Raw genomic sequence first — 57148 nt, 5'->3', positions numbered from 1 at the left:
GGCGCGCTGGATGTCGGCGAGGCCGAGGTACTGGTGGTCCAGGAGGGCGGACTGCTCGGACTGGATGCGGACGAGCAGGTCGACGAGCGGTTCCGCGGGCCTCAACTGCACGCGGACCGGCAGGGTGTTGATGAAGAGGCCCACCATCGACTCGATGCCGGGGACGTTCGCGTCACGGCCGGAGACGGTGGCGCCGACGACGACGTCCGTACGGCCGGTGAGCCTGCCGAGGAGCACCGCCCACAGTCCCTGCAGCACCGTGCTGGCGGTCAGTCCGTGCGCGCGGGCGGTGGCGGTCAGGGCCGCCGCCTCCCGCTCGGACAGCTCCACCACCAGCCGCTCGGGCGGTCCGGCCGGCCGCTCGCGGGCCTCCGGCGCGATCAGTGACGGCTCGTCAAGTCCCGTGAGCGCGACCTTCCATGCCCGCCGTGCGGCCTCGTGGTCCTGGCGGTTCAGCCAGGCGAGATAGTCGCGGTAGGGCCGCACCCTTGGCAGGGCGGTGGCGTCACCGCCCGATGTGTAGAGCTGGAACAGCTCGCGCACGAGGACGGGGGCGGACCAGCCGTCCCAGAGCAGATGGTGCGAGGAGAGCACCAGCCGGTGGTCCCGCTCGCCGTACGCCACGAGCCGGAAGCGCAGCAGCGGCGGGCGGGCCAGGTCGAAGCGCCGGTCGCGGTCCTCGGCGAGGAGCCGGTCGAGGGCCGCGGCGCGCTCCCGCTCCGGCAGTCCGGTGAGGTCGGTCGTCTCCCAGGGGGTGCGGACCGCGCTCCTGACCACCTGGACCGGGCGCCCGGAGCGCTGGGTGCGGAAGGCGGCGCGCAGGTTGGCGTGCCGGGCGAGCAGGGCGCCGGCCGCGGTGCGCATCCGGTCGGGGTCCAGCGGGCCGTCGAGGCGGAGGGTGAGCTGCCCGGTGTAGACGTCGGGGGCGTGGTCGTCGTAGAGCGCGTGGAAGACCATGCCCTCCTGCATGGGCGACAGGGGCAGGACGTCCTCGACGCGCGGCCGGGCCGGCATCAGGCCCCGGCCCGGCGCATGGCCTCGGCCAGGCTGCGCGGGCGCATGTCCGTCCAGTGCCGCTCGATGTGGTCGAGGCAGGCGGCCCGGGTGTCGGGCCCGTGCACGCTGGTCCAGCCGGCCGGCACGGGGGCGAAGTCGGGCCACAGGGAGTACTGGCCCTCGTCGTTGACCAGGACGCGGAAGACGCCGGACTCGTCGTCGAAGGGGTTGGCCATGGCTCAGTTCCTCTCCTGGCGCGGATGGGGGACGGATCCGGAGAGCTGGTCGGGCGCTCCGGGGACGGGCTCGGCCGGGTCGGCGCCGAGTGCGACGATCCGGTTGGCCTTGTCGACGTGGACGACGCGGGGGCTGTGGGCGGCCCGTTCGGAGTCGTCGAGCGCGGCGAACGACATGATGATCACGAGGTGTCCGGGCAGGACGAGATGGGCGGCCGCGCCGTTGACGCCGATGACGCCGCTGCCGCGTTCGCCGGTGATGGCGTAGGTCTGCAGCCGGGCGCCGTTGTCGATGTCGACCACCTGGACCAGCTCGCCCTCGACGATGTCGGCGGCCTCCATGAGGTCCTGGTCGATCGTCAGCGATCCCACGTAGTGCAGATCGGCCTGGGTGACGGTGGCTCGGTGGATCTTGCCGTTGAGCAGGGTGCGCTGCACCGGTACCCCCTGGGTCGGAGACATGGGCGAGCAGATACTTAGGCGAGGCTAACCTAATTTAGAATCGTCAGGTACGGAAGAACTCCAGGAGCACACGGTTCACTTCGTCCGGTCGCTCCAGGTAGCCGTAATGGCCGCAGTCCTTGATCTCGTGGTAGACGGCGTGCGGGACGGCCGCGGCGACCTCGCGGCCGAGGTGCGGCGGCAGTACGACGTCGTCGGCGAAGCCGATCACCAGACAGGGTCTGCTGATGGCGCGGTAGGCCGCGAGCCGTCCGTCGGGGACGACCAGGTCCAGCTGGGCGCGCACGCCGGGGCCCGCCGGTTCCGGTGCGAACTCGAAAAGTTCCAGCCAGTCCTGGACCTGCTGTTCGTCGTCCAGGGTGGCCGGAGACAGGTTCTGCACGGCCCGCACCCAGGCCGCGTAGGCGGGCGGCAGCGTCAACCCGCTGTCGTACAGGGCGCGTTCACCCCTGCCGAGCGCGGCGCGCAGTGCGTCCGTACGGCCGCGGGTGGCCATTAGGACGCCCTGCCGCACCAGTTCGGGCCGGGCGAGCATCAGCTCCTGGACGACGTAGGCGCCCATGGAGACGCCGACGAAGCGGCACGGTCCGAGGCCGAGGTGTTCGGCGAGGGCCGCGGTGTCGGCCACCAGGTCGTCGATGGTGAATCCGCCGCCGCACTCCTCGCTCGGCGGGATGCCCCGGTTGTCGAAGGTGACGACGCGGTGGCCGGCCTCCACCAGCGCCGGTACCTGGTGCAGGTGCCAGGCCCGGCCGCTCGCGCCCTGGCCCATCACCAGGACGACCGGATCGCCGTCGCCCTGATCCTCGTAGTGCAGCCGGATTCCGTTGACGTTCGCGGTCGGCACGGGCCCCTCCCGGTCAGTCGGCCGCCGTGGACGGCGCCTCGGCGGTCGCGGGCTGGACCTCGGTCGCGGGCGGCCCGTGCAGGGTCGCCCTGCGCAGGCCCGGCACCGCCAGCGCGACGGTCGCCACCCCCGCGAGGCAGACCAGCCCGCCGACGGCCGCGGCACCGGCCGACGAGCCCAACGCCCGTGCCACCAGGCCGGCTTCGAGGTTGCCAACGGAGGGGCCGGCCGTCGCCTGGGCGAGCCAGAGGCTGCCGACCCGGCCCTGCAGACGGTCCGGTGTGTAGTGCTGGAGCAGGGCGCGGCGCAGGATCTCGGAGGCGGTGTCGCCGAGGCCCGCGAGCGCCAGGAAGACCAGCGCCGTGCCGAGGTTGGGGCTGAGGCCGAAGCAGGTGATCGCCACGCCCCACACCACGACGGCCCCGATCAGCGCCCGTCCGGTGTGGTGCACCCGGCCGGTCCAGCCGCTGGCGAGCGCCCCGCAGAACGAGCCGACCGCGGGCGCGGTGTAGAGCAGGCCGACGGTGGACGGGCCGCCGCCGAAGTGCTCGGTGCCCAGCTCGGGGAAGAGGGCGTACGGCATCGCGAAGACCACCGCGCAGACGTCGATCAGCAGCAGCCCGGCGACGACCTGGTTGCCGCGCAGGAAGCGCAGCCCCTCCGCCATCGCCTTCAGCGGGTGCTGCTCCTGCGCGGCGCCCTCGGGCGGCATCCCGGGCAGCGGGGCGAGCAGGGCGAGGCCTACGACGTAGATGGCCGCGTCGATCGCGAAGCACCAGGCGATGCCGGGCCCGGCGGCGATCACACCGGCCAGCGACGGGCCCACCATGCCGCCCAGTTGGGCGGTGAGGGTGGTGAGCGCCCCCGCGGCGGCCAGCTGGCCCGGCGGCACCAGGCTCGGGGTGGCGGCCATCATCGCCGGGCCGCCGAGCCCGCTGACGCCGCCCGCCAGCACGGCCGCGACGTAGACGAACCACACGTGCGGGTCCGGCAGCGCCGCGTTGACCGCGAGCCCGGTGATCACCACGGCGGTGACGGCCCGGGTGACGAGCACGACGCGCCGCCGGTCGGCCCGGTCGGCGAGCAGTCCGCCCACCACCAGACCGACGAGCAGCGACATGCCCAGCACCAGGCTCATCAGGCCGACCTGGACCGACGAACCGGTCAGGTCGTAGATCTGCAGACTCGCCGCGACCGAGGTGAGATGGGTGCCGAGCATGGAGATCGCCTGCGTGGCGAAGACCAGCCGGAAATCTTTGCTCGACCGCAGCGGAGCGACGTCGACGACCACTTCTCCCAGACGCACCCGCGCCCCTAACCGTGAAGGGACGGCGCGGCCAGCGGTGCCGGCTGCGCGGGGACGACGTACGGGGCGACGCTGCGCAGCTTCTCGCAGGTCTCCTCCAGCTCACGCTCCGGCGTGGACCCGGGCAGGATGCCGGCACCGGCCCGCAGCCAGGTACGGCCGTCCTGCTCGAACACACTGCGCAGCACCAGGGCCGCGTCGAGGTCCCCGTCGCAGCCCGCGGTCAGGACCGCGCCGCTGTAGATGCCGCGAGGGCCCTGCTCGAGGCGGCTGATGCAGTCGTAGGCCGGTTTCTTGGGGATGCCGGAGGCGGTGACCGCCGGGAAGACCGCGCGCAGGACGTCCCAGGCGGTGGCGTCCGGGGCGAGCAGGCCGTGCACGCTGGAGCCCAGGTGCTGGACGCTGCCGCGCTGGCGCACGCTCAGCAGGTCGCGCACCGACACCGTGCCGGGACGGCACACGGTGGCCATCTCCTCCTCCGCGAGCTTCACGGACAGCACATGCTCGGAGATCTCCTTGGGGTCCGAGAGGAGTTCGGCGCGCAGCCGCTCGTCCTCGGCTCCGCCCAGACCCCTGGCCCGGGTTCCGGCGAGCGGCTGGGTGACGACCTCGCCGTCCGCGCTCACCTCGGCGACCGTCTCGGGGCTGAATCCGGCGACCCGGCGGCCGCCCAGGTGCAACAGGAAGGAACGGGCGGGGGTGTTGTGCGAGCGCCCGTGCACATAGGTGGCGACGAAGTCGACGGGGAAGGGAATCGGGACGGAACGCGAGAGGATGACCTTCTGCAGTTCGGTGGTGCGGATCTCCTCGATGGCCTCGGCCACCATGCCCGGATAACTGCCGGCCCGGTCCGCGACCTCGATCGGACGGGGCTCCACCGTACGGCCGGTGACGGGTTCGGACAGCAGCGCGAGCAGCGCGTCGAGCGTCTCCTGGTCCGTGCTGCGCACCGACGCACCCGACGGACGGAACCTCACTTCGCTGTCGGGCACGACGAGATGGAGCAGGTCGGCGTCGCCCGCCCGGTCGGGCCGGCCGGCGTGCAGATGGGAGAACTCGAAGGCCATCCAGCCGTACGCCCGCCAGCCCTCGACGCCCATGTCCGCCAGTGCCTGCCGGACCTGGCCGAGGGGGTGCGTGCCGATCGGGGTCGTGGTCTGCGCGGAGAGCCATCTGCGGCGGATGCCCGAGCGACTGACGACGACCTCGCCGAGCGCGCCCCCGGCGAAGCAGAAGTCGCCCTCTCGTTCGTAGACCACGTACTGCTCGAACAGACCCGACTCGGCGAGTCTCGCGGTCAACAGGAGGGGATCTCCCCGCAGTTCCGTCTCCGCGGTCCGGTAACGCAGCAACGAGCTACCTCCCTGGACTTAGGTTACCCTAACCTAATTAGCCATGACCTTAACTCCCGAATCGATCGTCCGTCCAGGGTCACTTCCAGGCTTGACCCTGATCACTTCTTAGGCAAGCCTTTCCTAAACAGCAGGCGGGAGTTGAGCATGCTCGACGGATGGGTGCCCTGGCCGGACGAGGTGGCGGCGCGCTACCGGGCCGAGGGGTACTGGGCCGGCCGGCCGCTGGACCGGCTGCTCAGGGATCAGGCCGAACGCGCCCCGGAACGGATCGCGCTCGTCGACGCCGAGGGCGACCGGTGGACCTACGCCGAACTCGACGCGCGCGCCGACCGCACGGCCGCCGGACTGCGTCGGCTCGGCATCGGCGGCGGGGACCGGGTGATCGTCCAACTGCCCAACACCGACGCCTTCGTGGTGCTGTTCTTCGCCCTGCTGAGGGCCGGGGCCGTGCCGGTGCTGACGCTGCCCGCGCACCGGGAGAGCGAGATCGTGCACGTCGCCGAGGTGTCGGGGGCGATCGCGTACGCCGTCCCCGACGTCCATGACGGCTTCGACCACCGCACCCTCGCCCGTGCGCTGCGCAAGGCGGTGCCGTCCGTGGAGCACGTGCTGGTGGCCGGGGAGGCCGCGGAGTTCACCCCGCTCGCCGACATCGACGCCGAGCCGGTCCCGCTTCCCGTGCCGGACCCCTCGGACGTGGCGCTCCTGCTGCTCTCCGGCGGCACGACGGGCAAGCCGAAGCTGATCCCGCGCACCCACGACGACTACACCTACAACGTCCGTGCCAGCGCGCAGACGTGTGGCTTCGACAGCTCGACCGTCTATCTCGTGGTGCTGCCGACGGCGCACAACTTCGCGCTCGCCTGCCCGGGCCTTCTCGGCACCCTGATGGCGGGCGGCACCGTGGTCCTGTCCCCCACCCCGAGCCCCGAGGACGCCTTCGCACTGATCGAACGCGAGAAGGTCACCGTCACCGCGGTGGTCCCACCGATCGCCCTGCTGTGGCTGGACGCCGTGGAGTGGGAGGAGGCCGACCTGTCCTCACTGCGGCTGCTCCAGGTCGGCGGCTCCAAGCTGGGCGCCGAACCGGCCGCCCGGGTCCGGCCCGTCCTCGGCTGCACCCTGCAGCAGGTCTTCGGCATGGCCGAGGGACTGCTCAACTACACCCGTCTGGACGACCCTTCGGAGCTGGTCGTCGGCACCCAGGGCCGCCCGCTCTCCCCCGCCGACGAGATCAGGGTGGTCGACGAGGACGGCCACGACGTGACTCCGGGCGCGACCGGCGAGCTGCTCACGCGCGGGCCCTACACCCTGCGCGGCTACTACCGGGCGCCCGGGCACAACGCCCGCACCTTCACCGACGACGGCTACTACCGCACCGGCGACCTGGTCCGGGTCCTGCCCACCGGTCATCTCGTCGTGGAGGGCCGCGCCAAGGACCAGATCAACCGGGGCGGCGACAAGATCTCCGCCGAGGAGCTGGAGAACCACATCCTGGCCCATCCGGGCGTGCACGACGCCGCCGTGGTCGGCATGCCCGACGCGACGATGGGCGAACGCACCTGCGCCTACCTCGTACCGCGCGGACAGGCGCCCACACACCGGGAGTTGACCGCGTTTCTCACCGAACGGGGCGTCGCCGCCTACAAGTTGCCGGACCGGGTGGAGGTCGTGGACGCCTTCCCGCGCACCTCCGTCGGCAAGATCGACAAGAAGGCGCTCGGCCGCACGATCGCCGAACGACTCAGCGCGGAGGGCGCCGGTGGCGACTAAGGCCCCCACGGCCCCACTTGAGGAACAGACACGCTCGCCCCTGCGGAAGCGGACCTCGACGCGCACACTGGCCGTGCTCGGCACGCTGGTCCTGCTGCTCACGGCCATCGCGCTGAGCCTGGCCGTCGGGTCACGCTCGCTGTCGTTGGACACGGTCGTGCACGCGTTGCTGCACGACGACGGCTCGACCGCGAGTTCCGTCGTGTGGGACGTACGGATGCCCCGCACCCTCGCCGGTGTCGCGGCCGGAGCCGCGCTGGGCGTCGCGGGTGCGCTGATCCAGGCGCTGACCCGCAACCCGCTGGCGGATCCCGGGCTGCTGGGGATCAACGCGGGTGCCGCCACCGGAGTGGTGCTGTCCCTCACGGCGCTGGGTCTGACCAGCATGTGGGCGTCGGTGTGGTTCGCCATGGCGGGAGCGGTGGTGGCGGGCCTGCTGGCGTACTCGCTCGCATCGGGCGGACGCGGTGGCGCCACGCCGGAGCGGCTCGCGCTGGGCGGCGCGGTGATCGCCGCGGTGTTCACGGGCGTCAGCCAGACCCTGATGCTGCTCGACGCGCAGGCCCTCGACCAACTGCGGTTCTGGAGCGTGGGATCCCTGGCCCGGGCCGACAGCGGAACCCTCACGACGATCATGCCGTTCGTGGTGGCCGGGCTCGTGCTGGCGCTCGCGCTGGTGCGGCCGCTGAACGCACTGGCCCTGGGCGACGACGCCGCGCGCGCCCTCGGCGCGCATCTGGACCGCACCCGCTTCCTCGGGCTGCTGGCCGTGACGCTGCTGTGCGGCGCCGCGACCTCCGCCGTCGGTCCCCTGGTCTTCGTCGGCCTCGCCGTACCGCACATGGCCCGCATGATCGCCGGGGCCGACCAGCGCTGGACGCTCCCGCTGTCCATGCTCCTCGCCCCCGCGCTCCTGCTCTACGCGGATGTCCTCGGCCGGGTCGTGGTCCGGCCCGACGAGCTCGACGCGGGCGTGGTCACCGCGGTGATCGGTGCCCCGCTGTTCATCGCGCTCGTCCGGCATCGCAGGGTGGTGACGGCATGACCACGGCCCTGAGCAGCCGGACGTATGTCGTCCGCAGCAGGTCGAGACGGCTGTCGCTGCGGGTGGACGTACGGACGGTCTTTGTGTGCCTGCTGGTGCTGGCCGCCACCGCCGGAGTGGGCGTACTCGCCCTGGGTACAGGGGAGTTCGCGATCTCCCCGGCCGACGTCGTACGCACACTGCTCGGCAACGGCAGCCGGCAGACCGACTTCGTGGTCAACGAACTCCGCCTCCCCCGCCTGCTGACGGGCATGCTGGTCGGTGCGGCACTGGGGGTGAGCGGTGCCCTCTTCCAGAGCCTGTCGCGCAATCCGCTCGGCAGCCCCGACATCGTCGGCTTCACCTACGGCTCCGCCACCGGAGGCCTGCTGGTCGTGCTGGTCGTGGGCGGGAGCGGTGGGCAGATCGCACTTGGCGCGGTGGGCGGTGGTCTGGCGACGGCCCTGCTAGTGTACCTGCTCGCCTGGCGGCACGGCATCCACGGCTACCGGCTCGTCCTGGTCGGCATCGGGGTGAGCGCCCTGCTGCAGGGCGTGAACGCCTATCTGCTGGCGAAGGCCCGCTTCACACAGGCCGCCCAGGCGATGGTGTGGCTCAACGGCAGCCTCAACGGGCGCGGTTGGCAGGACGTGCGGCCCGCCGCACTGGGCCTGGTTGTGGTGCTGCCGCTGGTCGCGCTGGCGGCGGGCAGGCTGAAGATCCTGGAGATGGGTGACGACGTCGCGGGCGGCCTCGGGGTCTCGGTCCAGCGCGCCCGGCTGCTGATCCTGGTCCTGGCCACGGCGGCCTGCGCGGTGGCCACCGCCGCCGCGGGCCCGATCCCCTTCGTCGCCCTCGTCGCCCCCCAGCTGGCCCGGCGCCTCACCCACGCCCCCGGCCCCAACCTCGCCGCCGCCACCTGCACCGGCGCCCTCCTCGTGGTCACCGCCGACTACACCTCCCAACGCCTCCACGCCACGACCCAACTACCGGTAGGCGTGGTGACAGCCGTACTCGGCGGCCTCTACCTGGGACTACTGCTGCGCAGGCAACGGCGGTCGGGGCACATCTGAGGGGGCCCCTCCGGGGGTTGGCGGAATCAAGTGTGCCCGGCGGGCCGCCCTACCCCGGGCCGAGCGAGCCGGGCGGGCCGTATCCCTCTCGCAAACACCTGCCGGGCAAGCCGAGCCTGCCACGCGCGCCGGGCGGACGGGCAGCCTCCGAGTAGCGCCCGCCCCACGGACGGGCCGCGGCCCAGGGTCGCCCGCCGGACCGACCGACCCCGAACAACCCCCGCCCAACGAACGAACCGACACCGAGAACACCCGCCGCGAGGCCACGCGCGGCGCCGCCCCGGCGTCGACGGACAGGTCGGACGGACTCAGGGAGTGCGGGACCCCGTAGAGCCGGAGCCCTGTCGGGAGGTGCGCAGTGTGCCGAGGGTTTTCAGTAGGCGGTCGGCGGGGGCGCGTAGTTCGGGGTGGGCGTTCACCGTGTTGCGCAGGCCCCGCACGGGTCTGCGCCACAGCTGGTGGGCGGCCGCGACCGGGTGCGGCCGGCTGGCGAATCCTTCCGCCACGCGCAGCTCGCGGGTCTTGAGCCAGTCCTTGTACTCCTTGTCGCCGCGCCCCAGGTCGAGCAGCGTCACGCCGTTGCGAGCCGCCGCCTCGGCGGTGCGCAGATGCATCATCAGCCCCGGTGAGTAGTAGTGCAGCTCAGGGTCGTAGGCGGTGAACCAGGCGGCCAGCACGGTGCGCGAGCGCGGCCCGAAGTGCGCCGCGACCGGCCGGTCACCGGCGTACAGCACGGACAGCACGCCGGTGAAGTGCTCCTCGCGCACCTGGTGGAGGTGGTTGACCAGATCGACGATCCACGGCCGCGCGAACCGGTCCATCCGCCCCGTCCTGCGGTACTGCGCGGACTTCCACTGCATCAGCCGCCGCAGCATCCGCGGATCGCGCTCGTCGAACTCGAAGCGCACCTCTCCCAGGTCGCGCCCGAGGCGCCGCTCCTTCTTCAGCGTGGTCTTGGCCAGCCCCGGATACGCGCCGCGCAGCCACGGCGCGTACCCGCTCTCGTCGGGCTTGAGATCGACCACCGGGGAGGCGAACAGGCCCGTCACATACCGGCCGAACGGTCTCTGCTCCTCGACGAGATGATCGAACTCGAACACGGAAAGCCCGCAGGCCTTCAGCAGCTCCTGGGTGTCCCAGGTGACCCCCGGCCGGTGGACGAGCGCCTGGCAGTCGGACAGGCCGAGTCCGACGGCACGGCCGACGCCGAGAGCATTGCGTTCGTACGGAAGGAATCCGACCGATTCTCCCCCCTCGTGCAGGACCGCGATCCGCGTCCCGGCGCGATATCTGCCGATCCCGAGGGCGAACTCCGGGGCCAGGAAAGGATTGGCGTACTCGAGCGACTGATCCATCGCTCTGTGCCAGGCCGCTTGCAGCGAGGCGCTCAGGTCGTCGGTTCTGTGGATGGTGATGTCCACGTCAGATCATCCGCCCTTCCGCAGGCTCCCCGAAGAACGATCCGACCGCAGCACAGGCCGGCTGAGTGTGTGGACCCCTGTTCATCGATCGCATCGGCGACCGCTCCCCCCGTGACGTCCCCCCGCGACGCGCTGTCCGCGTCCTACCACTTCTTCGAGTATCTGCCGGTTCCACGCCGTATGCACGGTCGTTGCGCGGTCGGCCCTCCGGTTCCGAACTGTCCACCGAGGACCAAACCTCGCGAAACAGTACGCATGTTGTCAAGAGTGCCTGCCGCAACAAAGACCGCACTGTGACGAGGTGCCGCGATCCGGTCAGTTCGATCTCCGGTCAGGTGTCGACCGGGCGCGGCGCAGGTGGCCCGGTTCGGCGACCGGCAGTGGCCGGAACTGGACTGCCGGCCGCCTGGAAGGCGCAGATCCAGTGCTGACCAGCAGTGCCGACCAGCACCGCTGAGCGGATGCCGGCTTATGCGCCCTTGCGGCCGACTCCCGCGTACACCCAGTACTCCGACGGGTTGTCCGGGATGTGGTCGTCGGGGTCCGGGCGCCACAGGGGGACGTAGACCAGGCCCGGGTCCACCAGCTCGAAGCCGTCGAAGAGGCCGAGGATCTCGTCGTGGGAGCGGGCGGTGACGGGAGAGGTGGCCCGGGAGCGGTAGAGCCTGCCGACGGCGTCCGCGGTGTTCGGACGGTCCTGGTTGGTGGCATGGGTCAGCGCCAGCCAGCCGCCGTCGGGCAGGGCGTCGCGGAAGGCGGTGACGATCCCGGCCGGGTTCTCCTCGGGCGAGATGAAGTGCAGGATCGTGATCATCAGTACGGCGACGGGCCGGTCGAAGTCGATCAGCTTGCGCACCTGCGGCGAGCCGAGGATGTCGGCCGGCCGCCGGATGTCCGCGTCGACGATGTCCGCGTCCGGGTTGTCGGCGAGCAGCGAGGCGCTGTGGGCCACCGCGACGGGGTCGTTGTCGACGTAGACGACCCGGGCGCCCGGGCTGGCCGCCTGCGCCACCTCGTGGACATTGCCCTGGGTGGGGATGCCCGAGCCGAGGTCGATGAACTGGCGCACCCCGGAGTCGACCAGGAAGCGCACGGCGCGGCCGAGGAAGGCGCGGTTGGCGCGGGCCAGGGTGCGCACCTGGGGGTCGATGGCCGTGAAGGCCGCCAGGGCCTCGCGGTCGATGGCGAAGTTGTGCTGACCGCCCATCATGGCGTCGTACATCCGGGCGACACTCGCCTTGTCCGGATCGGTCCCCGGCGGAATCATTGCGTTGTCCGGCACTGCAACTCCCTCTGCGACCAGGGGCCTTGACGCCTCATCATATAGTTGCGTAACGACGCGCGACGAGCCACCCACTTCGCCGTGCGCCCCGGAGCCCCCCACCCGGAAAGGCACGACCCCTGCGGAACGAACCACGCAGCCGCGCCGACGACGCCCCGACCGCCCAGCCCCCACCACGGCGTTCGGTCTTCTCCCCCGCTGCCGACGTCATCGGTTCGGAACTCGACCTCGGGCTGACCGGCACCCACGTCGTGCACGCGCTCACCCCCGGCTTCTGCGACGCGGCCTCGGTCTATCTGCTGGAGCGCTGGGTGCGCGAGGAGAACGTCTACCCGGCCGCGGATCCGCCCCAGATAGAGGCCCGCCGTCTCGCGCTGCGGGTGGGGACGGACGCGGCGGAGTCGTGGGAGGGGCTGCTGCCGGCCGGCGAGGTGATCGTCTTCCCGCGCGGGACGCCGTACGCACGCGCTCTGGCCGACGGGCACACGCAGTTGCTGGACGCGGTGGACACCCACACCTCCGAGCGGCTGATCGCCTCCGGGCGCGGCGACGCACGGATCGACGACCTGCTGCACACGGCGTCCTTTCTCGTCGTCCCGCTCCATCTGCGGGGCACCGCGGTCGGCTTCGTCGCCTGCACCCGCGGTCCCGACCGTGACCCCTTCCGGCCCGGGGACGTCGTGGCCGTGGAGTGGCTGGCGGCCCGGGCCGCCATCGCCCTGGACAACGCGCGCCGCTACGAGCGCGAGCGCCGCACCGCCCTGGCCATCCGGGGCAGCCTGCTGCCCGGCTCCTCCCAGGAGGTCGAGGGGTGCCGCATCGCCCACGGCTGTCTGCCCGCCGGACAGGGCAACATCATCGGCGGCGACTGGTTCGACGTGCTGAAGCGGCCGGGTGACCGGGCCGGTCTCGTCGTCGGGGACGCCATGGGGCACGGCCCGGAGTCCGCCGTCGCGATGATCCAACTGCGCACCGCCGTCCGGACGTTGGCGGGGCTCGACATCCCCGCCGCGGATCTCGTACGGCGTCTGGACGCGCTCGCCTCGGAGACTCCCGGAGCCTCCTTCGCGACCTGTATCTACGCCGAGTGGGACGCCCGCGCGCGCACCTGCACGCTCGTGGGTGCGGGCCATCCGCCCCCACTGCTGCGCGGCCCGGACGGCCGGACCGGCCCGGTGGCGCTCTCCAGTCCCGGCCTGCCCCTCGGGCTCGGCACGGGCAGCTACGAGGCCACCGTGCTGACCCTGGACGAACCTGCCCTGCTCGTGCTCTACAGCGACGGCCTGGTCGAGTCCCGCGGCATGGACATCGACCAGGAGATCAACCGCCTCGCACGCGCCCTGGACGCGGCGGCCCTCGAACCCGGGGCGGTCGCCGACGAGCAGAACCGGCTGCGGTCGATGTGCCAACGGCTGCTGCACTCCCCCTCCACAGCGGCCGGTGCCGACGACCGCACTCTGCTGCTCGCCGAGCTCACCCCCAAGAAGGAGTGACTCGCTCCCGGACATGAGTGAGCTCGGCGCGACCGGCAGGATCAGACCGTCCTCAGGTTCGCCCACACGGCGTTACCGCCGGTGAGTCGTGACCGGTCGATGCCCCAGCTGTCCGCGATCGCCTCCACGAGGAGCAGTCCGCGGCCCCCCTCGTCCTCGGGTCCGGGCTCGCAGCGGGGCAGTTCGCGGCCCGAGCGGTCGTGATCGTGCACCTCGAGGCGGAGGCACTCGTCGGTGACGAGTCCGATCCCGCACAGGATGCGTGCGCTGAGGGTGTGGCGCAGGGCGTTGGTGGCCAGTTCGGACACGAGCAGGACGGCGTCCGCGCACAGGTCGGCCGGCAGCCGCCAGGCGCTCAGCCGGGCGCTCACGGAGCGGCGGGCGACTTTGATGCTGGAGCGCTGCGGCGGCAGTTCGAGCCAGTGCGTTCGTTCCTGGGTTGCTGCGTCTAAGAGCTGTGGGGAGGAAGTCATGTGGGGGGACACGGCAGTTGCCTTCCGGGGAGAGCGGGCGCACCGTGATCGTCGAAACGATTCACGCAAGTAACTATGCTCACAGGGCAGTTCAACCTGCAACCGGCTGCCTGATAATTTCATTGGGTCGGTATCGAACTGGTGGCTTCACCAAGTCGCCATCAGTGCCGTACTTGTGACAGTCCCTCAGGAGGTAAGGGCGTGAACGAAGGCCGGTCGGGCACGGGCAACAACAGCCCCAGTGCTCCCACCGTTCTCCGCATGATCCTCGGCCGACGGCTGCAGGAGCGGCGCCAGGACGCGGGCGTCTCCCTCGACGACGCGTCCAAGGCGTTGCGGGTGACAGCCCTGACCATCCGCCGGCTGGAGAAGGCGGAAGTCTCACTCAAACCCCTCTATGTGGAGAAGCTGCTCGAAACCTATGGAGCCGACCGGCAGGAGATCGACGAGTTCGTCGCCTTCGCGGAGCGGGCCAACGAGCCCGGCTGGTGGCACGTGTACCGCGACGCGCTGCCGGACTGGTTCCGCGCCTATGTGAGCCTGGAGACCGGGGCCACGACCCTGCGCACCTACGAGCCCCACTATGTGACGGGACTTCTCCAGACACCGCGCTACGCCCGCGAGGTGCTGCGCGGCGGCCTGCCGAACGGCAGCGAGGAGGACCTGGACCGACGGGTCGATCTGCGGCTGCGCCGCCAGAGCCTGCTGGACAGACCCGACGCGCCCACGCTGTGGGTGGTGATGGAAGAGGCCGTCCTGCACCGGGTGGTGGGCGGTCCCGAGGTGATGCGGGAGCAGATAGACCGGCTCCTGGAGGCCTCCGAGATGACGCACGTCAGCATCGACGTCGTGCCGTTCACGGCCGGCGCCCATGTCGGCGCGTGCGCGCCGTTCACCTACTTCCGCTTCGAGGAGCCGGAGTTGCCGGACGTCGTCTACAGCGAGGTCCTCTCCGGCGCCATGTACCTGGACCAGCGTTCGGATGTGGCGGCCCACCTGGAGGCGCACAACCGTATGTCCCTGCTGACCTCGGACGCGGACAGCAAGGCGCTCCTGAACCGCATGCGAAAGGAGTACTCATGACCGTCACCGACGGCCGTGTCTGCAATGTCTACAACGGGATGCCGGCGTCGGACCTCGGCGAGGTGGGCTGGGAGTCTCCATGGAGCGGACCCAACGGGGGCCAGTGTGTGCAGACCAAGCAACTCGCCGACGGCCGTGTGGCGCTCAGGCAGTCGACCGATCCTGCCGGACCCGCCCTGATCTACACCCCGGAAGAGATCACCGCGTTCGTCGCGGGAGTCAAACGGGGCCTCGCCGATCATCTGACGGCCGACTGACGCCACCCGGACCCACCACACCCCACACCCCCACCGCACATCACCGAAAGGCTCACGATGACCAGCTCGCACGCCGCGCGGGACATTGACACCAGCAGGCCCCACTCCGCCCGGATGTACGACTACTACCTCGGCGGCAAGGACCACTTCGAGGTCGACAAGCAGGCCGCGGAGGCCGTGGCCGAGGCCTACCCCGCGATCTTCGTGTGCGCCCGCGAGAACCGGGCGTTCATGCACCGTGCCACCCGTGTCCTCGCCCGGGAGCACGGCATCCGCCAGTGGCTGGACATCGGCACCGGCATCCCCACCGAGCCGAATCTGCACCAGGTGGCCCAGTCCGTGGTCCCCGAGGCGCGGGTGGTCTACGCCGACAACGACCCGCTCGTGCTCAAGTACGCCGAGCGCCTGATGCGCAGCACCACCCAGGGCCGCACCACGTACATCGAGGCGGACGTCAACGACCCGGCCTCGCTGCTCGACTCCCCCGAGCTGGCGGAGGTGCTGGACATGAACCGGCCCGTGGCCCTGTCGCTCAACGCCCTGATGCACTTCGTGCCGGACGCCCAGGACCCGTACGGCATCGTGGAGCGGCTGCTGGCCGTCCTTCCCTCGGGCAGTGCGCTGGCCCTGAGCCACTGCACGCCCGACTTCGACCCGGCGACCTGGCAGAAGGTCACCGACATCTACAACAATGCCGGTACGCCGGTGCAGTTCCGCTCGAAGCAGGACGTGGCCCGCTTCTTCGACGGGCTCGACCTGCTCGAGCCGGGGATCTCGGTCGGTCACCGCTGGCGTCCGGACGGCGAGTCCAGCGCCACGGACGCCGAGGTCAGCCTGTGGACCGGGGTGGGCATCAAGCCGTAGGGGTGCACCATCGGGGTGTGATGGCCCCGGTCCGCTGAGGGCCGGGGCCGTACGATGACCGCATCGAGACGGGACGTCCAGTTGGGCCGCACCACTAGGCAGGGCATGGAGATCGAGCCGGTCACCCCGACCACCCCACGTCCCGTGCGCCGGCCGGCACTGGTGCAGGGCTGGCACGAACTGACCTTTCTGCACTGGCCGGTCGAGCCGGAGCGGGTGGCCGGCCTGCTGCCCGCCGGGACCCGCCCGGACACCCTGGACGGGGTCACCTACGTCGGTCTCGTGCCGTTCCTCATGCGTGGCGTGGGCCTCGGCCCCGGGCCGGGGCTGCCGTATCTCGGAACGTTCTGCGAGACGAACGTACGGCTGTATTCGGTGGACGAACGGGGCCGCCGCGGGGTCGTGTTCCGGTCGCTGGACGCGAGCCGTCTGCTGCCCGTGCTGGTGGGGCGGTTCGGCGTACGGCTGCCCTATGTGTGGTCGGCGATGCGGTTGCGCCGCGCGAACGGCGTGCTCACCTACACCTGCCGTCGTGGCGCTGCCGGGCGCGGACCCACGAGCCGTGTGGTGGTGCGGCCCGGCGCGCCGATGACGCGGCCCTCGCCGCTGGAGCTCTTCCTCACCGCACGCTGGGGCATGCACGTCTCCTGGCACGGCCGCACCGTGCACATTCCCAACGAGCACGCGCCGTGGCCGCTGCACCGGGCCGAACTACTGGGCCTGGACGACGACTTGGTCACCGCGGCGGGCCTGCCGCGGATGACGGAGCCGCCGGTGAGCGTGCTGTACTCGCCGGGGGTGTCGGTCCGGTTCGGGAGGCCGGACACCGTGGGGTCGCGGACAACTGATCACCGAATGATCAGGAATTGAGAAGCGCGGGCCGACGTGACGCCTCTAGCGTGGCCAGGGTGATCAGACGCCTCGTCCCGTCCGCCTACCGGCCGGTGCTCGCCAACCGGGTGTTCCGGCGGCTGTTCCTCGGCTTCGGGGTCTCGTATCTCGGGGACGGCATGAGTTTCGTCGCCGTGGCCTGGCTCGCCATCGAACTCGCACCTCAGGGGGCGCAGGGGCTGTGGGTGGGCGGTGCGGTCGCGGCGTACACCCTGCCGGGCGTGGCCGGGGCGCTGCTGCTCGGTCGCCGGTTGCGCGGGGTGCCGGCCAAGCGGCTCCTCATGGCCGACAGCGTGGTGCGCGGGGTGTTCATCGGGGTCGTGCCGCCGGCCTGGTTCGCCGGGGTGCTGACGCCGCCGCTGTACGTCGCGCTGCTCGCCGTCTCCTCGTTGCTGCACGCGTGGGGCAGTGCGGGCAAGTACACCCTGATCGCCGAGTTGCTGCCCGAGGAGCAGCGGCTCGCCGCGAACACCCTCGTCAGCTCGCTCAACTTCTCCGCCACGATCGCCGGCCCGGCCCTCGCCGGTGTGCTGGTGACCTATGCGAGCTCCGCCCTGGTGCTGGGTCTGGACGCGCTGACGTATGTGTTCCTCGCCGTGCTCGTCGTACGGACCCGGCTGCCGGAGTCGGGGCGGGTCTCCGCCGTCGACCAGGCGGCCGCCCGCGGTGGGCTCGCGCTGCTGCGGGCGCGCCCCGAACTGCTCGGTCTGCTCACCCTCACCTGGTTCTTCAACTTCCTCTACGGCCCGGTCGAGGTCGCCCTGCCGCTGCATGTGACCGACGACCTGCACGCGCCGGGCACGCTGCTGGGCCTGTACTGGATGCTGTTCGGCGTCGGCGCCGTCCTGGGTTCGCTGGCGGTCGGCGCGCTGCGGCAGCTGCCGCTGTGGCCCGTGACGGTCACCATCGTGATCGCCTGGGGGCTCACCCTGCTGCCCTTCGGACTCGACGCCCCGACGCCCCTCACCGTCGTCTGCTTCACCCTCGGGGGCGTGATCTACGGGCCCTTCGTGGCGCTCTCGATGACCCTCCTGCAGGCGAAGTCGCCGCCCCAGCACCTCTCCGTGATGCTCGCCGCCAACAACGCGGTCCTCCTCACCGCCTCCCCCCTCGGCACAGCCCTCGGCGGCCCCCTCACCACCACCCTGGGCCCCGCCACCACCCTCGGCACCTCAGGCCTCACCACAGTCGCCCTGGGCACCTCCGCCTGCGTCCTGCTGGCGACTCGGCGGGGGTGGCGGTGAGGGGGGGTTGATGACCGGGCCCGGGCCGCAAGCGGCCCTGGGCCAGAAGCCCCAGGGCCGAAGGTGCGCGCCAGACCCAGTGGCCTGGTATGAGCACCGCCGCCGCGGGCCGGGGGTGGCGTGCGCCCCGTCGAGTGTGGGAGTCGGGGCCCGTGGGCGTGACCGGTCAGGAATCGAGAAGCGCCGGTTCTGCGGGCGCGGATAACGTGGGCGCAGACCGCTGAGTGGTCCTGAGCACCGCTGATACGACGACGTACGGATGCCTGCCGAAGACCGGCGCCCCGCAGCCGCCCCGGCCCGACGGATGGAGAGACGATGACCACCGCCAAGAGGACCGACGCGCAGTCGGCCGCGCTGCACGCCGCCGACAGCCACGACCTGATCCGCGTGCACGGCGCACGCGAGAACAACCTCAAGGACGTCAGCATCGAGATCCCGAAGCGCCGGCTGACGGTGTTCACCGGTGTCTCCGGCTCGGGCAAGAGCTCCCTGGTGTTCGACACGATCGCCGCGGAGTCGCAGCGCCTGATCAACGAGACGTACAGCGCCTTCGTGCAGGGCTTCATGCCGAACCTGTCGCGCCCCGAGGTCGACGTCCTGGACGGCCTGACCACCGCGATCAGCGTGGACCAGCAGCGCATGGGCGCCGACCCGCGCTCCACCGTCGGCACCGCCACCGACGCCAACGCCATGCTCCGCATCCTCTTCAGCCGACTCGGCAAGCCGTACGTCGGCCCGCCCGGAGCCTTCGCCTTCAACGTCCCCTCGGTCTCGGCGGCCGGCGCGATCCAGGTCGGCGGCGGCAAGAAGGAGAAGGTCACCTTCAACAAGGTCGGCGGCATGTGCCCGCGCTGCGAGGGCCGCGGCACGATCTCGGACCTCGACCTGACCCAGCTGTACGACGCCGAGAAGTCCATCAACGAGGGCGCCTTCACCATCCCCGGCTACACCGGCGGCGGCTGGAACTCACGCCTCTACGCGGAGTCCGGCTTCTTCGACCCGGACAAGCCGATCAGGAAGTTCACCAAGAAGGAACTGCACGACCTGCTGCACCGCGAGCCCACCCGGATGAAGATCGCGGGCATCAACATGACCTACGAGGGTCTGATCCCGCGCATCCAGAAGTCGATGCTGTCCAAGGACAAGGAGGCGATGCAGCCGCACATCAGGGCGTTCGTGGAGCGCGCGGTCACCTTCGCCGTCTGCCCCGACTGCGACGGCACCCGGCTCGCCGAGCACGCCCGCTCCTCGAAGATCGGGAAGATTTCCATCGCGGACGCCTGCCGGATGGAGATCAGGGATCTGGCCGACTGGGTGCGCGACCTCGCGGAGCCCTCGGTGGCGCCGCTGCTCACCGCGCTCCAGCAGACCCTCGACTCGTTCGTCGAGATCGGCCTCGGCTATCTCTCGCTCGACCGCCCCGCGGGCACGCTCTCCGGCGGCGAGGCGCAGCGCGTGAAGATGATCCGCCACCTCGGCTCCTCCCTCACCGACGTCACATACGTCTTCGACGAGCCCACCGCGGGCCTGCACCCGCACGACATCCAGCGCATGAACAACCTGCTGCTGCGCCTTCGCGACAAGGGCAACACCGTGCTCGTCGTGGAGCACAAGCCGGAGGTCATCGAGATCGCCGACCACGTCGTGGACCTCGGTCCCGGCGCCGGTACGGCGGGCGGCACCGTCTGCTACGAGGGCTCCCTCGACGGGCTGCGCGGCAGCGACACCGTCACCGGGCGCCACCTCGACGACCGGGCCTCGCTCAAGGACGAGGTGCGCAAGTCCACCGGCTCCCTGGAGATCCGCGGTGCCTCGGCGAACAATCTGCGGGACGTCGACGTGGACGTGCCGCTCGGCGTGCTCGCCGTGATCACCGGCGTCGCGGGCTCCGGCAAGAGCTCCCTGGTGCACGGTTCGATCCCCGAGGACCTCGGGGTGATCTCCGTCGACCAGAGCCCGATCCGCGGTTCACGGCGCAGCAACCCGGCGACGTACACGGGTCTGCTGGAGCCGATCCGCAAGGCGTTCGCCAAGGCCAACGGCGTCAAGCCCGCGCTGTTCAGCGCCAACTCCGAGGGTGCCTGCCCCACCTGCAACGGCGCCGGCGTCATCTACACCGACCTGGCGATGATGGCCGGGGTCGCCAGCACCTGCGAGGACTGCGAGGGCAAGCGGTTCGACGCGGCGGTCCTGGAGTACCGGCTCGGTGGCCGGGACATCTCCGAGGTCCTCGCGATGCCGGTGGCGGAGGCGCTGGAGTTCTTCGCCGAGGGCGAGGCCCGTACGCCGGCCGCGCACAAGATCCTCGAACGCCTCGCGGACGTCGGGCTCGGCTATCTCAGCCTCGGCCAGCCGCTGACCACGCTCTCTGGCGGTGAGCGCCAGCGTCTGAAGCTGGCCACGCACATGGCGGACAAGGGCGGGGTCTACGTCCTCGACGAGCCCACTACCGGTCTGCACCTCGCCGACGTCGAGCAACTGCTCGGTCTGCTCGACCGGTTGGTGGAGTCCGGCAAGTCGGTGATCGTCATCGAGCACCACCAGGCGGTGATGGCGCACGCCGACTGGATCATCGACCTCGGTCCCGGCGCCGGGCACGACGGTGGCCGTGTCGTCTTCGAGGGCACCCCGGCCGACCTGGTCGCCGCCCGCTCCACCCTCACCGGTCAGCACCTCGCGCAGTACGTGGGCGCCTGATCCCCACGGCGTGGCTCGCGGTCGGCCTTGACCCTGCCCCAGGGTGAAGGCCGACCGTGGCCGCATGGACGACGACACCCTCCTGGCGGAGCAGCTGGCGTACTACCGGGCGGGGGCGGACGAATACGACCGGCCCTACGTCCAGTACCCGGAGCTCCGGCGCCTGCTGACCGCGGTCGACGATCTCCCCGTCGCCGGGGATGTCCTGGAACTGGCCTGCGGAACGGGCCAGTGGACGCCGCTGCTCGCGGCACGGGCGCGGTCGGTGACGGCCGTCGACGCGGCACCCGAGGCACTGGCCCTGGCACGTAGGCGTACGACAGGGGCGGACGTCCGCTTCGTCGAGGCCGACCTGTTCGCCTGGCGGCCACCGCGGCGCTACGACACCGTGTTCTTCGCCTTCTGGCTCTCGCACGTCCCGCCTCGGCGGCTGCCCGCCTTCTGGGACTTCGTCGCCGACGCGCTCGCCCCGGGCGGCAGGGCGGTCTTCGTCGACGACGGTCCCGCGGGTGCCGCGTACGAGGACGTGCTCGCCGGGGCTCCGGTGCCGGCGGCGGTGCGGCGGCTCGACGACGGCAGCCGGCACCGCATCGTGAAGGTGTTCCACGACGCCCGGACGCTCACGGCCGACCTGAGCGCGCGCGGCTGGTCGGCCCGCATCCGGACGGTGGCGGGGCACTACATCGGCGTGGCGGAACCACCGGAAGCCGGTCCCCCAACGCCTCAACCGCATCCATATCCGTAGCCGTAGTGCCGTGTGCCCGTGCGCGGGACAATGGCCGTATGGGCGGCGAGATCGTGGACGAGGCGGTGCAGGCGGCGCCCGCGCCGCCGCTGCGAGGGCTGGTCGGCCGGTACACCGGCTACCGCCAGCGCGGTATGCCGCCCGCCCGGCACCGGGGGCTGCCGTCGCCGTGGCTGACCCTGATCATCACCCTCGACGAGCCGCTGAGCATCGCCGCCCATCCCGATCCGGGCGCCGCCCCCGGCGACTACGCCACGCTGCTGGGCGGCCTGCACCTCACACCCGCGCTGATCGAGATGCCGGGACGGCAGTCCGGGATCCAGGTCGCGGTCAGCCCACTCGGCGCGCGGGTCCTGCTGGGGCTGCCGGCGGGCGAACTGGCCGCGGCCGACGTCCACGCCGACGACGTACTGGGCGCGGACGTGCGCGAGGTCCACGAGCGGGTGCGCGAGGCGCCCGACTGGGCCGCCCGCTTCGCCGCCGTCGACGACTGGCTGCTGCGCCGCATGTCCCGGCACGAGGCCGCGCACCCGATCGCGACCCCGGTGGCGGACGCCTGGCACCTCCTCCTGTCGGCGCACGGTCTGCTACGGATCGACAGCCTGGCCGCCGAGACCTCCGTCAGCGAGCGACACCTGCGCAACCGCTTCCGCACCGAAATCGGCCTCACCCCCAAGGCAGCCGCCCGCGTCATCCGCTTCGACCGCACCCGACGCCGCCTCGCGTCCCGCCCCGACGCCATCGACCTCGCCCAACTCGCCGCCGACTGCGGCTACGCAGACCAGTCCCACCTCGACCGCGAGTTCTCAACCCTGGCCGCCTGCACCCCCACCAACTGGCTCGCCCAGGAACACCAGAACATCCGCTCCGGCCACCACCCACCCGCATGACCGACACCATCAAGGGGCCGCCCGCCCTCTGACCGGACACCACGGTCGACCGGTGCAGATGCTCCACCCCACCATCCGGGCATGCGTGCGCGCGACGAAGACACACCGCCCCGCCGGACCCCGCCAACAAGCCACCCGCCCCACGCATCCGGCCGCCCCTTCCCGGTCATGACCCGACGCCGCGACCGCACCCGCACCCGCACCCGCACCCGCCGGGCAGCCCACCCCAACGCAATCAACCTCGCGCGCCGTACCACCGACTGCCCCTACACAACCGACCCCACCCCGCCAACACCCCACACATCCGACCCGCCCTCCACATCCACGCCCCGGGCCGCGACTCACGCGCCACTACCCGGCAGCCCACCCCGGCGCCATCGACCCCGCACACCTCACCACCAATAGCGGCCACGCAGACCGGCCCCATCCCGACCGCGGCTTCTCGCCCCTAGCTGCCTGCAAGGCACACCCCCGCCAACCAATCACCGCCCACCCCACACACCCGGCCAACCCTCCGCACCCATGCCCCCGCCCTTCGACCCCATCCGAGGCACCTGACAGCCCACCCCGGCGCCATCAACCCCCCGCGCACCCCACCACCGACAGCCCCCTACACAGACCAGCCCCACCCCGACCGCCCCTTCTCCCCCAGCCGCCTGCAAGGCACACCCCGCAAGAGTTCCGAAACGTCCAATCCACGCACCGCCCGCCCGAGCGAAGCTGGTCAGGTCAACCCGACGAGACGGGCGCATGCCCGTGAGATGGAGGTACGCCATGGCTGAGACAACCCGCAGCACCAAGCAGCCGCCCGCCCCGCAGGTGTGGCCCACGTTCCGGGCGCGGGATGCCCGTGCGCTCATCCGTTTTCTTGTCGATGTCTTTGGCTTCGAGGAGACCGTGGTCCATGGCGACGGCGACCGGGTCGATCATGCTCAGCTCAGTTGGCCCGAGGGGGGTGGCGTCATGCTGGGTTCCGTGCGTGAGGGGGCGGAGGTGGCCGACGGGCCGACGCCGCCCGGTTCCTTCAGCGCGTACGTCGTCACTGCAGACCCGGACGGGGTGCACGCCCGGGCCAAGGAGGCGGGCGCGGAGATCGTCATGGATCTGCATGTCACCGACTACGGCTCCCGGGACTTCGCCGCCCGTGACCCGGAGGGGAACCGGTGGTACTTCGGCACCTACGCAGGAGAGCCGCGCTGAGGCTCGCCGACGGCCCCGTCGGGCAGGGCGGACCGTACGTCGATCGCCGTGAGCGCCAGTGCCAGCGGGCCGGGTGCCAAAAACGCGAGCGGTACGAGCATCCAGGCACACACGGCGGCCGTCGCGACCGCGAGGAGTACCAGGGCGCTGCCGCCCACGTCCCGTGAGGCCGCCCGGGCGGCCCCGCGGACGGCCGCCGGCCAGTCAGTGAGGGACTCGGGGCGGGCGCACGCCCGCAGGGCGACCACCGTGGCGCAGGCGCCGATCGCGGCGGCCACGGCGGCGAAGAGAGGTGCTCCCGGCAGCCCGGCACCCGCCAGGGCCAGGTCGGCGGCGAGCAGCAGCGCGCCCGTCAGGGCGACGAGTCCCGCCACCAGGTCGCCCGCCCACAGCCGCCGTCGCAGCAGGGCGAAGTAGCGCCCCGCGGTGGCGGGTTGGTCCTCCCGGGCGCCACGCAGCACCGCGCAGGCCGTCGACAGCGCGGCCGGCGCGGTCAGCAGGGGCAGGCACACGGCGGCGGTGGCGAGGCCGACGCTGAGCATGTCGGCGAACAGGGTCATACGGGGGCCGAAGACCTCACCGGGCTCCCGTGTCCGTGCTCGGCTCATCGTGCTCACCCCTTCAGTCCTGAGCTGGCCATGCCCTCCACCAGGAACCGCTGGAAGGCGAGGAAGAACAGCACGATCGGCAGCAGCGCGATCACCGACATCGCGAACATCGGGCCGAACGCCGACTGGCTGGAGGCGTCCACGAACGACCGAAGGGCGAGCGTCAGCGTGAACTTGTCCGGGTCGAAGAGATAGATCAGCTGGGTGAAGAAGTCGTTCCAGGTCCAGATGAAGGTGAAGATCGCCGTGGTGATCAGCGCGGGACGCGTCAGCGGCAGGATCACCTGGAAGAAGCTCCGGAACGGCCCGCACCCGTCGATCCGCGCCGCCTCCTCCAGCTCCCTCGGCAGCCCCCGCATGAACTGCACGATGAGGAACACGAAGAACGCCTCCGTGGCGAGGAACTTGGGCAGGATCAGCGGCCAGTACGTGTTCACCAGGCCGAGCTTGTTGAAGATGATGTACTGCGGGATCAGCACCGCGTGGTGCGGCAGCATGATCGTGGCGATCATGAACGCGAACAGCGGCCCGCGCAGCCGGAACCGGAGCCGGGCGAAGGCGTAGGCGGCGAGCGAGCAGCTGACGACGTTGCCGACGACCGCACCACCCGCGATCAGCAGCGAGTTGCCGAGCAGCCGCCAGATCGACACGTCGTTCACGCCGTCCAGCGCGGTCTTGTAGTTCGACCACTCAAGGTGGCCGGGCAGCAGGTCGAGGCTGGCGATGACCTCGTCGGCCGGCTTGAGCGAGGTGGCGAGCAGCCATGCCAGCGGATAGAGCATCACCAGCAGCGCGACCAGGCACCCGATGTGGACGGCGACGCGTCCTCGGCCAACAGGCTTGCGGGGAACGGCGGTTGGGGCTGTTGCTGTCATCGCTCCCCCTCGGAGGCGTAGAAGACCCAGGTGCGCGAGGTGCGGAACAGCACCGCGGTGACGACGCCGATAATGATCAGCAGCACCCAGGCCATGGCGGAGGCGTAGCCCATGTGGGAGGCGACGAAGCCGCGGTCGTAGAGGTAGAGGGTGTAGACGAGGGTCGAGTCGGCGGGACCGCCCTTGCCGCCGCTGACCGCGAAGGCGGGCGTGAACACCTGGAACGCCTGGATGGTCTGCAGGACCAGGTTGAAGAACAGCACCGGGGAGAGCATCGGCACGGTGACGGACACGAACTGCCGCCATTTCCCTGCCCCGTCCACGGCCGCCGCCTCGTACAGCTCCGCCGGGATCTGCTGCAGTCCGGCCAGGAAGATGACCATCGGCGCGCCGAACTGCCAGACCGTCAGCAGCGCCACGGCCAGCAGCGACCAGCCGGGCTTGTTGATCCAGCCGCCGGAGCCGAGGAGGTTGTCCACCGTGCCGCCGTCGTTGAACACGGCACGCCACACCAGGGCGACGGACATGGACGCGCCGAGCAGTGAGGGCGCGTAGAAGGCGGAGCGGTAGAAGCCCTTGCCGCGCCTCATGTTCTTCAGGGCGAGCGCGACGCCGAGGGCGAGGGCGAGTTGCAGGGGCACGGCGATGACGACGTACGTCAGGGTCGTGGTGACCGAACGCCAGTAGCGCGGGTCCTCGGTGAACATCTGCGTGTAGTTGCGCAGACCCACCCAGTGCGGCGCGTTGAACAAGTCGTAGTCGGTGAAGGACAGATACAGCGAGACGGCCATCGGCAGCAGCGTCAGGACGATCGCGCCGAGCACCCAGGGCGAGAGGAACACCCAGGCGGCGCCCTCGCGTTCGCGTTTGGGGCGGCGTGCGGGGGCGGACGTGGAGCGGGGCGGGCGTGCGGTGGAAGCGGGGATGTCGGTGGTGGTCATGACCTCAGCTCCGCCTTGGCCTCGGTGATGTAGTTCTCGGCCGCCTCGCGCGGCGACATGCGCTCGTACGACACCTGGTCGTAGTCGCGTGCGAAGGTGGTCTGCAGGGCGTTGTCGCCGGAGGGCGGGGCCTGCGGCGGGTCCTTGAGGGTGCCTTCCAGCGACGCCTGGTAGTCGGCGACGGTCTTGTCGAAGTCCTTGAGCTGCGAGGCGGTCTGCTCGCGGATGGTCTCGTTGACGGGGATGCCGCGGGTCGCGCCGAGGATCTTCGCCGCCCGGTGGTCGTTGAGGAGGAAGTCGACGAGTTCGGCGGACTCCTTCGGGTGGGAGGTGTCGGCGGCCACGCCGAGGAACATCGACGGCTTGTAGTACTGACCGGGCGTGCCGTCCGTGCCCGACGGCATCGGTGCCAGCGCGACCCCGCCCTTGACGATGGCGAGGTAACCGCTGGCCGGGGCGTCCCAGTTGAAGTCGGAGGAGGCCGTGCCGCGGCCGAGCGGGGTGTTCTCGACGGTGCCGTCGAGCTGGGTGGTCTGCTCGGCCCTGGAGACCGTGCCCTCCCGGCGCAGCCGGTCCGCGAAGGTCCACCAGCGGGTGAGGTCCGAGGCGGTGAAGCCGAGCGAACCGTCCTTGGTGTAGAGCGACTTGCCCTGGCCGCGCAGCCACACCTCGAAGGCGTCCTCGCTCTGGCCGGGGTCGGTGGCTCCGGGTTTGCCGGTCTTCTTCGCCAGGGCGCGCATGGCGTCCGCCCATTCGCTCCACGTCCAGCCCTGTTTCGGCAGGGGCACCCCGGACGCCTTCCACGTCGCGACGTCGTAGACGAGGGTCTCGGTGCCACGGCCCTGGGGGACGGCGTACAGGGTGCCGTCCACGCGGCCCGTGGCGAGGAGGCCCGCGTCGATCTCGCTCGTGCGCAGGGCGCTCTTGACCTTGCCGAGATCGAGCAGCACGTCTCCGGAGGCGTACTGGTCGATCTGGCGGTAGTCGAGCTGCATCACATCGGGTGCGTCGCCGCCGGTGGCCTGGATGGCGAGTTTCTGCTTGTAGGCGTCGTATCCGGAGAACGACGTCTGCACCCGCACCCCGGGGTGCTGTTTCTCGAACAGGGCGACGGCCTGCTCGGTGCGTGCCGCGCGGTCGGGGTTGCCCCACCATGTGTAGCGCAGCACGACCTTGCCGCCGGCGGCCGTGTCCCCGGATCCCCCGCACCCGGCCAGCACCGCGCAGAGCGCCAGTGCTGCGGCCGAAGCGCAGAACCCCTTTGTCCTGTGTCCGGGCATGCCGAGGTCACCTCTTCCTCTCCTCGGTCTTCGGTCGGAGCTCCCTGACGCCCCCTCAACTGACTTGTGTGTGGCGCTATTTGACTTCGTACGGCAGTGTCGTGCCGGGCAGCGCGTACTCGTCGCGGCGGCCGCACATGCCGTAGCCGCCGAGCCGGGTGGGGGCGCTCTCGTGTGCGGTCGACGCGGTGAGATAGGCCGGTTCGCCCGCCTCCAGTGCGTCGAGCTGCGCGCCCGTGCGTTCGGCGGTGGCCAGCGCGCCGGCCCGCCACAACTCCCGCCAGTGCGGCACCTTGTCGCGCACCAGCCGGGCGGCCGCCCGCTGGAACTCCAGATAGGGCCCGTTGTCCCCGGCGACGAGGGCCTCGCGCAGGACGAGATAGCCCTCGACGGCGAGATCCCGGCGGCGGCGCGCGGCCGTCTCCGTCTCGACTCCCGTACCGGGCGGGAGCGTTGCGGCGGCCGCGTACCTCTCCGGGTCGGCGAGCACGTCGGGCGGGAAGGTGAAGACGGCGTCCCCGGCCTCGGGCAGTCCGCTGTTCTGCATCAGCACGGTGATGCGCAGTTCGCCGCCCTGCACCATGCGGTGCACGGTGCCCGGGGTGAACCAGGCGACCGAGCCGGGCTGCAGCGGGATGTCGCGGTAGCCGTCGGGGCTGAGGGTCTGCACCGCCCCGCGGCCGCCGGTGACGACGTACGCCTCCGTGCACACCAGGTGCAGATGCGGGCTGCCGCCGCACACGCCGTCGGCGGCCTCCCAGTCGTAGGCGCTGAGGTGGGACAGGCCGACCGCGCCGGGCAGCGGGTGGGGCAGCTCGGGTTCGCTCACCACGGCAGGCCCTCCAGATGGCTGCCGACGCGGTCGCGGTCCCAGGCTCCGTCGGCGACGACGACCCGGTAGCGGTAGTGGAAGGACGCGCCGGGCGGCAGCTCGAACTCCTCGAAGAACGCCCAGGAGAAGGCGACGGTGGGGATCGGCTCGGAGCGCACGAACCAGTGCGACTCGTGGATCGCGGCCGGGTCGAGGTTCTCGGGCGCGTGCGCGAAGACGAGCGTGGAGTGCGCGTCGACGTCGTCGTGCTCGGTGGTGAAGGCCAGCCAGGGGCCCTGGGTGCCCATCAGCTTGCCCGCGTCCGCGCCCGCTCCCCCGTCGGCGTCGGGGCCGAAGACTGTGCCGCCGGTGAAGTCGCGGGCGCCGCGCCATTGCAGTCCGGTGTAGCCGGCCATGTCCCGGCCGTGGGTGGTGGGCGAGCCGAAGGCCAGCGGTGTGTCACGGACGTTGGTGAGTTCGATCGACCAGTCGAGGGCCCAGGCGCCAGCGTCCTCGTCGACCGAGTGGACGGTGATCCCGCGCGTCTCGCGCGCCCACTCGGCGCCGCCGTTCTCCACCCAGGTGAGGGCCTCGGTGAAGGCGAGCCGGTCGTTCTCGACCGTGAACTCCGGGAAGCCGTCGTGCCGCATCGAGCCGACCCGCTCGGGCAGTCGCAGATAGCCCTCGCCGTGGACGTAGCAGTTGCCGCCCCAGAAGTTCTGCCCGGACAGATGGCTCGCCGTCATCTGCAGGCCCTTGTGCCAGCGGTGGTCGCTGGGGCGGTAGCCGGTCACGGTGCGCCCGCCGAGGGTGCGCAGGGGGTGGGCGTAGGGCTTGCGCGATTCGAAGGCGTCGGGGTCGGGACGGTAGACGTAGCGGAGGATCTCGGTGCCGTCCGGCGCCGCGACCGCGACGTGGTCGCCGTACGCGTGATGGACGTGGATGCTCATGCGCGCTCCTTGGGGGCCCAGTGGGGGTGGTCGCCGTGCATGGCCTGGTAGAAGGGGTCGCTCGGTGCGATCTCGCCCGCGAGCACGGGCAGTCCGGTGAACGCCGCCTTGTAGAGGGCGGCGGCGAATTCAAGGGTGGCACGCGCGTCGGGACCGCTGCCCGGAGGTCGTACGCCGTGGTCCTGCGCGTCGAGGAGGGCGCCGAGCTGCGCGGTGTGCGAGCTGGGGACGTCGGCGGCGGGTGTGCGCCAGGCCTCGGCGCGTTCGGGGGCGACGTGCGGGGCGGGGGTGTAGACCCAGTCGTCGTTGCGGTGCCCGTACAGATGGGTGAGTTCGATGGTGCCGTCGGCGCAGTCGACGCGGATGCGGCTCACCTCGTCCGGCGAGAGCACGCTGTTGACGACGGTCGCGAGGGCGCCGTTGCGAAAGCGCACCAGGGCCGTCGAGACGTCCTCGCTCTCGGTGTCGTGCACCAGCCGCGCCGCCATGGCCCGCACCTCGGCCCAGGGGCCGAGCAGATGCAGCAGCAGGTCGTACTGGTGGATGCCGTGGCCCATGGTCGGGCCGCCGCCCTCGAAGGCCCAGCGGCCCCGCCACGGTACGGCGTAGTAGGCGGCGTCACGGTGCCAGGTGGTCTGGCAGTGCGCGACCAGCGGGGTGCCGAGCTCACCGCCGACGATCAGCTCGCGGGCGTGCACGGCGCCGGAGCCGTAGCGGTGCTGGAAGACCACCGAGGCGTAGGCCCCCGACGACTCCTCCGCCGCCGCGATCGCGTCGTACTCGGCGAGCGAGAGGCACAGCGGCTTCTCGCACAGCACCCAGGCGCCCGCCTTCAGCGCCGCGGTCGTCTGCTCCCGGTGCAGGGACGGCGGGGTGCCGACGACCACCAGATCGGGCCGTACGGCGTCCAGCATGTCGTCCATCGAGCCGTACCCGGCGACCTCGCCGCCGGCCAGCTCGCGGAACGCGTCCAGCCGGCCGGGGTCCACATCGACGGCCGCGACCAGCTCCACCCGGTCGGCGTGCGCTCTGAGCGCGGGCAGATGGCTGCTGCTGACGATGCCGCCGGTACCGACGACGGCGACCGAGCGACGGTGGGGGCGTGGGGGCATACGGCGCTCCTCGGACGTGCGGCGATCAAGGCAGGCAGAAAGCGCTTGCCGTCTGGGCGACCCTAGGGGTGGGCGCATGTCAGGACAACCCCCGTGCAGGAGATCCGGCGGATCGGGGGCTGGTCACGGGCGCATTCGCGCCGACATCCGGGGGCGCGCACCGGACTGTGATCGATTCACCTCCCCCGCCCACTCCCGCTCGTCCCAGGCTCGCTCCCCGCTCACCCCTCGCGGCGGCCCGCACAAGGCAGTCCCGGCATTGGCATGGACCTGTTCATGATCTCCGGCTAAGCTCTGCCGCGCATGCGTGAGAGCGCTCTCAAAGTTCTGCTGTTCCACCCCCACCTTGTTGGAACAACGAAGGGGCCACTGCCTTGAGACGCACAACAGCGATGCGCACCACCCTGTCCGCAGCCCTGCTCCTGGGGACCTGGGCGGCCGTCGGCAGCCAGGCGGCCTCCGCCACCGACACCCCCGCGCACTCCACCGAAGCACCCGCCTCCGCCCAGCTGCTGTCCGCGATGCAGCACGACCTGGGCCTGACCAAGAGCCAGGCCGCGGCACGTCTGGCCGCCGAGAAGACCGCGACGGCCGTCGAGCACAAGGCCAAGCGTGCCGCCGGTTCGTCGTACGGCGGCTCGTGGTTCGACGCCGCCGACGGCAAGCTGACCGTGGCCGTCACACGCGGCGCGGACACCGATGCCGTACGCGCCACCGGTGCGTCCGTGCGCCTCGTCGAGCACAGCGCACGGCAGCTCGACGCGGCGAAGGCACGCATCGACGCCCTGTCCGCACCCTCCGGCATCAGCAACTGGTACGTCGACGTCAAGACCAACAAGGTCGTCGTGAACGTCGTCACCGCCCACCAGGCTGACAACGATGTCCGCGCCTTCCTCGCCAAGGCGCGCAAGGCGGGCCCCGTCACGGTGAAGCACACCACTGAGGCACCGAAGACCTTCGCCGCCGGCACCGTGGGCGGCGACCCCTACTACACCGGCAACGTCCGCTGCTCCATAGGCTTTTCGGTGATCGGCGGCTTCGTCTCCGCCGGGCACTGCGACGTACACGCCGGTGCGGTGTACGGCTGGGACCACTCCTACGTCGGCAACTTCCAGGGCTCGTCGTTCCCCGACAACGACTACTCCTGGGTCAACGTCGGCAGCGGCTGGTGGACCGTGCCGGTCGTGCTCGGCTGGGGCACGGTCTCCGACCAGCTCGTCCGCGGCTCCGCCGAGGCTCCCGTCGGTGCGTCGATCTGCCGCTCCGGCTCCACCTCGCACTGGCACTGCGGCACCGTCCTGGCGAAGAACGAGACGGTCAACTACAGCGAGGGCGCCGTCCACCAGATGACGAAGACGAGCGTGTGCGCCGAGCCCGGCGACTCCGGCGGCTCCTTCATCAGCGGCGACCAGGCCCAGGGGGTCACCTCCGGCGGCTGGGGCAACTGCAGCTCCGGCGGGGAGACCTGGTACCAGCCGGTCAACGAGATCCTCAACCGGTACGGGCTGACGCTGCAGACGGCGTGACGTAGGGCTGTTGGTGGTGAACGGGCTTCGCCGGGTGGAGAGTTGGCGAAGCCCGTTCGTCATGTGCGGTCAGTCGGCTGCGCGTTGAGCCGGCCAGGATCTACCGGAACGCGGCGATGTGGTCGTGGGTCCAGTCGGCGAACGTGCGCGGCGGGCGGGAGAGGATCCGCTCGATGTCGGGGCTGATGCGCTGCTCGGCAGGGGTGGGATCGCCCAGGATGTCGAGCGTGGTGTCGGCCACGGGCTCGGGCATGAACCGCAGCATCTGGGTGCGGGCCTCCTCGCGGGTCTGCTCGTCGAAGCGGACCGGTTCGCCGAGGGCGTCGGCGATGGTCCGGGCGCGCTGCCGGGGTGTGGAGAGGGCGGGGCCGGTGAGTTCGTAGGTCCGCCCCTCGTGGCCGTCCTCGCGCAGCGCCACGGCGGCGACCTCCGCGATGTCGGCCGGGTCGACCACGGGCAGGCCGACGTCGGCGAAGGGCGCGGCGATCACGCGCCGGGTGCGGACGGACTCGGCCCATGCGTAGGCGTTGGAGGCGAAGCCGCCGGGTCGCAGGATCGTCCAGTCGAGGCCCGACTGCTCCACGGCGTCCTCGATGGAGCGGGCGATGCCTCCGTGGGAGACGGACTCCGGCCGGGTCGCGGCTCCTTGGGAGGACAGCAGGACGACTCGTCGGATGCCCGCGGACTTGGCGGCGTCGAGGAGGTCGGGCGCGCTGAGATGGTGGGCGCTGGGGCCACCGTTCTGCAGGAAGAGGGCTTCCGCCGAGTCGAACACCGGCCGCAGGCTGTCGGGTTGGGTCAGGTCGGCCCTGATGTGCCGTACGCCTTCCGGTGCGTCCGTGGCCTCGATGGCCCGGGATGTCGCGGTCACCGGCCGGCCGGCTGCCGCGAGGATCTGCACGAGCGAGCGGCCCACGTTGCCGGTCGCCCCCGTCACTACGATCACGAGCAACTCCCCTTGTCGTTTCGGTTGGTTGTCGACGGGGACGGACGCTAACACCGTCGGTATAGTAGGTACCTAGAGGAAAGTGACTGTCCCGGAGGGGTGTGCAGATGGCCGTCGGGGAGATGGGGGCGACAACCACCGGGAGCGATCCGGAAGTTGCCTGTCCGATCAGTCCGGTCGTGGACATCGTGTTCAGCCGGTGGACCACGCCGATCCTGTGGAGCCTGCATACCTACGGCCGGCAGCGGTTCGTCGAGTTGGAACGGCGCATCACGAAGATCACGCCGAAGGTGCTCACCCAGAGGTTGCGGCAGTTGGAGCGCGACGGTCTCGTCGTACGCACGTATCACCCGGAGGTGCCGCCCCGGGTCGAGTACGAGATCAGCGAACTCGGCCGCAGTCTCGGGCCGTTGTTCGCGCATCTCGCGGAGTGGGCCTCCGGGCATCTGGACGAGGTGGAGCGTGCGCGGGAGGGGTATGACGCGCAGTCGGCGTGAGCAGGGGGGTTCGGCTTGTCGGCGGGGCGGCGTGATCGAGTGGGGCGAGCGTCGGACGGACGGCGGCTGCTGCGTCGAGCGGGCGTTCCGTCTCGGCCGTGAAGTAGGCGCAGTTCCGGGGGTGTTGTGGCTGCCTTCCCCGACTGCCGCCTCGTCGCCCCCTCCCCTGGTGCTGCTGGGGCATGGCGGCAGCGGCCACAAGAGAAGCGGGCGGGTTGTCGCTCTGGGCCGGTGGTTCGCGTCGTCGGCCGGGGTTGCCGCGTTGGCGATCGACGGGCCCTGTCACGGCGACCGTGTCCCCGACGGTCCGCTGTCCCCCGCGGAATACCAGGCCCGCATAGCCGCGGAGGGGATCGAAGTCGTCCTCGATCGCATGACGGACGACTGGCGGGCGTGCGTGGATGCGCTCGCGGCCCTGGACCTCGTGGACGGCGACCGTCTCGCCCACCTCGGGATGTCGATGGCGACGCGCTTCGGCATTCCGCTCGCGGCGGCCCTTGGCGACCGCCTCCGTTGCGCCGTGTTCGGCAAGTTCGGCCTTCGCCAAGGCCCCGCCCTGCACAGGGAGTTGGAGGTACCGGAACGCGTGGCGGCGGACGCGGGCCGCATCACCGCTCCCGTCCTGTTCCACCTTCAGTGGCACGACGAGGTCTTTCCGCGGGACGGCCAGCTCGCCCTCTTCGACGCCTTCGGATCACAACAGAAGGAACTGCTCGGCTACAACGGCGCCCACAGCGAGACCGAACCCGCTGCCGTCGTGCTCTGGCGTGACTTCGTGTGCCGGCACCTTCGTGGTGGTGGGCGGTAATTCGGTGGTGGTGGGGTGGTGGGGTGGTTAGCGTCGTCGGGTGATTCATGAGGATCCGCTGGCGTATGCGATCGGGCTCGAAGGGCTTGCACTGTTGCGGGCGTTCACCGGTGGGCGTGACCGTGCGTTCGTCGAGGCTCGGCTTGCCGAGATCCGGGAGTTGCTCGACGACGAGTCGCTGGGCAGTGCGGCGGTCGATGTCGTCGACGTGGGCACGGTCGACGGCTACGAGATCTGGTCGCGGACGTACGACGGCCCCAACTCGGCGTTCGACTTCGACGAGCCGGTGATCGGGGACATCCTCGACGGGATACCGCCCGGCGACGCTCTGGACGCCGCTTGCGGCACCGGGCGGATGGCGGCTTTGCTGGCGCCGCGCGGCCACCGCGTGGTGGGCGTGGACAGCTCGCCGGACATGCTCGCCCGGGCACGCGCACGCGTCCCCGAAGGCGACTTCCGGCCGGGCACACTGCAACAACTGCCCGTGGCCAACGACTCCGTGGACCTGGTCGTCTGCTCCCTGGCCCTGACGCATGTGCGCGACCTGGGGCCGGTGATGGAGCAGTTCGCGAGGGTGCTGCGCCCCGGCGGTCATCTGGTGATCTCGGACATGCATCACGAGTGGGTGGCGCGAGGCATGGTCCCGCCGGTGCGTCTGCCGGACGGTACCCGGGGCCGTCTCACGAGCTACCGGCACCCCACCGGGGACTATCTGCGGGCCGCGCTGTCGGTCGGGTTGCAGGTGCGGCGCTGCGAGGAACCCCTGCCCGCCAAGCCTTCCGCCGCGCAGATCCCGTCCGGCCGACGCGAGCCGGGCCCGTGGGAGCTCTGGCCGTGGTGTCTGGCCGACCTGGTGCCCGAGGCCGCCGAGGCGGCGAACGAGGGGACACCGGTGGAGGTCATCTGGCACTTCCAGCTGGCCGGAACCTGAGTCCCGCTTCGCTCACTCACGAACCGTCGGGACCGGCGGCCGTCGTTTTCCCCGTACGGCACCCGAACCCGCCGTCTTGAGCAGGCGACGGAAGGTGGGGCACTCGGCGTGGCTCGGCGCGGGGCAGGCGGCGGCGTGCCGCAAGGAGTCGCGCAGGACGCCGAGTTCGCGGATCGTCCGGTCCAGCTCGTCGGCCTTGGCGGCCAGCATCTCGCGGTCGAGGACCGGTGCTCCGTCCGGTGCGAACATGCGGGCGATCTCGTCGAGGGAGAACCCGGCGGTGCGCCCCAACGCGATCAGCGCCAGTCGCTCCAGTACGCCGGGGTCGTACTGGCGGCGCAGCCCCCGCCTGCCGATCGAGGAGATCAGCCCCTTCTCCTCGTAGAAACGCAGCGTCGACGCGGGGACGTCGGCGCGCTGTACCACCTCGGCGATGTCCAGTTCTGTCATCCTCTTTACCTCAAGTCGACTTGAAGTGGCACGGTGTCATCCCGGTCGGAGGAAGGCAAGGAGAGGGAGGCGATCATGGGCCCCGCACGCAGGAACGACGACGCACAGGCGGCTCGCTGGAACGGGCCCGGCGGCAATGCATGGGTCGAGTTGCAGCCGGTGCTGGACGAGATGTTCCGGCCTCTGGAGACCCTGCTCGTCGATGCCGTGTCCGCGCAGAAGCCGGGCCAGGTGCTCGACGTCGGCTGCGGCACCGGTGGTGTCACGCTGGCGCTCGCACGGCGGCTCGGTCCCGCGAGCCGCTGCGTCGGCGTCGATATCTCGGAGCCGCTGGTCACCGCCGCCCGGGAGCGCGCCGAGCGGGAGGCCACACCGGCGTCCTTCGTTCATGCCGACGCCCAGGATCACGCGTTCGAGTCCGCGGCCTTCGACGCCGTCGTCTCGCGCTTCGGTGTGATGTTCTTCAACGACCCCGTCCGCGCGTTCGCCAATTTCCGGCGCGCCTCGACGGACCGGGCCCGGCTGCGGCTCGTCGTGTGGCGCGGTCCTGCGGAGAACCCGTTCATGACGACGGCCGAACGCGCCGCGGCCCCTCTGGTGCCGGGCCTTCCCACCCGACGTCCGGACGAGCCGGGGCAGTTCGCCTTCGCGGACCCCGACAGGGTGCGGGGCATCCTGACGGACGGCGGCTGGGCGGAGATCGACCTGCGGCCGGTCGACGTCGAGTGCGTCTTCCCCGAGTCCGCCCTGCTCCGCTACCTCACGCGGCTGGGTCCGGTGAGCCAGGTGCTGGGCGGGCTGGACGAGGACCGCCGCAAGCAGGTCGTCGAGACGGTCCGCGCCGCGTTCGACCCGTTCGTCGAGGGCGAGCACGTGCGCTTCACGGCGGCCTGCTGGGACGTCGACGCCCGGGCGTCGTCCGAGGCTCAGACGCGAAAGTTTCGTTGATCCACACGCTCTTTCCCGGGGCCGCGAGGACAGCGCATAGTGAGGGTCCAGTCTTCCGGGGTGAGGAACAGGATGACGAGCAAGCAGGCCCTGATCGTTCGCGGCGGCTGGGAGGGGCACCGCCCCGTCCAGGCAACGGAGTTGTTCCTGCCGTTCCTCGAAAGCAGCGGTTTCACCGTGCGGATCGAGGAGAAGACCGATGTCTACGCCGATGCCGACGCGATGGCCGGCACGGATCTCGTGGTGCAGTGCATCTCGATGTCGGAGATCACCCCCGAGCAGCTGTCGGGACTGACCGCGGCGATCGAGGCGGGCACCGGCTTCACCGGCTGGCACGGCGGCATCGTCGACTCCTTCCGCGCCTCATCCGACTATCTCCACCTGGTGGGCGGCCAGTTCGCGACGCACCCGGGCAAGGAGCCGTGCGAGCGCCGCGGGGAGCAGGAGGACAACTTCCTGCCGTACGTCGTCAACATCACCGAGCGCGGCCGCGAACACCCCGTCACCGCGGGCATCGAGGACTTCGAGTTGTGCACCGAGCAGTACTGGGTGCTGCACGACGACCTGATCGACGTCCTGGCCACCACCACGCATCCGGCCCGTTCGTGGCAGCCCTGGCACCGGCCCGTCACGGTGCCGGCGATCTGGACCCGGCAGTGGGGCGCCGGGCGGATCGTGGTGACGACGCCCGGGCACAGCCTGGACGTCCTGGAGAACCCGAACGTCCGCACGGTCATCGAGAGGGGCATGCTGTGGGCGACGCGCACCGTGTCGGCGTCGTAGGTCTCGGGGTCATCTCCCGCGCGTATCTGGACACCCTCGCCGGTCATCCCTCTGTACGCATCACCGCGGTCGCCGACCTCGACGCCACACGCTCCGCCGCGGTCGCCGCCGAGCTGCCCGGTGTGGCGGCGCGGACCGTCGAGGAGCTGCTGAGCAGTCCGGACGTGGACACGGTGCTGAACCTCACCGTCCCCGCGGCCCACGCCGAGATCGCCCTCGGCGCCATTGCCCGGGGGAAGCATGTCTACGGGGAGAAGCCGCTCGCCGCCACCCTCGCCGACGCGCACACCGTCGTCGAGGCCGCCGCGAAGGCGGAAGTCGCCGTGGGCTGCGCCCCGGACACCGTGCTGGGCACCGGCATCCAGACGGCGCGGGCCGCGGTGGAGACGGGGACCATCGGCCGGCCTCTGTCGGCGTCGGCGGTGATGGTCACGCCGGGGCACGAACGCTGGCATCCCCAGCCCGACTTCTACTACACGACCGGCGGCGGCCCCCTGCTCGACATGGGGCCGTACTACCTCGCCTCCCTCGTCCACCTGCTGGGTCCGGTGCGTGCCGTGACCGGAGCCTCCAGTCGGCTGCGCGGTGAGCGGGTCATCGGTTCCGGCCCGCGCACGGGCGAGCGGATCCCGGTCGAGGTGGACACGCATGTCTCCGGGGTGCTGGAGCACACGAGCGGGGCCCTGACGACGATCACGACCAGCTTCGACGGGGTGGCCACCACGGCGGCGCCGATCGAGGTCCACGGCGAGACGGGCACGCTCGCGGCGCCGGACCCGAACCGGTTCGACGGCGAGGTGCGGCTCTTCGCGCTCGGCGCGGAGCAATGGACCACGCTCGCACCGTCGGCGGGCTACGCCGGCGGCTCGCGCGGTGTCGGCTTGCTGGACTTCGTCACCGCGGACGGCGGGCGGGCCGCGCGCGCGAGCGGCGATCTGGCCCTGCATGTGCTGGAGACGATGACCGCTCTGCTGCGTTCATCCGCCGAGGGCCGGCGGATCGAGCTGACGACCTCCGCGGCGCCCCCCGCCCCGGTTCCGCTCACGCCGGTCGAGGAGTGGAGGGAGCGGGCCTGGCCCGTGGCGCGGTGAGCACGTGGGCCTTCGTGTGCACGGCCGGCGTCAGGCGACCTCGGCGGCCACGTCCATTCCGCCGGGCTCGGCCGTGGGCGTCGCCTCCCGTGAAGGGACGGGCTTGCGGATCAGGAGGAGTGCCGCGTCGTCGTGGAGCCGGCCGCCGACATGGTCGAGGAGTTCGTCGTGGAGGGCGCCGAGGGTGCGGGCCGGGTCGTCGCAGGCATGGCGCGCCAGGCCCTCGTCGAGCGGATAGAACTCACGGCCGCCGTCGCGAGCCTCGGTGACGCCGTCGGTGTAGAGCAGCAGCTGGTCGCCGTCGGCGAAGGGCAGCACGCTGAGGCGGGGGACGTGATCGGTGAGCGCGCGCAGTCCGAGGGGCGGGGCGGGCTGCGCGGGCTCCACGGCCTCGACGCCTCCTGACGTACGCACCAGCAGGGGTGGTGTGTGTCCGCAGTTGACCATCTCCAGCTGCCCCGTCCGCGGGTACCCGGCGACCACGGCGGTGACGAAGTCGTCGCTGCCGAGATTGCGCGCGAGGCTGCGCTCGATGCGCTCGACGACGGCGAGGAGATCGGGCTCGTCGTAGGCGGCCTCGCGGAAGACACCCAGCACCAGCGCGGCGGTCCCCACGGCCGGCAGCCCCTTTCCGCGGACGTCGCCGACGATCAGCCGTACCCCGTACGGCGTCGGGATCAGGGCGTACAGATCGCCGCCGATGCGGGCCTCGGCCGCCGCGGCGCTGTAGCGCACGGCCACCTGAAAGGGGCCGACGGTCGACGGGACGGGCTTGAGCAGGGCGTGCTGGGCGGTCTCCGCGACCGAGCGCACGGCGGCGAGGACCCGCTCGCGGTAGGCGCGCAGTCCGCTGGCCAGGGCACTCGCCAGGGTGACGGCCGCCAGGGCGGACAGCAGCGCCCCGAGCTCCTGGCCGGAGATACCGTCGCGGACGCCGAGGGCGGCACCGAGACCCACGGCGAGGAGGCCGACGGACAGGACGCCGCGCGGCCCGTTGGTGGTGGCGGCCAGGGCGGGCCCGGCCGCGAGCATGGGCAACCAGACCATCCCGGCTCCACCGGCCATGTCCGCGAGCACGATCACGGCGACGATCAGCACCGGCAGCACGGGTGCCCAGGAGGTCAGTCGTGCCAGGGCGCGCCTGCGGGCCGAGCCTTCGGGACCGGCCGCTCGGTTCCTGGACGACCATATGGGCCGGCGACCGCCGTCCTGCGCTCGGGCGTGGCTCATATGTTCTTGCTGTCCTCTTCTGTGTACGGCACACGGGGCCAGGGATACGACGACGGAAATGCCCGTTTCTCCCAGGAAACGGGCTGCTCTCGGGCCCTCACAAGAAGAGAGTTTTCAGATAGTGAGCGACAGTCCCCTGGTCACGCGGCTCGCGGTCGGGATCAGCCGCTTGCGGATGTCCGGCATCCGAGAGAGCCGCTCGACCGGCAGCGAGACGCCGAGCGAGCCGAGCGTGTCCCCGCTGTAGACGGGTACGGCGGCACAGACCGTACCCAGGGAGTACTCCTCCAGGTCCGTGACCGCGGGCGCCTCGGGCGAGGAGTCCAGCCGCCGGAGCAGTTCCGGCAGGCTGGTGATCGTCCGTGGGGTGAGGTCGGCGAGATGGTGCCGGGACAGGTAGTCCCGGCGCGCGTCGTCGTCCAGTTCCCGCAGCACGGACTTGCCCAGGGCGGTCGCGTGGCCCGCGTCCTCGAAGCCCACCCAGAGGTCGACGCGGGGCGCCCGTGGGCTGTCCACGATCTCGGCGACACGGATCTCGCCGTCCTCGTAGAAGGTGAGGTAGGCGGCGGCCGCGAGTTCGTCGCGCAGTGCGGCGAGCGTGGGGCGCACCCGGTTGAGCAGCGCCTGGGCGCGACCCGTGGTCTGCATCGTCCGCAGCCGGTCCCCGAGGACGTATCCGCCGTCGTCGAGCTTGCGCAGATAGCCGTCGTGGACCAGCGTCCGCAGCAGGTGGTAGGCCGTGGCCAGGGGCAGCCCGGTCTCACGTGCCAGCTGTTTCGCCGGCGCGCCGTTCTCGTGCGCGCTCACCGCCTCCAGCAGGCGAAAGGCCCGCTGGACGGACGTGATCAGCGTCGGGCCGTCGTGCCCACCCATGGTTCCAGCGTGCGCCCGCCGCACCGAGGCGGCAACGCGGGGCCCTTGCGCCTCACCGCGGTCGCGCACAACACAATGCCGGAACGGGAGTTGTCCCGTTCCGGCATTGCACCGACCGCGGCCGCGCCCGGCGACGCGCGGCGCGGTCCGGCCTCTTGGCGGCAACTACTTGGCGGCAAAGGGAGCGAAGAACGAGCTGAGGTCGATCTCGTACTTGAAGCTGTCCTGCGTCGCGGGCTTGGTGACGTCGCTCTTCTCCACGGCCGAGGCCGGGAACGTCACGAAGCCGCTCTGCTGGGGGCCGTCGGCGTCATCGGCGAAACCGACACCGGCACCGAGGACGGACAGACCCGCGACGACGGCGGACACAACTGCGGCGCGCTGGAACTTGCGCATTATTTCGACCCTTTCTCACCTGGGCATGAGGCCCCGGAACGACTACTTAATGTGAGCATATACACGCAAAAGGTAGTAAAAGGGGCAAGACCACGGCCAACCTGGCCGGAAATACCTTGTGCGGCCCAGGACTCGGGGTCGATAGCCTGTCTCCGCCGTGCAGGACCCGCGCTCTGTCGAAGTGAGGTCGTGCCATGAGAGTGATCGTCGTGGGGGCGGGCATCGGGGGACTCACCGCCGCGGTGAGCATGCGTCGTCACGGCCATGAGGTCACCCTGGTCGAGCAGACGCCGCGGCTCACCGAGCTCGGCGCCGGGATCCAGCTCGCACCCAACGCCACGCGCGAGCTGCGCCGGCTGGGCCTGCTCGACGCGGTCGCCGCACAGTCGGCCCGGCCCGCCGCCGTGAGCTTCCGCTCCTGGTCCGACGGGAGCGAGATCTGCAGCTATGCGCTGGGGCGCGCGGTCGAGGAGGAGTTCGGGGCGCCCTACCTCCAGCTGCACCGGGCCGATCTGCGCGATGCCCTGGCCGCCGCGGTGCCGCCCCGGCTGGTGCGGCTGAACACCCTCGTCACGGAGATCGGCCAGGACGACCGGTCGGCCTGGGTGTCGACGGCGGGCGGCGAACGCCTGGTGGCCGATCTGGTGGTGGCCGCGGACGGCATCCGGTCGGCGGCCCGTCAGCGGCTCTTCGGCACGGACGAGGCGGTCTTCTCCCAGACCGCCGCCTACCGCGCGCTGCTCCCGGTCGACGAGGTGGCGGATGTGGGCCTGCCGGACTACGGAATCTGGCTCGGCCCGGGGCGCCACTTCGTCCACTACTGGCTGCGCCGCGGCGAACTCCTCAACGTCGTGGCCGTGTTCGGGACGCAGGTCGCCCAGGAGTCGTGGACGGCCCAGGCCGAACCGGGCGAGCAGCTGCGCGCGTTCGAGGGCTGGGACCCCCGGGTGCTCACCGTCCTGGAGCGCGCGGGCCAGGTCTTCCGCTGGGGCATCTACACCCGCACCCCGCTCGCCACCTGGCACACCGGGCGGGTGGCCCTGCTGGGCGACAGCGCCCACGCGATGGTGCCGTTCCAGGCCCAGGGCGCCGCGCAGGCGATCCTGGACGCGGCCGTGCTCGGCGACTGTCTGCGGCACGCGGCACCGTCCGACGTGCCCGACGCCCTCGACCGCTACGAGCGCCGGCGGCTGCCGCAGGCCACCAGCATGCAGGCCAGGTCCACGCGGGCGGGCGAGGAGTTCCATCTGCCGGACGGCCCCGAGGCCCGCGAGCGCAACGCCCGGATGGCGGCGTACGCGACCGAGCACCGGTTCATGCCGGTGGCGACGGCGTGGGGCGTCGACGTGCTGGACGAGCAGACGGCGTCCTGAACGTCCATATGCGCCACGGCACTTGGGCCGGTCAGGGGACGCCGATCTCGAAGAGCACATAGCCCGCGTACGAGCCCGACGCCACGGCCGCGACGGAGAGCAGGGTGCACAGCAGCGGCAGGCCGAGGGTGCGCAGCCGTACGGCGAGCGGGATGAACAGGGGGAAGGCGGGGAGCAGATAGCGGGAGACATTGCCGAAGATCTGCTGGCTGCCCAGGACCAGGGCGAAGGTGAGGACCGTGTGGACGGTCAGCACGGAGGGCGGGCGCAGCCGGATCAGCAGGGGAATCAGCACCAGGCCCAGCAGGACGACGAGCACCCCGATGATGTCCTCGACCAGGCAGGGGAACAGGTAGTCGGTGCGGCCGACGGCGAGGGACGTGAGGACGTCGAGGGTCTGTTCGCCGAAGTCGAAGGTGTGGGCCCAGGCGCCCTTCTGGAGTGCGAAGTAGCCGGTGAGGTCGCCCGTCCGGTCGCCGACATACAGGAGGTAGCCGAAAAGCCCCAGCGGCGCGACCAGGATTGCGGTCGCCGGGCGTGCGACGTCCTCCTGGCGGTGGTGCAGGGTGCGCAGCGCGGCGACGGTGAGGGCGGCGATGAGCGCCACCGCGGTCGGTCGGCTCAGTCCGGCGGCGAAGGTGAGCACTCCGGCGGTGAGCCAGCGGTCGTTCATCACGGCATGGCAGGCCCAGACCGCGAGGGCGACGTAGAGGGACTCCGAATATCCGGACCACTCGGTGCCCGAGCCGGGCCACACGGCCCACAGTCCCGCCGCCGCCAGGCCCGCGCGCCGGCCGCCGAACCGGGCGGTGACCGTGAAGATGCCGAGTGCGGCGACGAACGAGCAGACGACCGAGACCAGCAGCCCCGCGCCGTAGAGACCGAGGCCCGTGCAGTCGGAGGTCAGGCGCATCGCCGCGGGATAGAGCGGGAAGAACGCCGCCGAGTTGCCTTCCAGGGTGATCAGTCCGGTGGCTCCCGGGATCCGGACGAGTGCGGGGTCGTATCCGTGGGCGGCGATCTGCTGGTACCACCAGCCGTCCCAGCTGGCCAGGACGTCCCAGGCGTGGGCGCCGCCGCCGAAGCGCGGGTCCTTCCCGTGGAAGTCGCCCGTGGAGTTCAGCAGATGCATGAAGACGGTGAAGCCGATGAGCTTCAGCGTGCCGTAGACGGCCAGGACGGGCAGGCAGCGGCGGGCGCGGTACCCGGCCACGCGGAGCAGATCCGGGAGCCGGTCCCGTCCGTCGCGTACGAGGGAGCGGACCTCGGGGCGGTGGACCGGGGTCAGGGTGTCGTTCATGCGGCCGGGGATCCCGTCCGGCGGCGGCGGGCGGGGAACACCCAGGCGCGCAGCAGCAGGAAGCGCAGCAGGGTCGCGGCCAGGTTGGCGGCGACGAGCACACCGATCTCCGTGGCGCGTGCCGACCCGGGCGCCAGACGGTGCAGTGCGGCCAGCGATCCGCTGGTGAGGGCCAGTCCCACCATGAAGACCAGCAGCCCCTTGGCGTGGTGGCGCAGCGCCCCGCCCCGGCCACGCAGCCCGAAGGTGAGCCGGCGGTTCGCGGCCGTGTTGGCGAGTGCGCACAGCAGCAGTGCGACCGCGTTGGCGGCCTGGGGCCCGGTGACGGGGCGCAACGCGGCGTACAGCAGGACGTATCCGACGGTGCTGACGGCTCCCACCGCGGCGAAGCGCAGCAACTGGCCGGCCAGTCCGCCCGCCGGCGCGTCGACGCCCCGGCGCAGCCCGGCCGTCGGGAGGGTGCCGCGGGCCAGGGCGCGGCCGATTCTCGCGATGCCGCGCAGGTCCGCCAGGGCCGTGGCCAGGAGGTCGACACGGCTGTCGGGGTCGTCGACCCAGTCGACCGGCACTTCGTGGATGCGCAGTCCGGCGCGTTCGGCGATCACCAGCAACTCGGTGTCGAAGAACCACTCGGAGTCCTGCACCAGCGGCAGCAGCCGTTCGGCGACATCGCGCCGTACCGCCTTGAACCCGCACTGCGCGTCGGAGAAGCCCACCGCGAGCGTGGAGCGCAACAGGGCGTTGTAGCAACGTGAGATGACCTCCCGTCTGGGTCCGCGCACCACCCGGGAGCCGCGGGCCAGCCGGGTGCCGATGGCGATGTCGGAGTGCCCGGAGATCAGCGGGGCGACCAGCGGCAGCAGCGCGGCCAGATCGGTCGACAGGTCGACGTCCAGGTAGGCGAGGACCGGTGCCCGTGACCGGGACCAGGCCGCGTGCAGGGCCCGGCCCCGGCCCTTCTCGGCCAGCCGCAGCCACTGGGCCTCCGGCAGTTCGGCGGCCAGCTTCGCCGCGATCAGCGGAGTCTCGTCGGTGCTGGCGTTGTCCGCGACGGTGATCCGGAACGGATACGGGAAGGTCTCGCGCAGATGCGCGTGCAGCCGCCGCACGCTGCGCTCCAGGTCCCCCTGCTCGTTGAAGACCGGCACGACCACGTCCAGGACCGGCTCCCGTTGCTGCGCCGGCAGCGGCGTACGAAGCGGCAGTTGGTCCATGAGGTTTGTCACGATCCATCCAGGTTCGGGTGCGGGTGCAGGGCATGCCGAGGGCAGGCACGGCGCTACGGGGAAGGGGAACTTGCCGCGGGGTGCGGTGATCAGGGCCTGGGAACAGGGAGTCGGGCGGGCTGCGCGGTCTTCGCTATCCGGGGTCGGCCGAGCCCGACGAGGACGCCTCCGCCCTCGACGGTGTGCTGGACGGTGTGTGGGTCGGTGTCGCCGGCGCGGTGGTCGTCTCGGTGTTCCCGTCCGGCGGTGCCTCGGTCCTGGTGGTCGGCGGGGCGGAAGTCGCCGTGTCCGGTGTGCTCGTCGGGGTCGGTGTGGTGGTCGGGGCGGTCGGCCCGCCCGCGGCTCCGGTGGGGCTCTCGGAGGAGGTCGCACTCGGGGGTGCCGCCGTCGCGGTCGGGGTCGGGCCCGGGGACGCCGGACCCGTCGCCGGACGCGGCTGCGGATGCGGCGCCGTCGGCCGGTTCCCGCCCGGGTCGTGGGGCAGCATGAAGAAGCCGATGCCGAGTCCGGCGACGGCCAGGACGGAACCGGCGGCCCGCTGCACCGTTCGTGCCCGGCGGCGGGCCTGCACCCTGGCCCGCAGACGGGCCCCGTCCTCGGCCTCGAAGGGGGTGTACTCCTGGGAGTCGCGCATCATCCGCGCCAGCTCCCGCTCGAAGTGATCCATCGCTACCCCTTCACCCCACCGGCTCGATGACGTCGGACAGGATGCGGCGCAGGCGCGCCACGCCACGCGACGCGTGGGACCGGGCGGTGCCCAGCGGGCACCCCAGCACCTCGGCGACCTGTTTCTCGGACAGGTCCTGGTAGTAGCGCAGCACGACCGCGGCCCGCTGCCGCGGCGGCAGTTGGGCCAGTGCGGCCTCCAGCCGCGAGCGCTCCACGACGGCGGCGGAGACATCACCGGCCGCGGGCAGGTCGGGCAGTTCCTCGACCGGGCGCTCCCCCCACCAGCGGCGCCGGGCCGACCGTGCCGCGGCACGGACCATCACCTTGCGTACGTACGCCTCGGGCGCCTCCTCGGCGATCCTGGGCCAGACGAACCAGAGCTTGACCAGTGCCTCCTGGAGCAGGTCCTCGGCCCGGTGCCGATCGCCTCCCACGAGCAGACGGGCAAGGTGGAACAACGCCGACCAGCGAGCCGCCACGAACCCGTCGAACCCCTCGGCCCGACTCTGCTCCACGTGCACCGTCCCTGTTCGACCAGCCCCCTACAACCAGGGAAAGACCCTGGGCCCGTCGTTTCGATGCACTTCACCTGTGTGATCCGGGTTACATCCGCGGCGGGCGCTCAGTCCACGGGCCAGGTGTGCGCGGGCGCGTTGAGATGCATGTACTCCATGTACGTGGTGGTCATCCGCCGCAGCGCCTCCCAGCGGTCGGAGGTGGCCGACTTCTCCAGATGATGGACGTGCTCCGCCTGCCACAGGGCGCCGTTGCGCGCGGTGATGCAGCGCTGCTCAATGATGCCGAGCAGGGGTTCGCGCCAGTCCGCGTCCATGCCGGCCAGTTCCAGGCCGCGGTGGGCCAGCGGCAGCAGACGCCGCAACACCAGTTCCGTGACCGGCACTTCGCCGCTGCCGGGCCAGTACAACCGGGCGTCGATGCCGTCACGGGCCGCCGTGTGCAGATTCTCCTCCGCGACCGCGAAGGACATCCGGGTCCACACCGGCCGGTCGTCGTCGACCAGGGCGCGGGTCAGTCCGTAGTAGAAGGCGCCGTTGGCGATGATGTCCGCCACCGTGGGTCCGGCGGGCAGCACCCGGTTCTCGATGCGCAGATGCGGGCCGCTCTCGGTGACGGCGTAGACGGGGCGGTTCCAGCGGTAGATCGTGCCGTTGTGCAGGGTCAGTTCACCGAGTTCCGGCACACCGCCCGCGTCCAGCGTCGCCTGCGGGTCCCCCTCGTCGCACAGCGGCAGGAGCGCCGGGAAGTAGCGCACGTTCTCCTCGAACAGGTCGAAGACGCTGGTGATCCACCGCTCCCCGAACCACACCCGGGGCCGTACGCCCTGGGCCTTGATCTCCTGCGGGCGGGTGTCGGTGGCCTGCTCGAACAGGGGGACGCGGGTCTCGCGCCACAGTTCTCTGCCGAAGAGGAAGGGCGAGTTGGCGGCGAGGGCGGTCTGGACGCCCGCGACGGCCTGGGCGGCGTTCCAGTAGGGGGCGAATTCCTTGGGGTCGACCTGCAGATGGAACTGGGTGCTGGTGCAGGCGGCCTCCGGGGTGATGGCGTCGGCGTACATGGACAGGCGCTCCACGCCGTCCACCCGGATGCGCAGGTCCTCGCCGCGTGCCGCGAAGATCTGCTCGTTGAGCAGCCGGTAGCGCGGATCGCCGGACAGGGCGGCCTCGCTCACGTCCGCCTCCCCGAGGGTCGGCAGAATCCCGACCATGATCATGTGTGCACCGACGGCCGCGGCCCGTTCCTCGGCGTGGTTGAGGGCGTCGCGGATCGCCTGCTCCCACGCGCCGGGGCCGCCCGCCGTCAGCTGCCGCGGCGGGATGTTGATCTCCAGGTTGAAGCGGCCCAGCTCGCTCGACCAGGCGGGGTCGGCGATCGCCTGGAGGACCTCGGTGTTCCGCATCGCCGGCCGTCCCTCGCCGTCGACCAGGTTGAGCTCGATCTCGAGACCGACCTGGGGGCGCTCGCTCTCGAAGCCGGACTCGCGCAGCATCTGCGCCAGCACGTCGAGACAGGTGTGCATCTTGTCGCGGTAGCGACGGCGGTCCTCCCGTGTGAACACCAGCGCGGGTACGTCACGTCCCATCGGCCCTCCCGAGTTCCCCTCGGCGGATACCTCTCGTCCCAGAGTCGCACCTCGTACGGTTCCCGCCCAGCTGTCGAGCGGCGTGATCCTGAAGCAGCGACGGCAGCCACTTATCGTCACGAACGCTCGACAGAGAGCTACGACCGCCGATCGAGACCCTCGGCGATGGCGGCCAGCCAGCAGTCGACCGGGCCGAGGGTGAGCAACCCGCTGCCCGCGCCCGCGAGTTCACTCGCGGCCGGTGCGAGACGGGTGTGCAGCCGCTCCAGTGTCGTGCGGTCACCGATGTCCAGCGCGACCGCGGCCTGCAGACAGCACAGCGCCTCGTAGAGCAGGTCCGCGGGAGGTTCCGGCACGGCGTGCAGCAGGTCCGCGACCTCGCCGCGGTCACCGGTGCGGAGCGGGACGTAGGGCTCGATCCATGGCCGGTACGGGCCCCAGTCGTCCCCCGGGTCGATGTGCTCGGCCGCCTGCCGTGCGGAGGTGGAGCCGTCGGCGAGGCGCAGGCAGAGGCGGGCGAGGGGCGGCAGGCCGTGCGCGAACCCGGGCATGCCCGCGCCCGGCAGCAGCGCGACGGCGGCCTCGTACGCCTCTTCGGCCTCCCGCGTCCGACCGCCGGCGACCGACTGCAGGGCGCCGTACCACTGGGTGAAGACGCCCACCAGCGGCCGCTCGTGGCGCTCGGCCAGCCGGTCCGCGGCGGTGGCGTGCGCGTCCGCCGCCGCGAAGTCGCCGAGCGCGCCGCAGGCCTGCATCCGGATCAGCCGGCCGAGCACCTCGAAGTTCTCCAGGCCGTGCCGTGCGGCCACGTCGACCAGCTGCGCGCCGATCGCGTCCCGCCGTGCCGCGAGCCCGGCCCGGGTGCAGGACTGCATGAAGGCACCGTTGAGCGCGAAGGCCAGCAGCGTGGGATCGTCCAGGTGCCGGGCGATGTCCTGCGCCTCTCGCGCGGCCGCCGGGCCGCGCGGGGAGCGGGTGCCGCGCATCTCCAGGGCGACCGTGGCCAGCAGCCGGCAGCGGGCCGCCGCATGCGTCGTCTCCTGCGGCAGTGCGGCCAGGGTGCGCTCGGCGGCGAGGACGATCTGCCGCGCCCGCCCGGGGTCGTCGCTGCGGGTCCAGACGGCGGGGACGTCGTAGGCGCCGATGACCCGCGCGGTCAGGTCCGGGTCGCCGAACTCCTCGGCCGCGGTGACCGCCGCGAGCCGGTGCTCCTGCGCCGCCCGCAGCCCGACACCTCCGGTCACCGCGAGATTGCGGACCAGTTGGACCGTGGACTCCAGCCGGGCCCGGGCGCCGGCCGCGACCGTACGGTCGTAGTCCGTGGCCACCTGGGTCCACAGCCGGGCCGACGCGCTCGACTCCTGCGCCACGACGCCGAGACCCGGGTCCTGGGTGAGGATGTCCGTCTCCAGGCGGCGCAGCGCGGGGCCCGGGTCCACGCCCAGCTGCTCGGCCAGCATGGTCCGGGCCCGGCGCAGCACGGCGAGCGCGTCCGCCTGCCGGCCCGTCCGGTACAGCGCCAGCGCCAGCAGTCGCCAGCCGTCCTCCCGCCAGGGGTGCTCGGCCACATGGGCGTGCAGGTCGGGCACGGCCTCGGCCGCGAGCCCCAGGTCGAGCTGGGCCTGGGCCCGCTGCTCCACCGCGCGCAGCCGCAGTTCGGCCAGCCGGGAGCGCTCGCCCCGCGCCCAGTCGTCGTACGCGAACTCGGCGTAGGCGGGGCCACGCCACAACTCCAGTGCTCCGTCGAGCCGTTGCAGCGTCTGCGCGGGTGGCAGCCGCGCGGCGCCCACGACGGCCGTCTCGAACCGCCAGGCGTCCACGGCGTCCTGTGTCGCGTGGAGTGCGTATCCGGGGCCCTCGGTCACCAGCAGCCGGGCCGGGGCACGGGGCGGACGCCGCGGCTCGAGGACCCGGCGCAGATCGGCGACGAAGGTCCGTACCGCCCCGACCGCGCCCGCACGGGGCTCGTCCCACAGGTCCTCGACGAGGCGCGCCACCGGAACCACACGCCGGCGGGCCGTGATCAGCCGGGCCAGCACCGCCCGGTGCCGCGGCCCCTTCAGCGCGAGCGCCTCACCGGCGTCGTCCCAGGCCGTCACCGGTCCGAGCACACCGAAGGTGATCGGCTCCATCCTCACCTCCCGCGCCTTCCCCGTCCGCCACAGTACGTGCTGACCGGATGCTGATCCGCTCGCGGGACGCTCAGTGGTGTCCGCCCTCCGGCGGGCATCCGACGCAGCGACGAAGGCAGCACATCGTGACATCCACACCGCACACGACGACGGACGCGACAGTGACGAGGACGAACGCGACCGACGCGACCGATAGGGGGACGGCCGGCGCGGACACCGGGACGCCCACGATCCCCGGTTTCGAGTACGCCCGCGTGCAGGTCGCCGACGGCGTGTCCCTGCACACCGCCGTCGGGGGCTCGGGCAGCCCGGTCGTGCTGCTGCACGGCTTCCCGCAGACCCATCTGATGTGGCGGCACGTCGCCGCGGACCTGGCGGCGGACCACACCGTGATCTGCCCCGACCTGCGCGGTTACGGTGCGAGCGACAAACCCGACGACCCCGACGGGACGGCCTACGGCAAGCGCGTCATGGCCGCCGACACCGTCGCCCTGGCCCGTGCGCTCGGTCACGAGCGGTTCGCGCTGGCCGGACACGACCGGGGCGCCCTGGTCGCCTTCCGGGTCGGGCTCGACCATCCCGCGGCGGTCACGCACCTGGCCTGTCTGGATGTGCTCCCGACGCTGGACATGTGGGAGGTGATGCACGGCGTCGAGGCGGTCGTGGGCTTCCACCTCTATCTGATGGCCCAGCCGCCGGGCCTGCCCGAGCGGATGATCGCCGCCGATCCGGACGGCTTCTTCGGGCACTTCCTCGATCTGTGGGCGGGCGACCGCGAGGCGATCGAGGCCCCTGTGCGCGCCGCGTATCTGGCCGCGTGCCGCGCGGCGGTGCCCTCGATCGTCGCCGACTACCGCGCCTCGGCCGGCGTCGACATCGCGCACGACCGGGCCGACCGGGACGCGGGCCGTGTCCTGGAGATGCCGGTGAGCGTGCTCCAGCAGGACTGGGGCGCGGCGCTCGGCTTCGACGCCCGCGACCTGTGGTCGGCCTGGGCACCGCGGCTGTCCCATCGCACCGTCGGCTTCGGCCACTTCATGGCCGAGGAGGCACCGGAGGAGATCGCCGGGGAGATCAGAGAACTGCTCGCGCGCTGAACCGGTCCGCCGTCCACGGATGAAAAACGTTCCACGCCCGGCCGGGGTAGACTGGCGTCGCCTTTGAGGACCACGTCGTGCCTGGTCGCACGGCTGCCACAGCGAGGGGGGTGGACGCCATTCCGGCTCGCCCCGCCCGCATCCAGGACGTCGCAGCGGCCGCCGGCGTCTCGGTGTCGACGGTCTCGAACGTTCTGAACCGCCCCGAGCGGGTCAACGCCCGCACCGCCGAGCGGGTCCGCGACGCGGTCGCGGCGCTCGACTACGTGCCCCATCCGGGAGCGGCCGGACTGCGCACCGGGCACTCGTCGTCGATCGGCCTGGTGCTGCCCGACGTCACCAACTCCTTCTACGCGCGCATCGCCAGAGGCGCCGCCGACGCGGCGTACGACCACGGCTACTCGCTCGTGCTGTGCCACAGCGGGGACGCACCGGAGCGCGAGCAGGGCTACTTCACCATGCTCGTGGAGCAGCGCGCGGTCGGCGCCGTGGTCGTCCCGCTCAGCGCCGACCCGACGCGGCTCACGCGGCTGCGCGAGCGCGGCATCCCGCTGGTCCTCGCGGACCGCGCGATGCCGCCGCAGGAGGGCTGCTCCGTCTCGGTCGACGACATCGCCGGCGGACGTATCGCCGTACAGCATCTGCTGGACTGCGGAGCGGGCGACATCCTCGTGGTGAACGGCGATCGCTCGATACGGCAGTGCGCGGACCGCCACCAGGGCGCCCGGCAGGCGGTGCGCAGCCGGCGTACGGCGCGCCTCGACCAGGTGGTCGCCGAGGAGATGACGGTGGCGTACGGCCTGGAGATCGCCCGCGCTCTGGACGACCTGCCCGACGGGGTGTTCTGCACCAACGACTTCCTCGCCGCCGGACTGTGCCGGGGCCTCGCCGAGCGGGGCGTGAAGGTGCCCGAGGACGTGCAGGTGGTGGGCTACGGCGACCTCGACATCGCGAGCTTCGTCGGGACGACACTGACGACCGTCCGTCAGCCCGTCGAGGATCTCGGCAGGGCGGCCGTGGAGATGCTGCTCGATGAGGTGGAGGCCCGGGCCGAACACACCCATGAGACAAGGGTGTTCGCGCCCGGACTGGTCCTGCGGGACTCCACCCGGTCACTGCCCGGAGACTGAACCACCGGTCCGCTCGTTCACGGCCTGGAGACCGAGCCACCGATCCGCCGGTTCACTGTCCGGCGGCTGGGTCCCCGATCCGCAGCGTCACCGGGCCCAGCAGTCCGGAGGCGAGCTGGGACGGGAACGCCCAGGCGGTCGGGGTGGCTTCGGCGAGGTAGGGGGCCAGGGTGTTGCGGACGGTCACCTCGATCCGGACGGTGCGCCCGGCGGCGGCGTCGGGCAGGGCGAAGCGGTACGGGGCGCAGAAGGCCTCGCCGACGGGTTCGCCGTCGACGGCGACCTCGACGCTGCCGCGCACCCGCCCCAGATCGAGGACCGCGTCCCGCCCGGCCGGTACCTCCACGTCCCGCGCGTACGTGACGCCTCCGCTCCAGCCGCCCAGCCCCACCGACCGCCACTCCCCCAGCGGCAGGGGCGCCGCCACGGTGCGCACGCGCACCGGCCCGCGCCAGGCGGAGCCGCCCCGCAGCACGGCAGTGGGCGCGGTGACCACCTCGATCTCCGTCGGCACCGGGAGCGGTTGATCGAGCGTCAGCAGCGGTGCGTCGACCGGTCGTTCGTCCTCGCCGCCGATCCTCACCCGTGCGGGCAGCTCCAGCGGCAGATCGAGCGAGACGGTGCCGGGCGGTGCGGTGAAGCGGAAGCGCTGGGCGCTCTCGCGGACGTCGTCCGTGGACCGCAGCGGCAGTACGGGCCTGCCGAGCCGGGGTTCGCCGCTCAGCCACTCGGTGCCGGGCAGCGGGTGCGGTCGTACGGCCGCATGACAGTGCTGCAAGTCCCCCCAGCGGCCCTCGTGTTCGACCGTGCGGCCGCGCCACTCGCCCGTCTCGGCCTCCCAACCGGCCCCACTGACCAGGGCCGTGGCCTCGGGCTCCGTGGCGGCCACGCAGTCGACGAAGACCGCGTCCCGTGCACGGGCGCCGTCGGCCACCACCTCCAGCGTGTGCTCGCCCGCGGGCAGGGTCAGTTCGTGGCGGAAGAACATCGGCACCGCGCCCCAGTCGGACTCGTAGTACTCCACCTTCTCCTGCCGTGCCACGACTTGGCCGTCCAGCAGCACGGTGACCCCGCAGGCGGCACCGACCACGAGCACGGCCCGTGGGGCGTCGTGCGCGAGACGCAGGCTGCCGCGGTAGGTCACGCTGCCGTCCGGTCGTACGCCTTCGGGCAGACGCATGAACCGGGGGCGCGGCACGAATCCGCCGGGGAGCGTCAGGCAGAAGTAACTGCCCAGCGGGGCATGGGCCTTGGCGGAGATCGCGGAGGGGCGGTCCTCGGTGTCGGAGAGCTCGTACTCCAGGACGTTGCGCTGCCGGGTCACGTCCACGCGGGCGGACGCCAGGTGTCCCGTGCCGGTGGCCAGTCGCTCGCCGTTCCACCACACCCGCTTGGCCGCCTCCGCGCCGACGTGCAGATCGGCCGGTCCGCGATGACCGGTGTCGACGACCGCGCGGACCCGGGCGACGGTTCCGGGGCCCGGCACCGGGACCCGCACGAACTCCTCGGTCACCAGCCCCTTGTTGCCCAACAGCCCGTCGGGGTCCGGGACTCCGCGGCTCGACGAGTACAGCGCCACGGTCCAGCCCTCGTCCCAGGACACCAGGGGAAGTTCACCGGCCAGGACGCGTGCGGCGGCGGCGCGGTCCAGCGGATCGGGGGCCTTGGCGGCCGGGACCGGCGGCAGGACGCGCGCCCGGTTGCCGTACGTCGCCCGTGCCCGCTCCCAGCCGGCGTCCGGGGCACCGCTCTCGGTCCACCGCATGGTCCAGATCTGCGGCTCGTCGACGGACGTCCCGGCGGGCAGGGCGAGGTCGCCCCAGGTGTTGTCCATCGTGGGCACGAGTCGGCCCTGCCAACCGGTCGACAGGTCGACCGTCCGGGCAAACGCCTTTGCCGGTGCGGGCGTTGGCGGCGCCGATGTCCCTTCTCGCCATACGAGGAGCGCGGCGGGGGCGCCGTCCAGTGGCACCTCGATGGTCGAGACGCCGTCGGCGACGGTGACGGATGCGGGGCGCCGGGTGCCGGTCGCCGGGTTCCAGACCTCGGCCTCGGCCACGGCGGCGCGGACGGTGACGGTCCTGGTGCGGGCGTAGCGGCCGGGGTCGATCTCGTGGTTGCCCCGGGGCGGGTGCCTGCGGGCGTCGGGGAAGGCGCCCGTCACCAGTGCGATCGCCGCATCGCCCTGCCGGCGCACGAGGAGCGGCACGTCACCGGTCGCATGTCCGGCGGCGTCGGCGACGGCCGCCGCACCCGCCTCGGCGTCGTCGGCCCGCTCCAGCCGCGGGTGGGCGGTCAGCGCCGCCACGGCGGCGTCGTCACCGCCGAGGCCCGCCGCCGTGACCGGCGGGCGGCCCACGGCCACCACGCGTCCGCCCGCGTCGAGCAGTTCGGTCAGCCGGCGCGCCGTGTCCTCCTCCAGGACGCTCGCCGACGGCAGCAGTACGGCCGTGTAGGCCAGGTCCGCGACTCGCAGGGCGCCGTCCGCCGCGGTGGCCCGCTGCACCGAGGCGTCGTCGACGACGTCGAAGGAGATGCGGTGCGCGTCCAGGGCGCCGATCCGCGGCCCCAGCCAGTTGTTGGTGCCGCACAGCTCCAGATAGTGCCGCTGGGTCTCGTCGGCCTCGGCGTGGCCCTCGCCCAGGCGGCCGTCGCCGAAGTGCTTGACGGGCGCGTCCAGCGGGATGAGGGCCTGCATGGTGGCGGTGGGGTGCAGGACCGCGACGTCGGCGCTGTAGGTGCCCCAGGACATGAGGGAGCAGATGCGGGCGACGGCCCGGGAGAACGCGGGGTACTGCCGCCAGTAGGGCTGGCGCCAGTCGGTGGACGGCGGCGCCCACTCGAACCAGCCGCCCGCGGTGCCGAAGTAACTGGCGTGCGGGTTGTAGAGGTTGGCGCCGCTGCGCAGGAACGGCAGCAGCCAGTCGTAGGTGTCCTCCAGGGTGCCGCCCCAGCCGGAGGAGTGGAACGCCTCGATCCAGACCCGCTCGTGACCGTAGAGGTGGGCCATCGAGGAGTGGACCTTGGAGTCGCCGTGGTGGTCGCTGCCCGCGGCGCCGTACCAGCGGTGGGTGCGGAAGTAGTCCGAGTAGATCTGGGTGGACTGGGCCGGGAAGCCGGAGCGTGCGGGGTGGCTCTGGTCGCAGCCCAGCAGCATGCCGCGTTGCTCGTGCCAGGCGGCGAGGGGCCGGAACAGGGCCTCCTCGGTGAGTTCGGCCCGGACCGCGTAGTAGTCGGCGCGGATCTTCCCGGCGCGGGCGCCGTCCGCGTTCTCGTGGAACAGCGCGGGCAGGTGGTCCAGCAGGTCGTAGCCGCGGCGGGCACGGAACTCCTCGGGGAAGCGGCGGCCGAAGGCGTTGGTGCCGGGCAGTTCGTCCTGGAAGCTGCCCGCGATGACGTTGCCCAGGTACTCGGGGACCCGCCGGTCGAACTCGTGGTGGACGGCGTCCATCAGCAGACCGACGGCCTGCGGGTCCAGGTAGTCGAAGGCCGTGGGGACGGCCGTGACGAGGTCCACCTCGCTGCCGTCTGCGGCCTCGATCCCCGCGGCGCCGGTGACGGGCAGGCGCCTGCCGTCCGTGGCGTACGCGCCGACGAGGGTCTCCGCGCCCGGCAGCGGGACGGTCCCGTTCGCGAGCGTCCGCCTGTGGCGGCGCAGTGCGAGCCCGGTGGCCTCGGGGTGCAGTCGGGTGACGGCGCCCTGGACGTTGGCGCCGGAGAACCCGATCTGGTCGTAGAACCACAGGCGTGTGCCCAGGTCCCGGGCGATCTCGCAGGCGTCGGTGAAGCGGGCCCACCACTGTTCGCCGAACCACGCCGGATCGTCGGCCCGGGCGCCGAAACTCGGCCCGGCGGGCGCCAGGTTGATCACCACGAGGTTGTGGATGCCGCCCTCGGCGAACCTGCGCATCTGCCAGGCGAGGCGTTCGCGGGTGACCTTCGCACCCGACCACCACCACAGCGGGGTGGGGCCGAAGTCCCGGGGCGGGTCGTCGAACAACTGCTGCAGCGCGGAGGAGATCACGTGTCCGGTCCTTCCGAGTACGGCTGAGGCACCCTCACGATCAAAAACGTTTTACATCGGCCCCGACATCGACCACCTGGAATGTTGGCACCGGATCGACGACGCCGGAAGAAGGCTGCCGCGTCTTCCTGCAAATGGGCGCATGAGGGGTTGTTGGAACGTTTTTCTGACCCTATATTCACTCGGCACCGGCCCCGGCCCGGAGCCGCGACGTCCCCCTCCGCTCGGCCCATCCCCAGACGACGGAGTCGCATCATGGTCCGAACCCCCACCGCTCCAGCACGCTCGGAACAACCCATCCCCTGGCGACTGTGGAAGGTCGCGGCCCTGTCGGGCATGGCCTCCTATCTCGACGCCGCCCTCATCGTCAGCATCGCCGTCAACCTGGCCATCTACCGCGACAGTTACGACATGGGCGTGTGGATGGCGGGCGCGATCAGCGCGATCGTCACGGGCTGTATCGCCGTCGGCTCGCTCGTCGGCGGACGGCTGGCCGACCTGTTCGGCCGCCGCCGCGTCTACAACTGGGACATCTTCTGCTACGCGGTGGGCGCCGTCGTCATCACGCTGGCGCCGAACGACATCGTGCTCTTCGTCGGCGTGCTCGTGGCCGGCCTCGCGGCCGGTGCGGACCTGCCGACGTCGCTGGCCGTGGTCTCCGACGCCGCACCCGCCGACGGCCGGGCCCGTCTGGTGTCCTTCACCCAGGTCATGTGGGTGGCGGGCATCGTCGTCGTCATCTTCCTCGGCTATCTGCTGTCGGACACGGGCATGACCGGGGCGCGGATCATCACCGCCCACCTCGCGGTCGCCGCGCTGGTCACCTGGCAGTTGCGCTCCCGGCTCGAACTCGCCGACGAGCCCTCGGACACGGAGGTGGCCGAGGAAGCGGCCGCGCTCGCCGCCCCGCGCGGCATCGAGTGGAAGAACCTGCTCAACCGTGCCGCGCTGCTGCCGATGGTCGCGACCTTCGCCTACTACGTCACCTGGGGCATCGGCGCCAACACCTTCGGCCAGTTCGGCACCTATCTGCTGGTCACGGTCAGCGGTGCCTCGCAGAGCCTGGCCACCGGGATCAACCTCGCCTTCCTCCCGATCGCGCTGGTGCTGACCTTCGTCTTCGTCCGCATCGCCGACACCCCTTGGCGCGACCGGATGTTCTACGTGTTCACCATCGTGCAGATCCTCGCCTTCTGCATCGCCTCCCTCACGGCCGGCGCCCTCGTCGGCATGCTCGTCTTCTTCGTGCTCTACCAGATCTCCAACCCCTTCGCGGGGGAGGCCAGTTACAAGGTGTGGTCGCAGCTGACGCTGCCTCCGGACACCCGCGGCACCACCCAGGGCCTCACCTACGCCCTGTCGCGCGGCGTCTTCGCGGGCGTCGCGTTCATCACGCCCGCCCTGATGGAGTACAGCGCGTCCGCCCTG

General features: G+C 71.7%; 52 protein-coding genes (2 of these 52 cut by a window edge). 24 read left to right on the top strand and 28 right to left on the bottom strand.

Annotated elements, in window-relative coordinates:
* The 6 genes in view from MQN93_RS24665 to MQN93_RS24640 are tightly spaced (at most 43 nt apart) and all read right to left on the bottom strand, a layout consistent with a single transcriptional unit that may run on beyond the window.
* A protein-coding gene (locus MQN93_RS24665) for a condensation domain-containing protein (RefSeq protein ID WP_242711303.1) crosses the window boundary here: on the bottom strand, positions 1 to 1014 show its start. It extends 2250 nt beyond the left edge of the window; 1014 of the gene's 3264 nt are visible here — the first part of the coding sequence; it begins with the start codon at positions 1012 to 1014; the stop codon falls past the left edge of the window.
* Positions 1014 to 1232: an MbtH family protein gene (locus MQN93_RS24660; RefSeq protein WP_016433567.1), complete on the bottom strand. Its 219-nt coding sequence runs from the start codon at positions 1230 to 1232 to the stop codon at positions 1014 to 1016. The genes MQN93_RS24665 and MQN93_RS24660 overlap by 1 nt, the downstream gene beginning before the upstream one ends.
* A gap of 3 nt (positions 1233 to 1235) precedes the next feature.
* On the bottom strand, positions 1236 to 1694 hold the full coding sequence (gene panD, locus MQN93_RS24655; RefSeq protein WP_016433568.1) for an aspartate 1-decarboxylase: 459 nt from the start codon (positions 1692 to 1694) through the stop codon (positions 1236 to 1238).
* 43 nt (positions 1695 to 1737) lie between these two features.
* Positions 1738 to 2541, bottom strand: coding sequence for an alpha/beta fold hydrolase (locus MQN93_RS24650; protein ID WP_242711302.1), 804 nt, complete (start codon positions 2539 to 2541; stop codon positions 1738 to 1740).
* A 13-nt stretch (positions 2542 to 2554) separates the two neighbouring features.
* Positions 2555 to 3847, bottom strand: a complete 1293-nt coding sequence (gene entS / locus MQN93_RS24645) for an enterobactin transporter EntS (protein ID WP_242711301.1) — start codon at positions 3845 to 3847, stop codon at positions 2555 to 2557.
* Positions 3848 to 3855: 8 nt separating this feature from the next.
* On the bottom strand, positions 3856 to 5148 hold the full coding sequence (locus MQN93_RS24640) for a salicylate synthase (protein ID WP_242711300.1): 1293 nt from the start codon (positions 5146 to 5148) through the stop codon (positions 3856 to 3858).
* A gap of 198 nt (positions 5149 to 5346) precedes the next feature.
* On the opposite strand from MQN93_RS24640, the gene MQN93_RS24635 reads away from it, so the two are divergent.
* From MQN93_RS24635 to MQN93_RS24625, 3 genes are read left to right on the top strand one after another with little or no spacing between them, the layout of a single operon-like run.
* Complete coding sequence (locus tag MQN93_RS24635; RefSeq protein WP_242711299.1) at positions 5347 to 6975, top strand: (2,3-dihydroxybenzoyl)adenylate synthase; 1629 nt, start codon at positions 5347 to 5349, stop codon at positions 6973 to 6975.
* Positions 6965 to 8020, top strand: a complete 1056-nt coding sequence (locus tag MQN93_RS24630) for a FecCD family ABC transporter permease (protein ID WP_242711298.1) — start codon at positions 6965 to 6967, stop codon at positions 8018 to 8020. Before MQN93_RS24635 ends, MQN93_RS24630 begins: the two co-directional genes overlap by 11 nt.
* Complete coding sequence (locus MQN93_RS24625; RefSeq protein ID WP_242711297.1) at positions 8017 to 9072, top strand: FecCD family ABC transporter permease; 1056 nt, start codon at positions 8017 to 8019, stop codon at positions 9070 to 9072. Before MQN93_RS24630 ends, MQN93_RS24625 begins: the two co-directional genes overlap by 4 nt.
* A 308-nt stretch (positions 9073 to 9380) precedes the next feature.
* On the opposite strand, the gene MQN93_RS24620 is transcribed toward MQN93_RS24625, so the two are convergent.
* Positions 9381 to 10493 (bottom strand): GNAT family N-acetyltransferase, encoded by a 1113-nt coding sequence (locus MQN93_RS24620; protein WP_242711296.1) that lies wholly within the window; start codon positions 10491 to 10493, stop codon positions 9381 to 9383.
* A gap of 469 nt (positions 10494 to 10962) precedes the next feature.
* Complete coding sequence (locus tag MQN93_RS24615; RefSeq protein ID WP_278191149.1) at positions 10963 to 11760, bottom strand: SAM-dependent methyltransferase; 798 nt, start codon at positions 11758 to 11760, stop codon at positions 10963 to 10965.
* 266 nt (positions 11761 to 12026) lie between these two features.
* On the opposite strand from MQN93_RS24615, the gene MQN93_RS24610 reads away from it, so the two are divergent.
* Complete coding sequence (locus MQN93_RS24610; RefSeq protein WP_242711295.1) at positions 12027 to 13268, top strand: PP2C family protein-serine/threonine phosphatase; 1242 nt, start codon at positions 12027 to 12029, stop codon at positions 13266 to 13268.
* A gap of 41 nt (positions 13269 to 13309) precedes the next feature.
* Here MQN93_RS24610 and MQN93_RS24605 read toward each other — a convergent pair whose 3' ends face one another.
* Positions 13310 to 13741 carry an ATP-binding protein gene (locus tag MQN93_RS24605; protein WP_242711294.1) on the bottom strand — a complete coding sequence of 144 codons (432 nt, stop codon included), beginning with the start codon at positions 13739 to 13741 and terminating at the stop codon, positions 13310 to 13312.
* Between the two features lie 201 nt (positions 13742 to 13942).
* Between MQN93_RS24605 and MQN93_RS24600 the strand changes: the two genes are divergently transcribed.
* The 9 genes from MQN93_RS24600 (at position 13943) to MQN93_RS24560 (ending at position 23612) form a co-directional block, all read left to right on the top strand.
* Entirely contained in the window at positions 13943 to 14824 is an 882-nt protein-coding gene (locus tag MQN93_RS24600) for a Sco1979 family transcriptional regulator (RefSeq protein WP_016433579.1), read from the top strand.
* Positions 14821 to 15081 (top strand): DUF397 domain-containing protein, encoded by a 261-nt coding sequence (locus tag MQN93_RS24595; RefSeq protein WP_242711293.1) that lies wholly within the window; start codon positions 14821 to 14823, stop codon positions 15079 to 15081. The genes MQN93_RS24600 and MQN93_RS24595 overlap by 4 nt, the downstream gene beginning before the upstream one ends.
* A 57-nt stretch (positions 15082 to 15138) precedes the next feature.
* On the top strand, positions 15139 to 15945 hold the full coding sequence (locus MQN93_RS24590) for an SAM-dependent methyltransferase (protein WP_242711292.1): 807 nt from the start codon (positions 15139 to 15141) through the stop codon (positions 15943 to 15945).
* 105 nt (positions 15946 to 16050) lie between these two features.
* Positions 16051 to 16815: a YqjF family protein gene (locus MQN93_RS24585; RefSeq protein WP_242711325.1), complete on the top strand. Its 765-nt coding sequence runs from the start codon at positions 16051 to 16053 to the stop codon at positions 16813 to 16815.
* Positions 16816 to 16853: 38 nt separating this feature from the next.
* Positions 16854 to 18080 (top strand): MFS transporter, encoded by a 1227-nt coding sequence (locus MQN93_RS24580; protein ID WP_234024378.1) that lies wholly within the window; start codon positions 16854 to 16856, stop codon positions 18078 to 18080.
* Positions 18081 to 18395: 315 nt separating this feature from the next.
* Positions 18396 to 20777, top strand: coding sequence for an ATP-binding cassette domain-containing protein (locus tag MQN93_RS24575; protein WP_242711291.1), 2382 nt, complete (start codon positions 18396 to 18398; stop codon positions 20775 to 20777).
* Between the two features lie 64 nt (positions 20778 to 20841).
* Complete coding sequence (locus tag MQN93_RS24570; RefSeq protein ID WP_242711290.1) at positions 20842 to 21522, top strand: class I SAM-dependent methyltransferase; 681 nt, start codon at positions 20842 to 20844, stop codon at positions 21520 to 21522.
* A gap of 38 nt (positions 21523 to 21560) precedes the next feature.
* Positions 21561 to 22412 (top strand): AraC family transcriptional regulator, encoded by an 852-nt coding sequence (locus tag MQN93_RS24565; RefSeq protein ID WP_242711289.1) that lies wholly within the window; start codon positions 21561 to 21563, stop codon positions 22410 to 22412.
* Positions 22413 to 23186: 774 nt separating this feature from the next.
* The gene (locus tag MQN93_RS24560; RefSeq protein WP_242711288.1) at positions 23187 to 23612 is read left to right on the top strand and encodes a VOC family protein; all 426 of its coding nucleotides are present in this window, start codon (positions 23187 to 23189) and stop codon (positions 23610 to 23612) included.
* Here the strand turns inward: MQN93_RS24560 and MQN93_RS24555 are convergent.
* The 7 genes from MQN93_RS24555 to MQN93_RS24525 form a co-directional block, all read right to left on the bottom strand.
* Positions 23591 to 24220 carry a hypothetical protein gene (locus MQN93_RS24555; protein ID WP_242711287.1) on the bottom strand — a complete coding sequence of 210 codons (630 nt, stop codon included), beginning with the start codon at positions 24218 to 24220 and terminating at the stop codon, positions 23591 to 23593. The genes MQN93_RS24560 and MQN93_RS24555 overlap by 22 nt on opposite strands.
* A gap of 5 nt (positions 24221 to 24225) precedes the next feature.
* Positions 24226 to 25095 carry a carbohydrate ABC transporter permease gene (locus tag MQN93_RS24550; RefSeq protein WP_242711286.1) on the bottom strand — a complete coding sequence of 290 codons (870 nt, stop codon included), beginning with the start codon at positions 25093 to 25095 and terminating at the stop codon, positions 24226 to 24228.
* Positions 25092 to 26036, bottom strand: a complete 945-nt coding sequence (locus MQN93_RS24545; protein WP_016433590.1) for a carbohydrate ABC transporter permease — start codon at positions 26034 to 26036, stop codon at positions 25092 to 25094. The genes MQN93_RS24550 and MQN93_RS24545 overlap by 4 nt, the downstream gene beginning before the upstream one ends.
* Complete coding sequence (locus MQN93_RS24540; RefSeq protein WP_242711285.1) at positions 26033 to 27316, bottom strand: ABC transporter substrate-binding protein; 1284 nt, start codon at positions 27314 to 27316, stop codon at positions 26033 to 26035. The genes MQN93_RS24545 and MQN93_RS24540 overlap by 4 nt, the downstream gene beginning before the upstream one ends.
* Before the next feature lie 76 nt (positions 27317 to 27392).
* Complete coding sequence (locus MQN93_RS24535) at positions 27393 to 28148, bottom strand: cupin domain-containing protein (RefSeq protein ID WP_242711284.1); 756 nt, start codon at positions 28146 to 28148, stop codon at positions 27393 to 27395.
* Entirely contained in the window at positions 28142 to 29077 is a 936-nt protein-coding gene (locus MQN93_RS24530; protein WP_242711283.1) for a DUF6807 domain-containing protein, read from the bottom strand. Before MQN93_RS24530 ends, MQN93_RS24535 begins: the two co-directional genes overlap by 7 nt.
* The gene (locus MQN93_RS24525) at positions 29074 to 30189 is read right to left on the bottom strand and encodes a Gfo/Idh/MocA family protein (RefSeq protein ID WP_242711282.1); all 1116 of its coding nucleotides are present in this window, start codon (positions 30187 to 30189) and stop codon (positions 29074 to 29076) included. Before MQN93_RS24525 ends, MQN93_RS24530 begins: the two co-directional genes overlap by 4 nt.
* Before the next feature lie 392 nt (positions 30190 to 30581).
* On the opposite strand from MQN93_RS24525, the gene MQN93_RS24520 reads away from it, so the two are divergent.
* On the top strand, positions 30582 to 31715 hold the full coding sequence (locus MQN93_RS24520; RefSeq protein WP_372504448.1) for a S1 family peptidase: 1134 nt from the start codon (positions 30582 to 30584) through the stop codon (positions 31713 to 31715).
* A 100-nt stretch (positions 31716 to 31815) separates the two neighbouring features.
* On the opposite strand, the gene MQN93_RS24515 is transcribed toward MQN93_RS24520, so the two are convergent.
* Positions 31816 to 32661 (bottom strand): NAD(P)H-binding protein, encoded by an 846-nt coding sequence (locus MQN93_RS24515; RefSeq protein WP_242711280.1) that lies wholly within the window; start codon positions 32659 to 32661, stop codon positions 31816 to 31818.
* 107 nt (positions 32662 to 32768) lie between these two features.
* Here MQN93_RS24515 and MQN93_RS24510 point away from each other — a divergent pair, with 107 nt between their 5' ends.
* From MQN93_RS24510 to MQN93_RS24500, 3 genes are all read left to right on the top strand, one after another.
* Positions 32769 to 33158: a winged helix-turn-helix transcriptional regulator gene (locus MQN93_RS24510; RefSeq protein WP_016433597.1), complete on the top strand. Its 390-nt coding sequence runs from the start codon at positions 32769 to 32771 to the stop codon at positions 33156 to 33158.
* A gap of 262 nt (positions 33159 to 33420) precedes the next feature.
* Positions 33421 to 33966 (top strand): dienelactone hydrolase family protein, encoded by a 546-nt coding sequence (locus MQN93_RS24505; protein ID WP_242711279.1) that lies wholly within the window; start codon positions 33421 to 33423, stop codon positions 33964 to 33966.
* A gap of 40 nt (positions 33967 to 34006) precedes the next feature.
* Entirely contained in the window at positions 34007 to 34897 is an 891-nt protein-coding gene (locus MQN93_RS24500; protein WP_242711278.1) for a class I SAM-dependent methyltransferase, read from the top strand.
* A gap of 12 nt (positions 34898 to 34909) precedes the next feature.
* Here the strand turns inward: MQN93_RS24500 and MQN93_RS24495 are convergent, their stop codons facing one another.
* Positions 34910 to 35347 (bottom strand): helix-turn-helix domain-containing protein, encoded by a 438-nt coding sequence (locus MQN93_RS24495; RefSeq protein ID WP_242711277.1) that lies wholly within the window; start codon positions 35345 to 35347, stop codon positions 34910 to 34912.
* 75 nt (positions 35348 to 35422) lie between these two features.
* Here MQN93_RS24495 and MQN93_RS24490 point away from each other — a divergent pair, with 75 nt between their 5' ends.
* From MQN93_RS24490 to MQN93_RS24480, 3 genes are all read left to right on the top strand, one after another.
* Positions 35423 to 36295, top strand: coding sequence for a class I SAM-dependent methyltransferase (locus MQN93_RS24490; RefSeq protein WP_242711276.1), 873 nt, complete (start codon positions 35423 to 35425; stop codon positions 36293 to 36295).
* 72 nt (positions 36296 to 36367) lie between these two features.
* A complete protein-coding gene (locus tag MQN93_RS24485) occupies positions 36368 to 37078 on the top strand; it encodes a ThuA domain-containing protein (RefSeq protein WP_242711275.1) in 711 nt (236 codons plus the stop codon).
* A complete protein-coding gene (locus tag MQN93_RS24480) occupies positions 37048 to 38169 on the top strand; it encodes a Gfo/Idh/MocA family protein (RefSeq protein WP_242711274.1) in 1122 nt (373 codons plus the stop codon). The genes MQN93_RS24485 and MQN93_RS24480 overlap by 31 nt, the downstream gene beginning before the upstream one ends.
* A gap of 30 nt (positions 38170 to 38199) precedes the next feature.
* On the opposite strand, the gene MQN93_RS24475 is transcribed toward MQN93_RS24480, so the two are convergent.
* From MQN93_RS24475 to MQN93_RS24465, 3 genes are all read right to left on the bottom strand, one after another.
* Positions 38200 to 39399 (bottom strand): PP2C family protein-serine/threonine phosphatase, encoded by a 1200-nt coding sequence (locus MQN93_RS24475; protein WP_242711273.1) that lies wholly within the window; start codon positions 39397 to 39399, stop codon positions 38200 to 38202.
* A 114-nt stretch (positions 39400 to 39513) separates the two neighbouring features.
* Positions 39514 to 40272 (bottom strand): IclR family transcriptional regulator, encoded by a 759-nt coding sequence (locus MQN93_RS24470; protein WP_016433605.1) that lies wholly within the window; start codon positions 40270 to 40272, stop codon positions 39514 to 39516.
* Between the two features lie 165 nt (positions 40273 to 40437).
* Positions 40438 to 40668 carry a hypothetical protein gene (locus tag MQN93_RS24465; RefSeq protein WP_242711272.1) on the bottom strand — a complete coding sequence of 77 codons (231 nt, stop codon included), beginning with the start codon at positions 40666 to 40668 and terminating at the stop codon, positions 40438 to 40440.
* Between the two features lie 194 nt (positions 40669 to 40862).
* On the opposite strand from MQN93_RS24465, the gene MQN93_RS24460 reads away from it, so the two are divergent.
* Positions 40863 to 42041 (top strand): FAD-dependent monooxygenase, encoded by a 1179-nt coding sequence (locus tag MQN93_RS24460; protein WP_016433607.1) that lies wholly within the window; start codon positions 40863 to 40865, stop codon positions 42039 to 42041.
* Positions 42042 to 42072: 31 nt separating this feature from the next.
* On the opposite strand, the gene MQN93_RS24455 is transcribed toward MQN93_RS24460, so the two are convergent.
* The 6 genes from MQN93_RS24455 to MQN93_RS24430 all read right to left on the bottom strand — a co-directional run bounded on the left by MQN93_RS24455 (position 42073) and on the right by MQN93_RS24430 (position 49469).
* Positions 42073 to 43341, bottom strand: a complete 1269-nt coding sequence (locus tag MQN93_RS24455; protein WP_242711271.1) for a putative hexosyltransferase — start codon at positions 43339 to 43341, stop codon at positions 42073 to 42075.
* Entirely contained in the window at positions 43338 to 44555 is a 1218-nt protein-coding gene (locus tag MQN93_RS24450; protein WP_242711324.1) for a bifunctional glycosyltransferase family 2/GtrA family protein, read from the bottom strand. The genes MQN93_RS24455 and MQN93_RS24450 overlap by 4 nt, the downstream gene beginning before the upstream one ends.
* 145 nt (positions 44556 to 44700) lie before the next feature.
* Entirely contained in the window at positions 44701 to 45234 is a 534-nt protein-coding gene (locus MQN93_RS24445; protein ID WP_242711270.1) for a hypothetical protein, read from the bottom strand.
* A gap of 10 nt (positions 45235 to 45244) precedes the next feature.
* Positions 45245 to 45751, bottom strand: coding sequence for a SigE family RNA polymerase sigma factor (locus MQN93_RS24440; protein ID WP_016433611.1), 507 nt, complete (start codon positions 45749 to 45751; stop codon positions 45245 to 45247).
* 107 nt (positions 45752 to 45858) lie between these two features.
* The gene (locus MQN93_RS24435) at positions 45859 to 47337 is read right to left on the bottom strand and encodes a glutamate-cysteine ligase family protein (protein ID WP_242711269.1); all 1479 of its coding nucleotides are present in this window, start codon (positions 47335 to 47337) and stop codon (positions 45859 to 45861) included.
* 137 nt (positions 47338 to 47474) lie between these two features.
* Complete coding sequence (locus MQN93_RS24430) at positions 47475 to 49469, bottom strand: AfsR/SARP family transcriptional regulator (protein ID WP_242711268.1); 1995 nt, start codon at positions 49467 to 49469, stop codon at positions 47475 to 47477.
* A gap of 230 nt (positions 49470 to 49699) precedes the next feature.
* On the opposite strand from MQN93_RS24430, the gene MQN93_RS24425 reads away from it, so the two are divergent.
* Together MQN93_RS24425 and MQN93_RS24420 are read left to right on the top strand one after the other, a co-directional pair.
* The gene (locus tag MQN93_RS24425; RefSeq protein WP_242711323.1) at positions 49700 to 50566 is read left to right on the top strand and encodes an alpha/beta fold hydrolase; all 867 of its coding nucleotides are present in this window, start codon (positions 49700 to 49702) and stop codon (positions 50564 to 50566) included.
* Between the two features lie 110 nt (positions 50567 to 50676).
* Positions 50677 to 51696: a LacI family DNA-binding transcriptional regulator gene (locus MQN93_RS24420; RefSeq protein WP_037781451.1), complete on the top strand. Its 1020-nt coding sequence runs from the start codon at positions 50677 to 50679 to the stop codon at positions 51694 to 51696.
* A gap of 52 nt (positions 51697 to 51748) precedes the next feature.
* Here MQN93_RS24420 and MQN93_RS24415 read toward each other — a convergent pair whose 3' ends face one another.
* Positions 51749 to 55720: a glycosyl hydrolase gene (locus MQN93_RS24415; RefSeq protein ID WP_242711267.1), complete on the bottom strand. Its 3972-nt coding sequence runs from the start codon at positions 55718 to 55720 to the stop codon at positions 51749 to 51751.
* Positions 55721 to 55975: 255 nt separating this feature from the next.
* On the opposite strand from MQN93_RS24415, the gene MQN93_RS24410 reads away from it, so the two are divergent.
* Positions 55976 to 57148: the 5' portion of an MFS transporter gene (locus tag MQN93_RS24410; protein WP_242711266.1), read on the top strand. Its footprint extends 126 nt past the window's final position; the window shows 1173 of its 1299 coding nt (coding positions 1-1173); its start codon is at positions 55976 to 55978; its stop codon lies off the right edge, out of view.

It is taken from the genome of Streptomyces spinosisporus (genome assembly GCF_022698145.1).
In the GTDB taxonomy this organism is placed as follows: Bacteria; Actinomycetota; Actinomycetes; order Streptomycetales; family Streptomycetaceae; genus Streptomyces; species Streptomyces spinosisporus.
Note: the sequence above shows the minus strand (reverse complement) of the source record. Positions and strands in the feature narration are given on the sequence as shown.

Bases quoted from the DNA above. Each gene is read 5' to 3' on its own strand.
- MQN93_RS24660 (WP_016433567.1), bottom strand. From the start codon at position 1,232: ATGGCCAACCCCTTCGACGACGAGTCCGGCGTCTTCCGCGTCCTGGTC.
- panD (WP_016433568.1), bottom strand. From the start codon at position 1,694: ATGTCTCCGACCCAGGGGGTACCGGTGCAGCGCACCCTGCTCAACGGC.
- MQN93_RS24635 (WP_242711299.1), top strand. From the start codon at position 5,347: ATGCTCGACGGATGGGTGCCCTGGCCGGACGAGGTGGCGGCGCGCTAC.
- MQN93_RS24625 (WP_242711297.1), top strand. From the start codon at position 8,017: ATGACCACGGCCCTGAGCAGCCGGACGTATGTCGTCCGCAGCAGGTCG.
- MQN93_RS24615 (WP_278191149.1), bottom strand. From the start codon at position 11,760: ATGATTCCGCCGGGGACCGATCCGGACAAGGCGAGTGTCGCCCGGATG.
- MQN93_RS24605 (WP_242711294.1), bottom strand. From the start codon at position 13,741: ATGACTTCCTCCCCACAGCTCTTAGACGCAGCAACCCAGGAACGAACG.
- MQN93_RS24595 (WP_242711293.1), top strand. From the start codon at position 14,821: ATGACCGTCACCGACGGCCGTGTCTGCAATGTCTACAACGGGATGCCG.
- MQN93_RS24590 (WP_242711292.1), top strand. From the start codon at position 15,139: ATGACCAGCTCGCACGCCGCGCGGGACATTGACACCAGCAGGCCCCAC.
- MQN93_RS24585 (WP_242711325.1), top strand. From the start codon at position 16,051: ATGGAGATCGAGCCGGTCACCCCGACCACCCCACGTCCCGTGCGCCGG.
- MQN93_RS24575 (WP_242711291.1), top strand. From the start codon at position 18,396: ATGACCACCGCCAAGAGGACCGACGCGCAGTCGGCCGCGCTGCACGCC.
- MQN93_RS24570 (WP_242711290.1), top strand. From the start codon at position 20,842: ATGGACGACGACACCCTCCTGGCGGAGCAGCTGGCGTACTACCGGGCG.
- MQN93_RS24565 (WP_242711289.1), top strand. From the start codon at position 21,561: ATGGGCGGCGAGATCGTGGACGAGGCGGTGCAGGCGGCGCCCGCGCCG.
- MQN93_RS24560 (WP_242711288.1), top strand. From the start codon at position 23,187: ATGGCTGAGACAACCCGCAGCACCAAGCAGCCGCCCGCCCCGCAGGTG.
- MQN93_RS24555 (WP_242711287.1), bottom strand. From the start codon at position 24,220: ATGAGCCGAGCACGGACACGGGAGCCCGGTGAGGTCTTCGGCCCCCGT.
- MQN93_RS24550 (WP_242711286.1), bottom strand. From the start codon at position 25,095: ATGACAGCAACAGCCCCAACCGCCGTTCCCCGCAAGCCTGTTGGCCGA.
- MQN93_RS24545 (WP_016433590.1), bottom strand. From the start codon at position 26,036: ATGACCACCACCGACATCCCCGCTTCCACCGCACGCCCGCCCCGCTCC.
- MQN93_RS24540 (WP_242711285.1), bottom strand. From the start codon at position 27,316: ATGCCCGGACACAGGACAAAGGGGTTCTGCGCTTCGGCCGCAGCACTG.
- MQN93_RS24530 (WP_242711283.1), bottom strand. From the start codon at position 29,077: ATGAGCATCCACGTCCATCACGCGTACGGCGACCACGTCGCGGTCGCG.
- MQN93_RS24525 (WP_242711282.1), bottom strand. From the start codon at position 30,189: ATGCCCCCACGCCCCCACCGTCGCTCGGTCGCCGTCGTCGGTACCGGC.
- MQN93_RS24520 (WP_372504448.1), top strand. From the start codon at position 30,582: ATGCGCACCACCCTGTCCGCAGCCCTGCTCCTGGGGACCTGGGCGGCC.
- MQN93_RS24510 (WP_016433597.1), top strand. From the start codon at position 32,769: ATGGCCGTCGGGGAGATGGGGGCGACAACCACCGGGAGCGATCCGGAA.
- MQN93_RS24495 (WP_242711277.1), bottom strand. From the start codon at position 35,347: ATGACAGAACTGGACATCGCCGAGGTGGTACAGCGCGCCGACGTCCCC.
- MQN93_RS24490 (WP_242711276.1), top strand. From the start codon at position 35,423: ATGGGCCCCGCACGCAGGAACGACGACGCACAGGCGGCTCGCTGGAAC.
- MQN93_RS24485 (WP_242711275.1), top strand. From the start codon at position 36,368: ATGACGAGCAAGCAGGCCCTGATCGTTCGCGGCGGCTGGGAGGGGCAC.
- MQN93_RS24475 (WP_242711273.1), bottom strand. From the start codon at position 39,399: ATGAGCCACGCCCGAGCGCAGGACGGCGGTCGCCGGCCCATATGGTCG.
- MQN93_RS24470 (WP_016433605.1), bottom strand. From the start codon at position 40,272: ATGGGTGGGCACGACGGCCCGACGCTGATCACGTCCGTCCAGCGGGCC.
- MQN93_RS24465 (WP_242711272.1), bottom strand. From the start codon at position 40,668: ATGCGCAAGTTCCAGCGCGCCGCAGTTGTGTCCGCCGTCGTCGCGGGT.
- MQN93_RS24460 (WP_016433607.1), top strand. From the start codon at position 40,863: ATGAGAGTGATCGTCGTGGGGGCGGGCATCGGGGGACTCACCGCCGCG.
- MQN93_RS24455 (WP_242711271.1), bottom strand. From the start codon at position 43,341: ATGAACGACACCCTGACCCCGGTCCACCGCCCCGAGGTCCGCTCCCTC.
- MQN93_RS24450 (WP_242711324.1), bottom strand. From the start codon at position 44,555: ATGGACCAACTGCCGCTTCGTACGCCGCTGCCGGCGCAGCAACGGGAG.
- MQN93_RS24445 (WP_242711270.1), bottom strand. From the start codon at position 45,234: ATGGATCACTTCGAGCGGGAGCTGGCGCGGATGATGCGCGACTCCCAG.
- MQN93_RS24435 (WP_242711269.1), bottom strand. From the start codon at position 47,337: ATGGGACGTGACGTACCCGCGCTGGTGTTCACACGGGAGGACCGCCGT.
- MQN93_RS24430 (WP_242711268.1), bottom strand. From the start codon at position 49,469: ATGGAGCCGATCACCTTCGGTGTGCTCGGACCGGTGACGGCCTGGGAC.